This window comes from Amycolatopsis sp. CA-126428, assembly GCF_002904335.1.
GTDB lineage: Bacteria > Actinomycetota > Actinomycetes > Mycobacteriales > Pseudonocardiaceae > Amycolatopsis.
Window position 1 is genome coordinate 1 of the sequence record NZ_PPHF01000129.1, and the last position, 57,671, is coordinate 57,671.

At 71.2% G+C, this 57,671-nt stretch carries 40 protein-coding genes and 1 pseudogene (1 of these 41 running past the window's edge); 11 read left to right on the plus strand and 30 right to left on the minus strand.

The window, feature by feature from the left end:
- The first annotated feature begins 305 nt into the window (after positions 1-305).
- Positions 306-653, plus strand: a complete 348-nt coding sequence (locus C2L58_RS31255) for a TraR/DksA family transcriptional regulator (protein WP_103341265.1) — start codon at positions 306-308, stop codon at positions 651-653.
- 186 nt (positions 654-839) lie between these two features.
- Here C2L58_RS31255 and C2L58_RS31260 read toward each other — a convergent pair whose 3' ends face one another.
- The 10 genes from C2L58_RS31260 to C2L58_RS31310 all read right to left on the minus strand — a co-directional run bounded on the left by C2L58_RS31260 (position 840) and on the right by C2L58_RS31310 (position 13,334).
- Complete coding sequence (locus C2L58_RS31260; RefSeq protein ID WP_103341266.1) at positions 840-2,120, minus strand: ATP-grasp domain-containing protein; 1,281 nt, start codon at positions 2,118-2,120, stop codon at positions 840-842.
- A gap of 9 nt (positions 2,121-2,129) precedes the next feature.
- The gene (locus tag C2L58_RS31265; RefSeq protein ID WP_103341267.1) at positions 2,130-3,395 is read right to left on the minus strand and encodes an MFS transporter; all 1,266 of its coding nucleotides are present in this window, start codon (positions 3,393-3,395) and stop codon (positions 2,130-2,132) included.
- A complete protein-coding gene (locus C2L58_RS31270; protein ID WP_103341268.1) occupies positions 3,392-4,555 on the minus strand; it encodes a peptidogalycan biosysnthesis protein in 1,164 nt (387 codons plus the stop codon). The genes C2L58_RS31265 and C2L58_RS31270 overlap by 4 nt, the downstream gene beginning before the upstream one ends.
- Positions 4,552-5,547, minus strand: a complete 996-nt coding sequence (locus C2L58_RS31275) for an aspartyl/asparaginyl beta-hydroxylase domain-containing protein (protein WP_103341269.1) — start codon at positions 5,545-5,547, stop codon at positions 4,552-4,554. Before C2L58_RS31275 ends, C2L58_RS31270 begins: the two co-directional genes overlap by 4 nt.
- Positions 5,548-5,892: 345 nt before the next feature.
- Complete coding sequence (sbnA, locus tag C2L58_RS50860) at positions 5,893-7,521, minus strand: 2,3-diaminopropionate biosynthesis protein SbnA (protein ID WP_103341271.1); 1,629 nt, start codon at positions 7,519-7,521, stop codon at positions 5,893-5,895.
- 36 nt (positions 7,522-7,557) lie between these two features.
- Positions 7,558-8,343 carry a hypothetical protein gene (locus C2L58_RS31290; protein WP_146073715.1) on the minus strand — a complete coding sequence of 262 codons (786 nt, stop codon included), beginning with the start codon at positions 8,341-8,343 and terminating at the stop codon, positions 7,558-7,560.
- Positions 8,344-8,360: 17 nt separating this feature from the next.
- Entirely contained in the window at positions 8,361-10,121 is a 1,761-nt protein-coding gene (locus C2L58_RS31295) for an FAD/NAD(P)-binding protein (RefSeq protein WP_103341273.1), read from the minus strand.
- Positions 10,118-10,576: a hypothetical protein gene (locus tag C2L58_RS51560; protein WP_369904262.1), complete on the minus strand. Its 459-nt coding sequence runs from the start codon at positions 10,574-10,576 to the stop codon at positions 10,118-10,120. Before C2L58_RS51560 ends, C2L58_RS31295 begins: the two co-directional genes overlap by 4 nt.
- A 227-nt stretch (positions 10,577-10,803) precedes the next feature.
- On the minus strand, positions 10,804-12,000 hold the full coding sequence (locus C2L58_RS31305) for an MFS transporter (protein ID WP_158264191.1): 1,197 nt from the start codon (positions 11,998-12,000) through the stop codon (positions 10,804-10,806).
- 71 nt (positions 12,001-12,071) lie between these two features.
- Positions 12,072-13,334, minus strand: coding sequence for an ATP-grasp domain-containing protein (locus C2L58_RS31310; protein ID WP_103341275.1), 1,263 nt, complete (start codon positions 13,332-13,334; stop codon positions 12,072-12,074).
- A gap of 166 nt (positions 13,335-13,500) precedes the next feature.
- On the opposite strand from C2L58_RS31310, the gene C2L58_RS31315 reads away from it, so the two are divergent.
- Positions 13,501-14,409 (plus strand): hypothetical protein, encoded by a 909-nt coding sequence (locus C2L58_RS31315; protein WP_103341276.1) that lies wholly within the window; start codon positions 13,501-13,503, stop codon positions 14,407-14,409.
- Positions 14,336-15,895 carry a cation:proton antiporter gene (locus tag C2L58_RS31320; protein ID WP_146073716.1) on the plus strand — a complete coding sequence of 520 codons (1,560 nt, stop codon included), beginning with the start codon at positions 14,336-14,338 and terminating at the stop codon, positions 15,893-15,895. The genes C2L58_RS31315 and C2L58_RS31320 overlap by 74 nt, the downstream gene beginning before the upstream one ends.
- On the opposite strand, the gene C2L58_RS31325 is transcribed toward C2L58_RS31320, so the two are convergent.
- Positions 15,892-16,482 (minus strand): RNA polymerase sigma factor, encoded by a 591-nt coding sequence (locus C2L58_RS31325; protein WP_103341278.1) that lies wholly within the window; start codon positions 16,480-16,482, stop codon positions 15,892-15,894. The two genes, C2L58_RS31320 and C2L58_RS31325, sit on opposite strands and share 4 nt — an antisense overlap.
- Before the next feature lie 295 nt (positions 16,483-16,777).
- On the opposite strand from C2L58_RS31325, the gene C2L58_RS49970 reads away from it, so the two are divergent.
- Together C2L58_RS49970 and C2L58_RS49975 are read left to right on the plus strand one after the other, a co-directional pair.
- On the plus strand, positions 16,778-16,930 hold the full coding sequence (locus C2L58_RS49970; RefSeq protein ID WP_199191534.1) for a hypothetical protein: 153 nt from the start codon (positions 16,778-16,780) through the stop codon (positions 16,928-16,930).
- A complete protein-coding gene (locus C2L58_RS49975) occupies positions 16,927-17,241 on the plus strand; it encodes a nitrilase-related carbon-nitrogen hydrolase (protein ID WP_199191535.1) in 315 nt (104 codons plus the stop codon). The genes C2L58_RS49970 and C2L58_RS49975 overlap by 4 nt, the downstream gene beginning before the upstream one ends.
- Here the strand turns inward: C2L58_RS49975 and C2L58_RS31335 are convergent.
- The 7 genes from C2L58_RS31335 to C2L58_RS31365 all read right to left on the minus strand — a co-directional run bounded on the left by C2L58_RS31335 (position 17,212) and on the right by C2L58_RS31365 (position 31,905).
- Complete coding sequence (locus C2L58_RS31335; RefSeq protein WP_103341280.1) at positions 17,212-18,486, minus strand: MFS transporter; 1,275 nt, start codon at positions 18,484-18,486, stop codon at positions 17,212-17,214. The genes C2L58_RS49975 and C2L58_RS31335 overlap by 30 nt on opposite strands.
- A 118-nt stretch (positions 18,487-18,604) precedes the next feature.
- Positions 18,605-23,596 carry a non-ribosomal peptide synthetase gene (locus C2L58_RS31340; RefSeq protein WP_103341281.1) on the minus strand — a complete coding sequence of 1,664 codons (4,992 nt, stop codon included), beginning with the start codon at positions 23,594-23,596 and terminating at the stop codon, positions 18,605-18,607.
- Between the two features lie 16 nt (positions 23,597-23,612).
- Entirely contained in the window at positions 23,613-26,558 is a 2,946-nt protein-coding gene (locus C2L58_RS31345) for a non-ribosomal peptide synthetase (protein WP_103341282.1), read from the minus strand.
- Entirely contained in the window at positions 26,555-27,769 is a 1,215-nt protein-coding gene (locus tag C2L58_RS31350) for an ATP-grasp domain-containing protein (RefSeq protein WP_103341283.1), read from the minus strand. The genes C2L58_RS31345 and C2L58_RS31350 overlap by 4 nt, the downstream gene beginning before the upstream one ends.
- Positions 27,770-30,367: a non-ribosomal peptide synthetase gene (locus C2L58_RS31355; protein WP_103341284.1), complete on the minus strand. Its 2,598-nt coding sequence runs from the start codon at positions 30,365-30,367 to the stop codon at positions 27,770-27,772.
- Between the two features lie 13 nt (positions 30,368-30,380).
- The gene (locus C2L58_RS31360; protein ID WP_103341285.1) at positions 30,381-31,205 is read right to left on the minus strand and encodes an SDR family oxidoreductase; all 825 of its coding nucleotides are present in this window, start codon (positions 31,203-31,205) and stop codon (positions 30,381-30,383) included.
- Positions 31,189-31,905 (minus strand): thioesterase II family protein, encoded by a 717-nt coding sequence (locus C2L58_RS31365; RefSeq protein ID WP_103341286.1) that lies wholly within the window; start codon positions 31,903-31,905, stop codon positions 31,189-31,191. The genes C2L58_RS31360 and C2L58_RS31365 overlap by 17 nt, the downstream gene beginning before the upstream one ends.
- Before the next feature lie 691 nt (positions 31,906-32,596).
- On the opposite strand from C2L58_RS31365, the pseudogene C2L58_RS31370 reads away from it, so the two are divergent.
- A pseudogene (locus C2L58_RS31370) lies at positions 32,597-32,930 on the plus strand (IS701 family transposase); the annotation flags it as partial.
- A gap of 189 nt (positions 32,931-33,119) precedes the next feature.
- Here the strand turns inward: C2L58_RS31370 and C2L58_RS31375 are convergent.
- Together C2L58_RS31375 and C2L58_RS31380 are read right to left on the minus strand one after the other, a co-directional pair.
- Positions 33,120-33,578, minus strand: coding sequence for a hypothetical protein (locus C2L58_RS31375; RefSeq protein WP_103341287.1), 459 nt, complete (start codon positions 33,576-33,578; stop codon positions 33,120-33,122).
- The gene (locus C2L58_RS31380) at positions 33,575-34,753 is read right to left on the minus strand and encodes a toll/interleukin-1 receptor domain-containing protein (RefSeq protein WP_103341288.1); all 1,179 of its coding nucleotides are present in this window, start codon (positions 34,751-34,753) and stop codon (positions 33,575-33,577) included. Before C2L58_RS31380 ends, C2L58_RS31375 begins: the two co-directional genes overlap by 4 nt.
- A 149-nt stretch (positions 34,754-34,902) precedes the next feature.
- Here C2L58_RS31380 and C2L58_RS31385 point away from each other — a divergent pair, with 149 nt between their 5' ends.
- From C2L58_RS31385 to C2L58_RS31395, 3 genes are read left to right on the plus strand one after another with little or no spacing between them, the layout of a single operon-like run.
- Positions 34,903-36,093: a CHAT domain-containing protein gene (locus C2L58_RS31385; protein WP_103341289.1), complete on the plus strand. Its 1,191-nt coding sequence runs from the start codon at positions 34,903-34,905 to the stop codon at positions 36,091-36,093.
- Positions 36,094-36,120: 27 nt separating this feature from the next.
- On the plus strand, positions 36,121-37,593 hold the full coding sequence (locus C2L58_RS31390; protein WP_103341290.1) for a protein kinase domain-containing protein: 1,473 nt from the start codon (positions 36,121-36,123) through the stop codon (positions 37,591-37,593).
- The gene (locus C2L58_RS31395) at positions 37,590-38,375 is read left to right on the plus strand and encodes a serine/threonine-protein kinase (protein WP_233226043.1); all 786 of its coding nucleotides are present in this window, start codon (positions 37,590-37,592) and stop codon (positions 38,373-38,375) included. The genes C2L58_RS31390 and C2L58_RS31395 overlap by 4 nt, the downstream gene beginning before the upstream one ends.
- On the opposite strand, the gene C2L58_RS31400 is transcribed toward C2L58_RS31395, so the two are convergent.
- Both C2L58_RS31400 and C2L58_RS31405 read right to left on the minus strand, forming a co-directional pair.
- Complete coding sequence (locus tag C2L58_RS31400; protein WP_103341291.1) at positions 38,350-38,559, minus strand: DUF397 domain-containing protein; 210 nt, start codon at positions 38,557-38,559, stop codon at positions 38,350-38,352. The genes C2L58_RS31395 and C2L58_RS31400 overlap by 26 nt on opposite strands.
- The gene (locus C2L58_RS31405) at positions 38,552-41,002 is read right to left on the minus strand and encodes an ATP-binding protein (protein ID WP_146073717.1); all 2,451 of its coding nucleotides are present in this window, start codon (positions 41,000-41,002) and stop codon (positions 38,552-38,554) included. The genes C2L58_RS31400 and C2L58_RS31405 overlap by 8 nt, the downstream gene beginning before the upstream one ends.
- Before the next feature lie 396 nt (positions 41,003-41,398).
- On the opposite strand from C2L58_RS31405, the gene C2L58_RS31410 reads away from it, so the two are divergent.
- Complete coding sequence (locus C2L58_RS31410) at positions 41,399-43,819, plus strand: hypothetical protein (protein WP_146073718.1); 2,421 nt, start codon at positions 41,399-41,401, stop codon at positions 43,817-43,819.
- A gap of 381 nt (positions 43,820-44,200) precedes the next feature.
- Positions 44,201-45,841, plus strand: coding sequence for a hypothetical protein (locus C2L58_RS31415; RefSeq protein WP_103341294.1), 1,641 nt, complete (start codon positions 44,201-44,203; stop codon positions 45,839-45,841).
- A gap of 311 nt (positions 45,842-46,152) precedes the next feature.
- Here C2L58_RS31415 and C2L58_RS31420 read toward each other — a convergent pair whose 3' ends face one another.
- The 8 genes from C2L58_RS31420 to C2L58_RS31460 all read right to left on the minus strand — a co-directional run.
- On the minus strand, positions 46,153-47,985 hold the full coding sequence (locus C2L58_RS31420) for an AfsR/SARP family transcriptional regulator (RefSeq protein WP_158264192.1): 1,833 nt from the start codon (positions 47,983-47,985) through the stop codon (positions 46,153-46,155).
- Positions 47,986-48,895: 910 nt separating this feature from the next.
- Positions 48,896-49,120 (minus strand): MbtH family protein, encoded by a 225-nt coding sequence (locus C2L58_RS31430; RefSeq protein WP_304532964.1) that lies wholly within the window; start codon positions 49,118-49,120, stop codon positions 48,896-48,898.
- Complete coding sequence (locus C2L58_RS31435; RefSeq protein ID WP_103341296.1) at positions 49,117-50,496, minus strand: cytochrome P450; 1,380 nt, start codon at positions 50,494-50,496, stop codon at positions 49,117-49,119. Before C2L58_RS31435 ends, C2L58_RS31430 begins: the two co-directional genes overlap by 4 nt.
- 28 nt (positions 50,497-50,524) lie before the next feature.
- Complete coding sequence (locus C2L58_RS31440; RefSeq protein ID WP_103341297.1) at positions 50,525-51,439, minus strand: esterase/lipase family protein; 915 nt, start codon at positions 51,437-51,439, stop codon at positions 50,525-50,527.
- Positions 51,436-52,638, minus strand: a complete 1,203-nt coding sequence (locus C2L58_RS31445; RefSeq protein ID WP_233226044.1) for an FAD-dependent monooxygenase — start codon at positions 52,636-52,638, stop codon at positions 51,436-51,438. Before C2L58_RS31445 ends, C2L58_RS31440 begins: the two co-directional genes overlap by 4 nt.
- Entirely contained in the window at positions 52,632-53,552 is a 921-nt protein-coding gene (locus C2L58_RS31450; RefSeq protein ID WP_103341298.1) for an SDR family NAD(P)-dependent oxidoreductase, read from the minus strand. Before C2L58_RS31450 ends, C2L58_RS31445 begins: the two co-directional genes overlap by 7 nt.
- A gap of 2 nt (positions 53,553-53,554) precedes the next feature.
- Positions 53,555-54,913, minus strand: coding sequence for a phthiocerol/phthiodiolone dimycocerosyl transferase family protein (locus C2L58_RS31455; protein ID WP_103341299.1), 1,359 nt, complete (start codon positions 54,911-54,913; stop codon positions 53,555-53,557).
- Positions 54,913-57,671, minus strand: partial view of a non-ribosomal peptide synthetase/type I polyketide synthase gene (locus tag C2L58_RS31460; protein WP_233226045.1) — the 3' portion only. 10,645 nt of this gene lie beyond the right edge of the window; 2,759 of the gene's 13,404 nt are visible here — the last part of the coding sequence; its start codon lies off the right edge, out of view; its stop codon occupies positions 54,913-54,915. The genes C2L58_RS31455 and C2L58_RS31460 overlap by 1 nt, the downstream gene beginning before the upstream one ends.

Genomic DNA, 57,671 nt, shown 5'->3' on the forward strand with positions numbered 1-57,671 from the left:
CCACCGGCCAACCCATCACCCGATCCCTGACCGCCTACGACCACTGACCGAGTTACGCATTACTCGTCTAGGACCAGGTCAGGTCCGAGAGGCACCACCGTCTCACCCGGCCGGCATGTCAGCTCGCTCGTCCTCGATGGTCCGGTGCAGCACGGCGTCTTCACCTCGCCGATCCACCCGTCGCTGGCTCACCCTGGCGCTCGCTCTCGGAGCCGCGGCCGCCGGCTGGGAACGGGCGCTGCGCGTGCGCTACCGCCGGCTGCTCGACGGCGGGGCCACTGAGCGCCAGGCGTATCGTCGGAAGCGTGGAGAAGCGCGTCGCGACGGAGTTGATCGAGGGGGCCCGCGCCGAGACCGAGCGGCTGGTCACGGCGTTGGCGCGGCAACACGACGACATCGTCGCGGCGTCGCAGTTCGACAGCGGCGACGACGAACACGACCCCGAAGGCGCCACCATTGCCTTCGAGCGGGCACAGGTCCAGGCCTTGCTGCGGCAGGCGCAGGACGACCTGGCGGCGCTCGGGCAGGCCGCCGAACGGCTGGAAGCCGGTGTCTACGAAGTCTGTGAACGCTGTGGTGGTCCGATCGCGGAGGACCGGCTGGTCGCCCTGCCGGCCACGCGGATCTGCATCACCTGCGCGAACCGGAGGTGACGATCCCGATGTCCGGATTGGCCGCGCGGTGAACCGCGCGACCGGAATGGTAGCTACGAAGGAGACCGCTGTGTCCATCGAGCTGAACCGGCACGACTGAGGATCGCTCGCCACCATCCACGGCACAGCCGCCAGAGGCCACGGTTGGCAAGCTACTGGACGTCGTCAACGCAAGGTCACACGACACTAGTAAGACACGGTCAACTGCGCGCGGGCGGCTTCAGCGCGTGCCGACGCCTCGGCGGGCGTGTCGGCCACCGCGATGACGTGGCCGATGCGGTGGTGGCTGTTGCTCGGCCACTTCGTGCTGTCACCGGGGCCGACTCGCAACACCACCTCGGTCACGCCCGCCACCCGGTAGGCGTCCTCCACGCCGCAGACCCTGCTGACCACGCCTTCGCGTGCGGTGAGGAACCGGATCGCGGCCGCACGGGTGGTGGTCGGAGTCAGGTGCGGCGCGGCGCCCGCGTGCATGGCCACGTACTGCTCGAGCAGCCCCACACCGGTTGCGTGCCGGACCAGGGTCGGGATGTTGTCACCGGAGGTGCGCGGGTTGATCTCGATCAGCACCGGACCGTCCTCGGTGAGCTTCAGCTCGGTGTGGGCGGCGCCGAAGTCGAACCCGATGGCGTCCAGTGCGGCCACCGCGACCGCCGCGGCCGGTTCGGTGACCGGCGCGGGCAGCGCGGACGGGAAGGTGTGGCCGGTCTCGACGAACCACGGCACCTGGCCGACCGACTTCTCGGTGACTCCCAGCACGGAGTGCTTGCCCCGGTAGGTCACGGTTTCCACGCTGACCTCGGGACCGAAAACGCACTGCTCGATCAGGCCGCCCGGCACGTGCGCCTGCCCGCGCGAGTTGCGGTCCGACGACGCCAGCGCCCTGATCCGTGCGGCCACCTCCTGCTCGGTCCGGCACAGCGAGACGCCGACGCTCGCTGACTCGTCGGTCGGCTTGACCACGCACGGCAGCCCGGTCCGGGCCAGTACCGCGGCCGTCGAAGTCTCATCGCCGGCGAACCCGAACGCGGGCACCGGCAGTCCAGCGGCGACGCAGGCGCGCCTGCTGTCGAGCTTGTTGCGCGCCAAGCGGGCCGCCGAGGGCGACAGGCCGGGCAGTCCCAGCCGCGAGGCGACCTCGGTGGCGACCGGCACGTAGTATTCGCCGACGGTCAGCACGCCGACCAGCTCGTCCCGGTAGTCCAGCAGCCGCTTTTGCACCAGGTCCGGGTCGATCGTGCTGGGGCACTCGACGATCTCGTCCGCGCACTCGGCGATGACTTTCGCCGCCGCCGCGTCCCTGGTGTACGTGCTGATGTCCGCCGTGACGAACAGCGTGCGCCAGCCGCACCGGTGAGCGAACCGCAGGGCCCGCATGCCGGTTCCGGTCAGGTTGCTCTCCACGAACGCGAGGCTGCCCCGGACTTCGCCGCCGACCACGTCGTGACCGTCGATTTCTTCAGTCATGCCGCCCCTTCATCGCTTTCCCACCAATGACTCGGTCTGCTCGCGTAGCTCCGGGTCCGCCGTCAGCAGAGACCTCAGCCGCACCGCGAAGACCGCCCAGCCGGCCACCAGCGCGGCCACCGCGATCCACAACGTCGGTTCGAGCCCCAGCCACTCGCCCAGGCCGCCGCCGACCAGCGCGCCGACCCAGATCGTGCCGAACGCGACGAACCGGAACGTCGCGGTCACCCTGCCGAGCAGGTCCCGCGGGGTGATCAGCTGGCGCATCGACACGCTGAACACGTTGAACATCGCGAGGCCGAAGCCGTACAGCACGAACGACAGCCCGGCGACCGCCACCGGCGCGCGCACCGCCGACGCCAGCGGGATCAACGCGGGTGCGGCGCTTGCCGTGAGCATCCCGACGACCAGGACGCGGCGCATCCCGGCCGCCCGGGCGAACCTGCGGGTGCATCCGGAGCCGAACACCGCACCGGCCGCACCGACGCCCATGCTCACGCCGAACTCGGCCGGTGACAGGTTCAGGGTGCGCACGGCGAACACGACGTAGACCGTGACGACGGCCTGCTCGAACAGGTTGAACCAGGCCGCTTCCAACGCCAGCAACCGCAGCACGGGCGTCCTGACGAGGAACCGGGCGCCGACCGCGGTGTTCCGCACCAGCCGCCCTCGGGTGCCCTCGAGCCGGATGAAGTTCTCCGGCGTCCCGATCCGGAACACCGCGGCGCCACCGGTCAGGAACAGCACCCCGGCCAGGGCGACCGACCAGCTGCCTCCCAGCACGCCGATCAGCAGACCGCCGAGGCCCGGTGCGGCGACCTGGGTGAGCGAGCTGACCACCTCGAGCCTGCTGTTGGCCGCCACGAGGTGGCCGGACCCGACCAGCGTCGGCACGTACACCGGGTACGTGACGTCCGCCAGCGCGGTGAGCGCCCCCACCGCGAATGCGCTCGCGATGAGCAGCCGGACGCCCGAGCCGTCGCCCGCGAACGCCAGCACCGGCACGGCCAGCAGGAGCGCCACGCCCCGCGCGATGTGCGCCACCAGCAGGTTCGGCCGCCGCGCGTGGTTGTCCAGCCAGGCGCCCGCGAGCAGCGTGAAGAGGAACAGCGGCACGGTCTGGGCCGCGTTGACCAAGCCGACCTGCGCTGGTGTCGCGTCGAACGACACCACGGCCAGCAACGGCAGCACGATCGCCGTGCTCTTCGCCGCGGTCTGGGTGATCGCGTGGCTGAGCCAGATCTTGGCGAACGCCGGTGGCAGGCCCGCCGTCATGACAGCTCCGCCGCGGGAGTGACGCCGAAGTCGTCGCACTCCGCGGCCGGCTGCCAAGCCCTACGCGCGGCCGAGGACGATCCGACGATCTTCCGGGTCTGCTCGGCGTTCGCTGCCCGGAGCGCGTCGTCCTGGCCGGCGAGCACGCTGTCCGGCGACAGGTCGAGCATCCACAGTGGACGAAGCACGGCGCCGCGCATCGCCTTCGCCTCACTCGCCTCGACGCCGGCGTGGATCCAGCGCGCACCCGCCGCGGCGGCGATCCGCACCGGCAAGTAGTAGACCAGGTTGAAGTACTCCGCGGCGTTGCGCAGCCGGTCGTAGTCGAAGCCCGCCGACCGCAGGAAAAGCGTGTCGCCCCACAGGTAGTAGAGGCAGTAGCCGAGCGGTGGCTCGCCGGGTGGGGCGCACAGCAGCACGCGGGCCGCCGGGCCCAGCCGCTCGGCCTGCCTGCGCAGGAACGCCTGGCGTCCGGTGGGATCACCGGAGTGCCCGTACCGTGCCTCGGTGTTGGTCAGCAGCCGTCCGGCGACGTCGGTCCAGTCGGCCAGCGGGTGCTCCGTGACCTCGTAGCCCGCTTTGGCGAACTTGCGGACCTCCCGGCGTACCAGCTCCGCTCGGCTGCGGCTGGGCAGCGACGCGAGCCACGTGTCCCAGTCGCCATCAGGCACCGGGAGCCACGCGTCCGGGCGCAGCAGTACGGGCATGGCGCGCACACCCGCCGAGCGCAGCGCCACCACGGACGCGGTGTCGAGGAACATGGCCACCCTCGGTGCGCCGACGGCGACGCCGGCGAGCTCGGCGAGTCCGGCGAGCACCGCCTCGGCCGCCGCCACCGGGTCGGTGCCCGGCGCGGTCAGCAGATGCGTCTGGTAACCGCGGCGCGGGCCCGCCAGCACCCCGGACGACGCCGGCGCGGCGAGCCCGCGCGCGGTCAGCTCGTCGTGCCAGCGGTAGAACGGGTTCGGTTCGTCGGCGACGACGGTGACCGGCAGCGCGGCGAGCTCTCCGCCCGACGTGCGGCCGTGCACCGCGCCCGTTGTCGCCCCGTCCTGCGCGAGCAGGCCGAGCCACTGGTGCGACGAGTACAGCCGGTTCGCCGAGATGCCCTCCCAGTCCGCTGTGGACAGCCCGCCCAGTGCGTCGTCGAACGCGGTCATCCCTCCACCGGCACGGCCAGTTCCCGCACTGAGGCGCCCTGCCTGGTCCGCAGCACCACGCCGGTGCCGCCCGGCAAGAGGTGGATCGTGCGTTCCTCCGTCCACCCCGCGAACCGGAACTCCCCGTCCCCGACGTGGGTCAGCGCGAACCGCGGTGACCCGTCGACGGCGAGCACGAGCCGGCCGTCCCGCACCTCGATCGCACCGCGCACCCTCGGCTGGGGAAGCAGGAATTCCCCGTCCGCCTCCTCCCAGTCCGTGAAGGCGACGGGGACGTCGAACGCGCAGCGGTAGGGCTCGAGGTCCGCCAACGGGACCTCCGGCCTGATGAACAGCACGTCGTCGCCGGACAGCTGGTCCAGGAACGACTGCGGGAACAGCTTCAGCAGCTCCGGCGTGAGGAAGCTGTCGATGATCATGTGCACGCGGACCCGGTCGCCGTCGTTGGTGACCTGGTGCCACCGGGAGAAGTCGCCGAACCAGAACGAACCCGGCTGCCACCGGTGCACGACGCCGTCGATCATCAGTGAAGCACCGGGATTGGTGATGATCGGCACGTGCAGTCGAACGTTCGCCCACGGCAGGCCGATCTTGGTTTCGAAATGCACCTTGCTCCGCGCGCCGGCGCCGAGCGCGAGCAGCCGGACCGTGCGCAACGGCGCGGGCACCGACCTGATCACCTCGGCCAGATAGGGCGCCTGCTCGAGCCACGGGGTGTCGGCGAAGTCGTCGAGCCCGGCACCGCCGGGATCGGTGCGCTCCACGCTGCCGGTCGGGCTGCGCAACGGCAGCGCGCGCCAGTCGAACGCCGCCCACCGGCCGGGCCCGGTGGTGGTGAAGTTGCGCTGCAGCGCCCACTGCGTGCGGTTGAGCTCGTCCACGTCGGCGCTCAGCCGGTCCGGGTCGAAAACCGGCAGCAGCCGGGCGGCGGAAGGATGACCGAAACTCACCGGTTCGAGCACCTGCCGGTACGCCAAGGACTGGGTCTCCATCTCACACCTCCTTTCCGGCAGACTCAGATCCTTTGTGGACAGCGCGGCTCAGCCGGCTGTCAACGAACGCCACGTGCGACATCGGTTTCCCTTCTTCCCGTTGTGCTGATCAGATGGTTCGCCAGTCCCGCATACACCCCCCGCCGCACCCGCGATCGCCGTCAGGCGGCTGCCCACCATGGACGGCAGCAGCAGCACCAGCCCGGCCGACCGACGTGAGACCGACGAGCACGCCCGCCACCGCGCCCACCGTGTACACCGCGGCGCGGTTGGGCCTGAGGACCCGGCCCGCCACGGCGTGCTGCGGCCGCAGCGACCACAGCGTCTCGTTCACGAAGGCTCGGGTCACAGCAGACCCCAGTTCTTCATTTCCGCCAGCAGGCGGGCGGCGGACCCCTCGATGCTCTCCTCGTGCGTGTAGAGCCTCAGGTCGGGGTTGCGCGGCACCTCGTAGGGGTCGTCGACACCGGTCAGCCCGCTGATCTCGCCGTTGCACTGTTTGGCGTACAGCCCCTTCGTGTCGCGCGCGGAGCAGACCTCGACGGGCGTGGCGACGTGCACCTCGCGGTACGAGGTGCCCGCACTGAGGTGCTGTTCCCTGATCGCGGCCCGGGCGTCGGCGTACGGGGCGATCACCGGCACGAGCACCTTGACCCCGTTGCGCGCCAGCAGCTGGGCGACCCAGCCCACGCGGTCGACGTTGATGTCCCTGTCCTCGCGGGAGAAACCCAGCCCGTTGGACAGCTTGGCCCGGAACTCGTCGCCGTCGAGCACCTCGACGCGGTGCCCGGCGGCCCGCAGCCCGGCCGCGACCATGCGCGCGACGGTTGTCTTGCCGGCGCTCGGCAGGCCGGTCAGCCACACCGTCGCGCCGTGTTCCCCGGCAGGCACCTGGCCTTCCATCACCAGCTGCGAGTGACGGTCGCCGTGCGGTGGTCCGGCATCAGTGCTCATCTTCGTTTCCCCAGCGGGTAGTGGCCGTGCGGTCATACGAACGTCTTCTGCAGCTCTTGGCGCGGCGCTCGAGCCGGGGAGGCAGCCGGGGAACCGTTCCTCGACCCATGACCGGTCGTAGAGCGTGTCGAGGTAGCGGTCACCGAGGTCCGGCGAGATCGCCACCGCGGTCACGTCTTCCGGCAGGTCCTTCAGGTAGCGCTCGGCGGCGCTGAGCACCGTCCCCGTGGAAGCGCCGAACAGGAACCCGCGTCCGGCCAAGCGGTGACACATCTGCACGGCCCCGCGTTCGTCCTGGACGACCACGTCGTCGACCACCGACTCGTCGACGAGTTCGGGCCTTCGGCTGGTACCGATACCCGGCAGGAACCGAGGACTGGGCGCACCGCCGAAGGTGACCGACCCGGCGCTGTCCACGGCGACGACCTTCGCCTTGTGCGCAACGTCCTTCAGATAGCGGGCGCACCCCATCAGCGTCCCGGCCGTGCCCGCGCCGATGAACACGTAGTCCACCGACGGGAACTGCCGGATCAACGCCGGAGCGGTGTGCCGGTAGTGGGCCCGCCAGTTCTCGTCGTTCGCGTACTGGTTCAGCCAGACATGGCCCGGGTTGTTCTCACACAGCTCCTGGACAGTGCGGATGCGGCTGCCGAGGTACCCGCCCCCCTCGTCGAGCTGCGTGACCACGACGACCTCACCACCCATGCTCTCCACCAGCCGCCGGACGCCGGGGTTCGCCCGCGGATCGATCACGCAGACGAACCGGTAGCCACGGCTTGCGGTGAGCATCGCGAGTGCGATGCCCAGGTTGCCCGACGACGACTCCACGATCACGGAGTCCGGCGTGATGACGCCCGCGCGCTCCGCCGCGTCCACCATGGACCGAGCCGCCTTCAGCTTCACCGATCCGGCGAAGTTGAAGTTCTCACACTTGAGGTAGAGCTCGCGGTCGAAGAACGGCCGCAGGTCGACGTAGACGTCATCGACGACGAGGTCCTCGGCCGCAGTGACGATGGGCACGACATTCTCCCCATATCCCCAGATTCGGTCGCCGGGTCAGGTGCGGGCGACCTCGGCGCGGGCGGGCACGAACTGCTGCACCCGGCGCAGGCGCTCGTACTGCTCCAGCGCCCAGCGCACGTGGTCACGCAGGCCGCCCCTCTCCGGGAAGTCGTCGACCGGCACCGGCACCTCGACCGGCAACTCGAGGCCCTTGCTGTTCAGCACCCTGGTGAAGAAGTGGTCGACGCCCCCGACGCGGTAGTTGCTCAACCCCAGCCGGGGTTGGGGATCCCAGCTCAGCTGCGACTCGTCGAACTCGAACCCCCACGCGGTGAACATCCGCTCGAAGATCGGTGCGGGTGTGAGCCGGAAGTCGTAGCTGTCCAGCACGAGATGCGGGACGTTGCCGGCCCGGCAGTAGTCGATCTGCTCGACGAGCGCCTGCCAGCCGGTCTCCGCCAGCGGAAAATCCGGAGGCTGGGCCTGCATCTCCCGGACCCGGCGGCGGGAAGTGATCGTCAGCCGCGGGTCGCGCAGCACGAACACCACGGGATGCCCGGTCCGCGTGAGCAACTGCGGCAGATGCTCGCCCAGCTGAAAGCTGATCTCCTTGACCAGCAGGCCGTTTCCGGTCTTGGCGCCCACCACACCGGCGAGGTCGATGGGGTTCTCCATCGCCGCGACCGCTTCGGTGGTGTCGAGTCCCTTGAAGTAGGTCGACTCGTACGGCTCGTGCGAGTAGTAGCGCACGCCGGGGTTGTTCCAGATGACCCGCGACAGCGCGGTCGACGCGCTGCGGGGCGGACCGACCACCAGGTAAGTGTGTTCCGGACCAGCCACGGGTGACTCCTTCAATTTCATCGGGTCGCCACGAGATTCGTGTCGAAAGCGGTCAATGCGGCGCGGACGACCCGGTCCGCGTCGACGGTCGCGCGAGATCGACCGCCGGGAGAAGTCACGTAGTGGTTGTAATAGCTGGAGCCCTCCGCCAACGGGCCGAGAACGGCGAGGGTCGGTTGTGCGGTCCCGCGCACGTCGACCGCGTGTCCGTCGCCGTCGACCTCGGCACCCAACTCGGTGGCACCGCAGAGGACCGGCCGCACCCGGCCCGCCGCGAGCAGCTGACGCAGCACGGGGTTCGCCGAAGCGCTGATCGACGGTGCCGGGGAGTACCCGCACACCACATGGTCGAGCACGGCCACGCCGGGCTCCGCGAGTGTGGTGGACTCGAGCAGCCAGCGGTCGTCCGACCAGGTCAGTGCGCTCGACGGCCCGAAACCGGGGCTCAGCACTCCCGCCCTGACCAGCGCGACGAGCTCCTCGTTGCGCTCGAGCTGAGGCCCGATGACGTTGCGGTTGACGGCAGCCGCGAACGCGCCGAAGAAGTGCGCTCTCGAACCCTGGTCCATCCCGCGACCGTCGACCGCTCGGCGCAGCACCTCTCGCAGATCGCGGTGGACCTCGAACGCGGCCTTGAGCGGACTGCCGTCCAGCCCGAGGTGGGCCTGCACGAGGTCCTGCTCCACCTGCCGCACGAACCACTCGTGGTAGGAGCCCGCGCAGTGCAGCGCCTCGATGGGCACGTCACCGTCCCACGCCGCGAGGACCCGGTCGACGACGCGATGCGCGTCGAGGGGGTCCGGGACCATCGACTCGATCCGGTGCCGCATCTCGGCCCGCACCAGCGGGAGCACGTCGTGACGGAAGTCCAGCCTGCCGTCGGTCTTCCCGGCGCGGATCTCCTCCAGCGCCTCCCCCGTCAGGTGCCGCGGCGCGATCTGGCCGGACCGGTAGGGCCGCGGACGTGCGCGGGACGGCAGGCCGGTGCGCGTCACGAGCACGATCTTCGGCTCGTTCCCGCCGGGCAGGTAGCGCAGCCCGTCCTCGACCTGCTCGTAGCGGCCGCCGCGGCCGACGGTGAGCTCGGCGATCACGTCCATCGCGGTCAGCCCGCCGCCGAGCAGACCGACCGCGCCGGCCGCGCCGATCCGCGCCAGTTCGTCTGCCCGGTAGGGGTTTCCGGTCCAGGCGGAACGGGGCACATCCAGATCGGGGGCCGGTGGAGCAGGCGTTCCGGCGTGGCCGACGCACAGCAGCACCGCGTCGACGTCGACAGTGGCGCCGTCGGCTGTCGCAACCCGCTCACGTCCGTCCGGTAGGTGGTGCACCGCGGTCGTGGCGCCCGCGTGCACCCGGATCGCCAGCCACGGTGGGCAAACCTCGAGCAGCTGATCGAACGCCCAGGTCAGGTACTCACCGAGCAGCCGGCGCGGCAGGTGGTCGGCCGGCTGGACCGCCCGCACCTCACCGGTGTTCGAGGTGACCCGGACACCGCGCCGCGCCGCCCACTCGTACAGCGAGGGCCCGCGAACGCCGCCACCGGTGACCATCTGCTCGTCGACGAACGTGGTCAGCTGGGTCGCGATCGTGTTGAGCAGGTGGTGGTCCGGGCTGGTCGCGTGGATGCCGGGACCTGGTGCGCCGGGATCGATGACGTGCAGCACGATCGGCCGCCGCTGCGGGTCTCGGTGTGCGTGGAGAACGAATCGCTCGAGCACGTTCATCCCGCGCGGCCCGCAGCCGATCAGCGCGAACGCGGTTTGCTGCGGCGCGTTCACCAGCGAATCTCCTCACCGACGAAGTTCTCCACCACGATCGCCGTGCCGGCTTCCCGCGCCTTTTCCAGCACGAACGCGCCGACCGCTATGTCGAGTACGCCGAGCCCGAAGGGCGAGAAGCTCGTGGGTTTGCCCGGGTGCAGCTCGACTTCACCGCGCAGCACGGCACCGATGGTGCCGTCGATGAGCGCCGCCGATGCCGCCGTGCGCGCGGCGCTGATGCCCGCGGCCTCAAGGCACGCGACCGGGCGGCCGGTCGCGTAGTCGTTGAGCAGCAGCACGGCCGATGCGCGCGGCTTACCCGCGGAAACGTCGTCCGGGAAGCCGGCGATCCACTTCACGCCGATCTTGCCGACGCTGCCGCCGAGGTAGCCGGGCAGCGCGACGCTGGTGCGAGACGTCCGCAGGACCTTGTCGGCCACGGCACCGGCCGCCGAATCCGTCCCCGCACCCACGCTGAACCCCCACTCCCCCGGCAGAGCCGAACGACCCCCGCCGAGGTTTCCCACAGTGGTCCAAGCCGTCGACAATCGGTCGACAATCCGTCGACAGTCCGGGTATCGGCGGCGATCACCGAGGGAAACCGTCGCACACCAAGCGATTCCGCGGATATCGGCCGATTGCGTCGTCGATGCGGTGGGGCGAGCAGGGCGCGGATGCGGGGAACGTCCGGACGGCTCACTCAGGCCGTGGCGGCGATCGCCGCCGTGTTCCGGGCCTGCCTGCGCCCGACGGTGATGAGCCCCGTCGCACCGGCCAGCAGCACCACCGCGCTCACCGGCCAGAACCAGATCCGGCCGGTGCTCGAGCCGTCCAGCAGCAGGCCGGACAGCAGGCCCGCCAGTACCGCGCCGACGCCCCAGGACATGGTCATGTAGCCCAGGTAGACGCCGGTCGCCCCGTCGGGAGCCAGCTCGGACGCGACGACGTCCGCCGCCACGATCAGCGCGAGCTCGCCGAGGGTGACCACCAGCATCCCGGCGTAGAACCAGGGCGTGCCCGTCGGCAGGCAGAGCAGGCAACCGGCGGACATCACCAGCGACCCGCCGCCGAGCAGGACCAGCCGCCGGGACATCGCCCAGCCTTCCGTCAGCCGGCCCGCCACGTGGCCGAGCGCGACGACCACCAGAGCGTTCAACGAGTTGATCAATCCCACGTCGAGGTACTGCAGCCTGCGGTATTCGGCCTCCAGCGGCACCGCCGAGACGAACAGGGACACGCCGAACCACATCGGGACCGTCATCACGCAGTGCCCCACGAAAAGCTTGTTGCGCAATGGTTGGGCGAACGCCGTCCACAGGGTGACCCGGCGGGTGGGCGTATTCCGGTCGACTCCGCGGTAACGGAGGAGTGCACCGGCGGCCGCGCCGAGATAGGCCACCGCGGACAGCACGAGCACCAGGCGAGGTGCCCCGCCGGTGCTGACCACCCCGGCTGCCAGCGGTCCGATCAGCGCGCCGACCTGTGTCGCGACGTAAAAGCCGGCGAAGGATCGCGCGCTGCTGCCGTCGTCCTTCGACACCTGGGCCAGGACGACCCGGCCGGCGGAGTTGTACGCGGCCCCACCTGCCCCGTCGATGACCAAGGCCACGAGCCAGGCTCCGAAGGTGATCGACGACGCCAGCAGCGCGTAGCCGGCGGCCTCCGCCACCAGGCCGAGCACCAGCACGCGCTCAGCCCCACGCCGGTCGCAGATCACGCCGACGGGCAAGGCGAGGCAGCGCCGGAAGACCGCGTGCACGGCCACCAGAGTGCCCACCTCGATCGGGCTCATCGCGCCCGCCCGCAGCGCGACCACGCCCAGCAGCGGGATCGTGAGGTAGTACCCCAGGCTGGTCACGACCCTGGTGACGCCGATGAAGCGCTTCGTCGAACGCACGCGCGTGGACCGCCCTTCCGAACACGGGCTCGGACGGCCCACGGGATCGCCGGGGCCGTCCGAGGTCTGGGTCAGGCGGTCTCGAGCCGAATGGTCTTGACGAGCCGGTCGAACACGTCGCCGAGGCCGGACACCGTGTCCGCGGTGAAGACGACGTGACCGTGGGCCTGCCCGGCGTCCGGCGGGACGTCGACCTCGTCGCCGACGGAGCGGTACAGGGCAAGCTCCCGCACGTGGGGGTCGCCGTTCGCCTCGTCCACCCCGTGGATGGCCTTGATCCGCCCGGCCTTCCCCGCGAAGAACAGGTAGAAGCCGGTCGGGGTCGGCTCCGGCTTCGCGGTGAGATCAGGCTGCTCGCCCAGTGCCAGGTCCAGCAGGCCCGCCACCATGTCCACCCCGGTGCTCAGCAGCAGCGACTGGTAGACCGGGCCGCCGCCCAGCCGGGCGGCGGTCTCCAGGATCATCGGCTCCGCGCCGTCCTGGATGCGGAATTCGGTGTGCGTGGCGCCTGTGCGGATGTCCACCGCCCGGTGCGCGGCTGCGGTGATCTCCCGGACCCGGGCCTCGACCTCGACCGGAAGCCGGCTCGGCGTGGTGTAGCAGACCTCTTCGAAGTACGGGCCGTTCATCGGGAGCGGCTTGTCGTGGACGGCCACCACGTGCGTTTCGCCGCCGACGACGAGGGACTCGACGCTGATCTCGGAGCCGGGCAGGTAGGCCTCCAGCAAGATCGCGCCCCCGTACTCCGCCAGCGCCGATTCGTAGAGCGGGTCGTAGCCGAAGGCGTCCCACGCCCGCCGCTTGATCGGTTCGAAGTGCTGGGCCAGTTGCCCGTCGTCGTCGACCCGGCGCACGTACATGCTCCCGCCGCCGATCAACGGCTTCATGACCAGCGGGTAACCGATGCGCCGCGCCGTGGTCCTCGCCTCGTCCACGGTCCTGGCCAGGCCGAACGCCGGCTGGGGCACGCCCCCGGCCGCGAACGCTTCGCGCATCGCGTACTTGTCCCGCGCGACCCGCGCGGTTCGCTCACCGACGAACGGCAACCCGAGGTCCGCGGCCACCGCGGCCGCGGCCGGCACGCTGTGCTCCACGAACGTCACCACGGCGCGGGCCGGTTCCGGTTCGTCTTCGAGCAATGCACGTGCGGCGGCGACGGTCGTCGCGATGTCCGACGTGTCGGCGGCGACCACGCGGTCGGCGAACTCCGTCTCCCAGGTGGGGTTCTCCATGATCAGGATCAGCCGTTCGCCGCGCTGCTTCGCGTACCTCGCCGCACGGCCGAGATGCCTGCGCCGGCTGGCGTTCGACGTGTGCAGGATCAAGATGCTCATACGTCCGTGCTCCCCTCGGATGGTCGGGACCAGGTCCCGTTGCCCACTCTTCAAGAGGACGCGGGCCCCCTCAGCTGATACCCGGCGCCGTGTATCAGGCGAGGCAGCCGAAATCCTCTTGATGGTGAAGAGTGCGTTCGACAGGCCTCGCGATGGGAGACGCAGAGTGCTCGACAAGCAATTTCACCTGGACCAGACTCAGGTTGAAGAATTCAGGGAGAGAGGCTTCGCCGTATTGAGGGGGTTCTACAGCGAAGATTTCACGAACTACCTGCAGCACACCATGGGGAAAATTCTCGAACGACCCACCGACAAGTACCAAAGCGGGTTCAACAGGTTGGCGTTCGACATGTACGACGGGGACGAGAAACTCATCTCCCTGCTGACGTGCGAAGAATTCAGGACTTCGATGAGCCGCCTGACCGGGCGCGGCATGTTCTTCGCGCAGGCACTTTCGTTCGAGTTGCGGAAGCTGAAGGACAAGGGCTTCCCCTGGCACATCGGGACGCAGAGCTTCGGCTACCAGCGCGCGGACGACTACGGCTGCACCATCTGGGCGCCGCTGGCGCCGATCGACTCGGCAGGGCAGCGAGGCGGGATGGCCTACGTCCCCAAGAACGTGATCTCCGGCAACTTCATGTACTCCGACGTGGATCCCGCATCGTTCCGCCTCCTGAAGGAGCATGTCGACGCCAAAGACGACATCACACTCGAAGAGTTCGTCCAGCTCAGGGACGGCCCGCTCAACGATCCGGCGATGAAGCGGCTACTGGACTACTTCTCCGTGGAAGACGACTTCGAGATCGGCGACGCCCTGATCTTCGACAAGAACGTCATCCACCGGAGCGTCCTGCTGGAGGACGGCCCCATCGACACCCGGATGGCGTTCGTCATGCGCTTCTTCGACAGCGAGAGCACCTACGACAGGAACCGGGCGCACGACCTCGAGGTTCCCAGAACGCATTTCTCCTACGCCGGGCCGACGGCCTTCCATCTGGAGGTTGCCGACGAAGACGGCGCGCTCCTCTCCGGCAGTCCGATATTCGCCGGACAGGACTACCGGTCGTTGCAGTAATCGCCGGAACCGCCCGATCCAGCTGAACAATGGCCGTTCGGCTGGATCGGTGAACGGTCCCCTCAAGCCGCACTCAGGAGTCGAACGACCCATGAAGGAATCCGGCTACCTGCGGCGCGGTGCGCCACCGCGCACCCTCGCAGCCATCGTCGTGATCTTGACGCTGATCACCATCGGCATGGTTCACGCCGTTCCCGCGGTCGGGAAACTGGGAAAGCTCGGGGACGGCGGCTGGTCCCGCATCGTCGGCTTCCTCGTCGCGATCGCAGTGATCGTCGCGGCCGGCCGCGTGGGAGGCTGGGTCGCAGCCGGCGGCCGCCAACCCCGGGTGGTCGGCGAGATGGCGGCAGGAATCCTCCTCGGCCCCGCGCTGCTCGGCCAGTTCGCGCCGGAGGTGCAGAGCGCGTTGTTCCCCGCCGACCTGATACCGCACCTCAGCCTGGTTGCCCAGCTGGCGATCATCTGCTTCGTGTTCCTGCTCGGCGCCGATCTCCCGCTGGAACTCCTGCGTGGCTCGGGTCGCCGGGTGACCGCGCTGGCGGCCGGCATGGTGGGCGTACCGCTCGCCTGCGGGCTCCTGCTCGGCGCGGGCCTGGCCGGAACGTATCGTCCGGCCGGGGTGGGTCTCCTGCCGTTCGTGCTGTTCATCGGCACTTCGATGAGCGTCACCGCATTCCCGGTCCTGGTCCGGATCCTCGCCGAACGCGACCTGACCAGGACGAGGATCGGCACCCTCGGCCTGGCCACCGCCGGCTCGGGGGACGCCGTCTCGTGGTGCCTGCTTGTCGTCGTCGTCGCGACGGCCCGCGGTGATTCGGCGGCTGCGGCCATCCCGACCGCCGCGCTGCTCGTCGCGTTCGCCGCGGTGACCTTGATCGTCCTTCGCCCAGCACTCCGTCATTTCCTGGCCATGGCCGGGAAGAACACCGCACTGCGCCGGTGCTCGACCGCGGTCGTCCTGCTCAGTGCCGTGTCCGGCGCCTACATCACCGACTGGATCGGCGTTCACGTGATCTTCGGGGCGTTCCTGATCGGCCTGGCCATGCCGCGTGACAACAGGACGGCACAGAACCTCGGCCGCACCGTCGAACGCGGAGTCAACGTCGTGCTTCCCCTGTTCTTCGCGGTGATCGGATTCAGCCTGCAGGTCGCTCTCCTGCGGGACCCGCGGGATATCCTGATGTGCGTACTGCTCATCGTCACGGCCATCGTGAGCAAACTGGGAGCGACGACGCTGGTCGCCCGGCTGACGAAACTGACCTGGCGGGAGTCCGCCGGACTCGGCGTCATGGTCAACTGCCGGGGCCTGACCGAGCTCGTGGTGGTTTCCGCGGGGCTGTCCCTGGGCATCATCGGACCCGGCCTGTTCGCGGCGTTCGTGGCGATGACCCTGGTGACGACGATCATGACCGGGCCACTGCTCCGGCGGCTCAAGCTCGACAAGGCGGAACCGGACGCGGGTGTGCCGGTGGGTAAGGCCGTTTAGGAGACCATCGCCAGATCGAGCCCACGTTCCTCGATCATGGCCCGGAGCCGATGAAGGGCACGCGTGCGCGTCGGACCGATGCTGCCGAGGGGAATGCCGAGGGCTTCAGTGATTTCCGAATACGACCGTGGGACGCCGATGTACAACGCGTGGATCAGAGTCCGCCAGCGCGGCGGCAGTTCCTCGACGAGGGCGCGGATCGCCCGCGCGGTGTCGGCATCGATCACCCGGTCTTCGAGGCTGCCGACCGGATCGGCGGAATCGCCTGCCGGTTCGGCACTGTCCGCCAGGTGCGTGGCCCGCCCGGAAATCCGCAGGCATTCCCGGCGTGCCGTGGTCTTCAGCCAGCCACCCAGGCGTTCGGAGTTTTCGATGCGGCCGCAGTTCTCGATCAACCTCAGCCACGTCAGCTGGACCGCGTCACCGGCGTCGGCGGGTTGCAGCCGGAAGGACCGTGCGGTGGCCCACAGGAGACCGCCGTAACTCCGGACGATCTCCTCCCATGCCGCAGAATCCCCGGCACGGGCCGCGCGGAGCAGGTCCGCCGTTCCGGCCGCGGATCCGGCCTGTGCCGATGGCTCATCCATACGTTCGGACTATCGAGGAGTCCGTCGACAATCTGTCGACAGCTCGTCGACGCCGCAGCTCACGGTGGACCCTCCCGGGCTTCGATTGCCCCGGTAGCACCGATTCAGGCAACCGGACGAGGTCGGCGACCCGGCGGATCGCCGGCTGGGAGCCGCGTCGGCCGAGATCGCCGACACCGGCGTGGTCCCGACGCAGGTGGGTAACGCCAGCGTTCCATGGCAGGAGCCGTAACGGGCGCCGGCGGGCAACCTGTTCGTCACCCGCGCCGACCTGCCGGCCTCGCAGGTGCTGCTGGTGGCGGTCTCGGCTCACAACATCGAACCCGTCAAGGAACTGCCCGCCGAGCACCGGCTCGTCGGCGACCGCGCGGTGGGGCTGCAGCTGGTCGAACGGCGCCGCGTCGGGGAAGGTGCCGACTGGGGCTGGGGATCTGCTATGACTCCGTGAGCGCCCTGTTCAGCGTGGGCAACGGCTTCCCCGAGTCCCGGACCTGGCTGCCCGCCCGCGCGTTGGACAACACCGTCCACGTCCTGCCGGCCAACCACACCGGCGCCACCGGGGGCTGGACCGCCTGTGGGGGCAGCGCGGTGTGGGGCCCGGACGGGCGGGTCCAGGCCTGCCCCGGCGACACCACGGTGGTGACCGCCTACCTCGACCCGGACCGGCTCTCGGCGGCGCGGTCGGTCGAGCCGCTGTTCGCCGACCTCGCCGCACCGGCACCCGAAGCGCTACGCCGGCGCGACTCCGTCCGGGCTTGACCGGAGCGACCGCCGGTCCGCCCGCGTCACCAGCGGGCCGGCCACCAGCGTGGCCGCGAGGAAGACCGCGGCCAGCACCACCCACCCGGTGAGGCCGTGGTCGATCACCCCGACCGTCACCGCCGCCGGCCCCAGCACGAACTGGGCGCTCATCCCGAGGTTGAACGTCGCCAGGTACTCCGAGCGGTTGCGGTCCGGCGCGAGCGCGTACGACAGGCCCCACCCGCCCGCGGACTGGAACAGCTCGCCGCCGGTCAGGGCGACCACGCCCAGCACGAGCAGCACGATGGCGACGACGGGCGAGGTCACCAGCCCGGCGCACGCGAACACCGCCGCGCACGCCACGAGCGCGAACCCGCCGCGCCGCAACGCCTTGAGGCCGCCTTCGGTGGTCTCCGCGCCCTTCGACGCCCGCACCTGCAGGAGCACCGCCAGCACGGTGTTGACCACGAGCAGGCCGCCGACCAGCGCATCGGGGGCGTGGGTGTGCAATGCCACCCACAGCGGAACCCCGACGCCGAGCAGCGACACGTGCAGGCTCAGCACCCCGTTCACCGCGGCGACGGCGAGATAGCGCAGGTCGCCCAGCGAACGCAGGCGCAGGCCCGGCTTCCGCGCGGAGCCACCCTGCGCGACCAGCGCGACCCGGAGCAGCAACACGGCCGCGGTGACGCAACACAGGGCGTTCGCCAGCACGACGACGTCGAACGCGAGCCGGGTGCCCGCGGCGATCGCGAGCACCGCCAGCAGGCCGCCGAGGGAAAAGCCGAGGTTGTACACCGCCCGGCTGCGTGCCATCACCGGCACCCGCAGGTCCTCGCCGACGACCTGCTCCACCAGTGCCTGGTAGACCGGCGACAGCGCCTGCTGGCCGATGCCGATCATCGCCGCGACCACGACGAACCCGGCGTAGTCGCCGACGGCCACGAACAGCGCGAAGCTCAGGGCACGCCACAGGTGCAGCGCGATGAGGACCTGCTTGGCCCCCCAGTGGTCGGCCCACCAGCCCAGGAGGGGCTGCGCGACCAGGCCCAGCAGGCCCGCGACGGACAGGCCCAGCCCGACCTGGGCCGCGGTGAGGCCGAGGGCGATGGTGAAGAACACGGCCGAACCGGCCAGGTACAGCCCGGTGCCGGTGGAGTCGACGAGCCCGATCGCGAGCATGACGACGGCCCCGCGAGACCCGGCAACGGGTCCCAGGAAGCGGGCCAGCGGACCGCGTGGTGCGGCGTCGGTGGTGTTCAAGAGAAGGTCCTCCCTGCGGTCGCGTGCGTGCTGCCGAACGTGCGGTGCTCACCCCGGTGGCCGGTGCCCGGGCCCGGCGGCGATCCCGGGCACCGGGGCGCAGGACCCCGCCCGCCGCTCACGGCTCGACCTTCGCCGCGACCAGCGCCGCGATGTCGGCCGGGCGGGTCCGGGTGAAGTAGTGCCCGCCGTCCGGGAGCACGTGCAAGCCGGCTCCGGCGACCCGGCGGCCCCACTCGACGTGGTTTTCGGCGAAGCCTTCGGTCACCGGGTCGTCGGCGGCGACGACCACCGTCGCGGGAACGTCGAGCGGCGGCGCGTCCGCCGCGAGCAGGAAGCCGTTGGCGGTCAGGGAGTCGTGCCGGAACGCGCGGGTCAGCAGTTGCTCGAACTCGGGGCCGAGGTCGCCGTAGGAGTCGGAGCCCGTCCATTCGGCGAGCAAGCCGCGGACGTCGTCGAAGCTGAGGACTTCGGCGTTCGCCAGCGTTTCCCGGATCTCGGCCGGCTGCGGAAGCAGCTTCGCCGCGAGGAACAGGTGCGCGGGTGCGCGGCCGCGGTCCCGCAGCAGGCGGCTGACTTCGATCGCCAGTGCCGAACCCACGCAGTGGCCCCAGACCACGACCGGGCCGCTGAGCGAAGCGATGATCTCGTCGGCCACCCGCGCGGCGATCGCCGCGAACGGCCGCAGGTCGTCCACAGTGGACCCGGGGGCGTGGCCGGGCAGCTCGACCGCGTGCACGGCGACGCCGGGGTGGACGGCGGGCATGGCGTCGGCGACCGGCTTGAAGTGCACCGCGTTGCCGCCCGCGTAGGGCACGCACACCAGGTGCGCGACCGGTGTGGCCACGGCCGACAGCGGGACCAGCAGCCCGGTCTCCGCGGCGGACACCCGGTCGACGGCCTCGGCGAGCTCGCCCAGCTGCGAGCAGCGCATCACCTCCCGCAGCGTCACCAGCCCGTCGAGCAGCAGCACCACGCGCATCGCGGCGAGCGAGCTGCCGCCGATCTCGAAGAAGTCGTCATCGGTGCGGATGGTCTCGGCGTCGAGCTCCAGGACATCGGCCCACACTTCCCGGACCTTTCGCAGGGCCGCGCCGGACGCGACCGGCTCCGCACCCGCCGGCGGGGCGGGCTCGGCCGCGACCACGGGCGTCACCACCTCCAGCGCACCGTCGGGCAGGCGGCGCCCGCGGCGCCCGTCGGGCAGTACCCCCGGCGTACCCACCGGGACCGGCAGTCCGTGCGCGTCCCGCACGGTCAGCCCGTCCACCGCCGCGAACGCCTCGACGAGCGCCAGTTCCTCGGCCCCCAGCAGCACGGTGGTCTCGTGGTCCGCCTCCGGTGTCGCGGTCATCGCCTCGAGCACGCGCACGAAGTAGCCGCCGATGCGCCGGATGTGCTCGGCGTCGAACACCGCGGTGTGGTAGTGCAGGCTGAGCTGCACCTCGTCGGTGTAGAAGTGCCGCGAATACTCGGTGCGCAACGGGAATTCGGTGATCGCGGCGGCGCGCACGTCGAGCAGCGCGAACTCCGGCAGCTCCTTCAGCGCCTTGAGCGAGTAGAAGTGCGTGAAGTTGAAGACCGTTTCGAACAGCGGTTCCGTGGTGCGGAAGTCCTGCTTCACCTTCGCCATCGGGTACCGCCGGTAGGGCAGCGTGCGGGCTTCGGTGTCGTAGGCCTGCCGGACGAGGTCGGCCCAGCTGCCCGGGGCCGGCTGCATCCGGAACGGCATGCTGTTGAGGAAGACGCCGAGGGCGCGGTCGGCGTCCGGCAGTTCGGGCCGCCCGGCGTGTTCGTAGCCGGTGAGCACGTCGGCAACGCCGCACAGCAGCGCGTGCACCCGGACGTGGGAGGCGAGCAGCACGCTCTTCACCGGCACGCCGAGGCGGTCCGCCAGCGCCAGAACGCGGTCCGAAAGCCCGGCCGGCAGCGGGATGTCTTCGAACACCACGTCCAGTTCTCGGGCGGGGTCGGGCTCGCGCAGGCGCGGCACGACGGTGTCCGGGCGGTCGGCGAGCTCCTGCTGCCAGAAGCGGTGGTGGGCCGCCGAGCCGAGGGCGTGCCGCTCCAGGCCGATGAAGTTGCGCAGGTGGTTCGCGACCGGCGTGCCGGTGTAGGCGCCGGTGTCGCGCAGTGCGTAGTAGATCTCGAACAGGCGGGTGTGGAGCTGGTTGATGCTCCAGCCGTCGAGCGCGGAATTGTGCTGGCTGTAGCTGTAGCGGTAGAGGTCGTCGGAGAGCACGTGGACGTGCAGCCGCACCAGGCCCGGCTCCTCCCAGGTGAACGGCCGGTTCTGCTCCTCGGCGAACCACCGCTCGTACCAGGCGTCCTGGTTCGCCACGTCCCGCAGGTCCTCGACGACCAGTGGCAGCTCGCCGGTCTCGCGGTGCACGAGCTGCAGGTAGTCCGAGTAGCCCGACAGGTGGTAGCTGGTGCGCAGGATCGGGTTCTGCGCCACCAGGACCCGGACGGCCTCGCGGAACACCCCGGTGTCGACGCTGCTGCGGATCAGGTAGCTGATGATGTCGTGGTAGCTGGTGTTGCCGCGCATGATCTCCGACTGGTAGATCAGGCCGGATTGCAGCATCGACATCGGGTACGCGTCCTCGACGCCGTCGGGCAGCTTGGCCCGGTCCTCGGCCGTGATCAGCGCGAAGGGCTCGAACTCCGTGGGCGCGACGTCGCCGTCGGCGACTTCGTGGGCGTGGGCCACGAGCGCCTCGACGGTCGGGTAGCGGAACAGCTGCTGGAAGGTGAAGTCCAGCCCGTGGCGGCGGGCGCGGGCCAGCACCGAAACGAAGTGGATCGACGTCCCGCCGAGGGCGAAGAAACCGTCGGTGACGCCGACCTCGTCCAGGCCGAGCACTTCGGCCCAGATGCCGGCGAGCACGCGCTCCTCTTCGGTGCGCGGGGCGACGCGGGCGCTCGCCGCGGCGAGCGGCTCCGGCAGGCCGGCTCGGTCGAGCTTCCCGTTGGGCGAGAACGGGAAGCTCTCCAGCACGACGATCCGCTCGGGCACCATGTACCCGGGCAGGTCGTCCGCGAGCGCGGCCCGCAGGCCGTCCTCGCCGGCCGAGGCCGCCACGACGTAGCCGTACAGGTGCGGCTGGCCGTCGGCGTTCGTGCGGACGACGACCGCGGCGTCGGTCACGCCCGGGCACTCCCGCAGGCGCTGCTCGATCTCACCCAGCTCGATGCGGTAGCCGCGGATCTTGACCTGGAAGTCGTTGCGGCCCAGGTACTCCAGGGCTCCGTCCGGCCGCCGCCGCACCAGATCACCGGTGCGGTACGCGCGCTGACCGCCCACCACCGGGAAGCGCTCGGCGGTCAGCTCGGGCCGGTTCAGGTAGCCGCGGGCGAGGCCGGCTCCGGTGAGGTGGAGCTCGCCGGGCATCCCGACAGGCCGTTCCCGCCCGTGCTCGTCGAGCACGTGCAGGCCGGTGTTGTCGATCGGCCGCCCGATCGGCACGACCTCCTCGCCGGGCGCCGTCACGTGGTGGCTGACGTCGACGGTCGCCTCCGTGGGCCCGTACAGGTTCACCAGCTCGGCGTCGAGCAGCTCGTGGAAGCGGCGGACGTGGTGCGCCCCCAGCGCCTCACCGCTGGCGAACACCCGCCGCAGCGACGAGAGGCGGGACCCGTCGGTGAGGTAGCCGAGGAACGCCCCGAGCATCGTGGGCACGAAGTGCAGCACGGTGACTCCGTGCTGCTGCACCGCCGACACGATCGCCTCCGGCTCCCGCTCGCCGCCGGGCTCCAGAAGGCACACCGAAGCGCCCTCGATCAGCCACCAGAACAGTTCCCACACCGAGACGTCGAACGAAATGGGCGTCTTCTGCAGGATCACGTCACCGGGGCCGATCGGGTACGCCCGCTGCATCCAGTGCAGCCGGTTCACCACGCTGCGGTGTTCGACCACCACGCCCTTGGGCCGCCCGGTCGAGCCGGAGGTGTAGATGACGTAGGCCGCGTCACCCGGGTCACCGGGTGCCAGGGGCGCCACGGCCGGGCCCGGCGCGGCGGCCCCGGTCAGGTCGAGCCGCGCGACGCCGGCCGGCAGTCCGACGCCGGCCGTGGCCAGCACCAGCACGGCTTCGCTGTCGGCGAGCACGTACTCGATCCGGGTGGCCGGCAGCGCCGGGTCGATCGGGAGGTACGCCCCGCCCGCCTTGAGCACGGCGAGGATCGCGATCAGCATCTCCGGCGAGCGCTCGGCGGCGACCGCGACGACGCTCTCCCGGCCGACCCCGCGCTCCCGCAGCCGGTGCGCGAGCCGGTTCGCGGCGCCGTCCAGCTCGGCGAACGTGAGCCCGACGGCGACGGCGACGGCGTCGGGGCGCGCCGCGACCGTCCGCGAGAACAGCTCGGGCAGCGTGACGTCCGAGGGGAACTCGCGGCCGGTGTCGTTGGTGGCGGCGATCAGCGCGCGGTCGTCGGCGCCGAGCAGGTCGAGGGAGACGAGCGGGGTGTCGGGGGCCGTCAGCGCCGCGGCGAGCAGGCGCAGGAGCTGCTCACCGATGCGGCGGGCCGACGACGCGGTGTACCGCGCGGGGTCGGCGTGGACGTCCAGCACCGGCTCGGCGCCGGGCCGGAAGTGCGCCACGACGTCGGCGGTGAGCACGACCTGCTCGCCGCCGACGGCCACGGCCACGGCCGCCTCGCCGATCAACTCGATCGGGAAGTCCTGGTGCGCCAGCGCTTCCGGCACGCTCGTGCGCAGGGCACCCAGCAGCGACCGGAAGGTGTCGTCGTCGGCGAACCGGTGCCGGACCGGCACCAGCCGGGCCAGCGCTTCGCCGGCGGGCGGGCGGGCCACGAGCACGTCGGCGGAGCCGGAGTACTCGCGCAGCAACGCCAGCGTCGCGGCCAGCAGGATGACGTGCAGCGCTTCGCCGTCGCCGCGGCTCACCGCGGTCAGGCGCGTGGCGAGGGCGGGCTCGACCGGCACCGTGGCCGCGAGCCGGGCCGCGGCGGACCGCCCGGCGGAAGGCCGGTCGACGGGGAACGTGCTCACCGGCGCGCCGGTGAGCAGGGTGGTCCAGAACCCGGCGGCGGCGGCGCGGGAGGCGGCGGCGATCTTCCGCTCGCCCGTGGTCAGGTCGGCAGTCATGGTGGTCCTCGGTTCCTCAGAGGTCGAACTCGGGGGCGGGCGGGGCGGCGGCGGGCGGCGGCGCGCTGGGCAGCACGGCGGCGCCGGGCGCGGCGAGGAGCCGGTCGACCGTCTCCAGCAGCCGGGTCCGCAACGCGGCGGCGGTGCCCGGTTCGAAGCGTTCGGTGGCGTACTCCCACTCCCCGCGCAGGTCGCCGTCGTCCTCGTACACCTGCAGGTTGAGGTCGAACATCGTCTGGCCGGGGAACAGCGGCCGGAGCGCGGCGCGGCGGCCGAGGAACTCGACGTCGAGCAGGCCCGCGCCCTGCAGGGCGAACATCGTGGCGGGTACCGGGCCGTCCGGCGCGGGACCGCGGGCGGACGCTTCCCGGACGAGGCGGGCGACTTCGGCGGTGAACGCGTCGAACGAGCCGCCGGGGCGGGTGCGCAGGCCGAGGGTCTGCGCGAACATGCCTACTGTCCCTTCGCCGCCGGCGCCGGCCGCCGGCACGGCGACGACGTGGTCACGGGCCCCGGTGACGGTGGTCAGGAACACGCTGTAGGCGGCGAACAGCGGCGCGAAGAGCGTGGTCGAGCACCGCGCGGCGCAGGCCCGCAGCGCGGCCGTGCGCTCCGCTCCGAAGTGGACGTCGAGGGTGGCGCCCGCGTAGGTGCGCACCGCCGGGTCGCCGTACGCCGGCAGCACGAAGTCCGGCAACGGCTCCGCGTGCACCGCACGCCAGTAGGCGGTGTCGGGCGGCGGTACGGCGATGTCCGCGTACTGGTGCGCGGGCGCGGGCAGGGACTCCCCGCGGTAGAGCGCGTCGAGCTCGCGGACGACCTGCCCGAGGGACGTGCCGTCGACCACGAGGTGGTGGAAGTCGAGCACCAGCACCCGGTCGTCGTGCAGCCAGGCGCGCAGCAACGGCGCCGCGGTCAGGTCGAACGGCCGGATCAGCCGGTCGGGTACCGGCGCCCCGGTCCGGCGTTCGAGCACCACGTCGACGTGGTCGGCGACCACCTGCAGCGGCTCGTCCGCCAGGACGAAAGCGGTGCGCAGCGCGTCGTGGCGGGCGACCAGCGCGCGCAGCGCGTCCTGCATCCGCCCGTGGTCGACACCAGCCGTCTCCAGCACGACCGGCACGTTGTAGCGCACCGTGCCCGGATCCCGTTGCTGCGCGGCGTACAGCGGCCGTTGCTGCGGGGTCAGCGGGTGCCGCGAGCCGGTGGCGCGGGCGGCCACGGCCGGCGCCGGCCCGCCGGTGAGCCGGGCGACGGCCTCGATGGTGGGGTTCCCGAGCAGGTCCCCTGTGGACAGCGCGCAGCCGAACGCGGCGCGCGCGCGGGCGGCGAGGGTCGCCGCGGTGAGCGAATCCACGCCGAGGTCGAACAGCGAGTCCAGCACGCCCACCGCGGGCACGCCGAGCACGTCCCGCCAGATTTCGGCGAGCCGCTGTTCGGCGGCGTCGCGCGGCGGCACGAACTCCGCGGGCAGACCCGCGAAGTCCGCCGGATCCGGCAGCGCGGCGCGGTCCACCTTGCCGTGCGGGGTCAGCGGCAGCGCGTCCAGTTCGAGCACGTGCCCGGGCACGAGGTGGGCGGGCAGCCGCGCCGCGAGCGCCGTGCGCAGCGCCGCCGGGTCGAGGAAGCCGTCGCCGGTCACGTACGCCACGAGGTACTTCTCCCCCGGCGTTTCGCGGTCACGGGCGACCACGACGGCGCCGGTCACGCCCTCTTCGGCGCGCAGCGCGGCTTCGACTTCGCCCGGCTCGATGCGGAACCCGCGGACCTTCACCTGCTCGTCGCGGCGGCCGAGGAACTCCAGCACCCCGTCGGGGCGGCGGCGGGCGAAATCGCCCGTGCGGTACATCCGGCCGCCGGGGCGGAACGGGTCGTCGAGGAACGCCGCCGCGGTGAGGTCCGGGCGGCCGAGGTAGCCCAGCGCCACGCCGTCGCCGCCGACGTACAGCTCCCCCGGCTCGCCGTCGGCGACCGGGCGCCGCTCGTCGTCCAGCACGTACGCGCTGGAGTTGGCCAGCGGGCGGCCGATCGGGAGCGGGCCGGCCGTGTCGGCCGGGCTGATCGGGTGGGTGGTGGAGAAGGTGGTGTTCTCCGTCGGGCCGTACCCGTTGCTCACGCGCAGGCCCGGGCACGCGCGCAGCACCGCAGCCACGTGCTCGCCGGCCACCACGTCGCCGCCGACCAGCAGGTCGCGCAGCGGCGCGAACAGGCTGGGATCGGCGGTGGCGAGCCGGCTGAACAGCGCGGAGGTCAGCCACATCGTGGTGATCGCGTGCGCGCGGAGCTGGGCGCCGAGCCGGTCGGCGTCGAGGAGGTCGCCCGCCGGCAGGACGACCGTGCCGCCGTTGAGCAGCGCGCCCCACAGCTCGAACGTGGTGGCGTCGAAGGACACCGCGCCGGTCTGCAGGATCCGCGGCGCGGTGAGGTCGGCGAAGTCGGTGCCGCACACCAGCCGCGCGATGTTGCGGTGGCTGACGAGCACGCCCTTGGGGCGTCCGGTGCTGCCGGAGGTGTACATGACGTAGGCGGGCCCGGTGGCCGGGATCGACGGCGGCAGCGGGGCCGATCCGGCGAGCGGGCTCCCGTCGACGACCAGCACGGCCCCGCTGTCGGCGAGCAACTGCGCCACGCGGGCGGTGGGCTCCGCCGGGTCGATCGGCAGGTACGCGGCGCCCGTGCGCAGCACGGCGAGGTTGGCGACGACCCAGTCGACGCCGCGCCCCAGACGCACGGCGACGAGGTCACCGGGGCCGGCGCCGTGCGCGGCGAGCGCACCCGCCAGTGAGGCGGAGCGCTGCGCGAGCTCGGCGTAGGTCAACGTGGTCGCGCCGCTCGTGACGGCGGGCGCCGCGGGCGTGGCCGCGGCCTGCCGCAGGAACAACGTGGCGACGTCCGCATCGGACGGGTACGGCCGCACCGGGCCGAAGGCCGCCGCCTGGGGCGCCAGGGCTTCGGCGCTCATCGGGAACTCCCCTCGAAGACCGGCCGGAACACCTCGGCGATGCGCCGGGCGGTCCGGGCCAGCGTGTCGTGATCGGGCGCGGTGCCGTGCACCACGCCGAGGTGGGCCTGCGTGCCGGCGCTCCGCTCGACGCGGTCGCCGGGCCGGGCCCGCAGGTCGACCTTCCGCACCCCCGGCAACGCGGCCAGCTCGTCCGCCCCGTCGGCGCGGTCCAGCACACCGTCTTCGCCGGGGGTCAGGAAGTACTGGTAGGTCACGCCGGTCCAGCTCGGCGCGGGCCACCGCGGCTCCAGCCCGAGCGCCACCTGCAGCGCGACGCGCACGAGGTCGATCCCGTTGGCCTGCTTCAGGATGCCGGGCACGTAGCCGCCGAGACGGCCGTTGACCTCGATGACGCGCGGCCCCTCGGGGGTCAGCTTGAGCTCGGTGTGCGTGAGGCCGTGGCGCAGGCCCAGCGCCGCCGTCGCGGCCGCGTCGAGCGAGAGCACTGCCTCGGTGTCCGCTTCGGACAGTGTCGCGGGCAGCAGCATGCCGGTCTCGCGGAAGCCGTCCAGCGGGAACTTGCCGGTCACGCACACCTGCCGCGAACCGGCCGGCGTGTGCACGGACTCCACCGAGACGTAGTCGCCCCAGTCCGCCCCGGCCACGCTCGGATCGCCGGTCAGCAGCTGTTCCAGCAGGTGGTCGGCCGCGGATCCACCCGGCAGGGCGGCGCGCAGCTCCTCGACGGTGTCGACGCGCACGGTCCCCGCGCTGCCCGCGCCGCGGCGCGGTTTCAGCACCGCGGGCAGCCCCGTCGCCGCCACGGCCGCGTCGACGTCGTCGATCCCGGCGAACCGGACCGGCGAGACCGCCGCCAGTGCCCGGCGCTGGGCGAGCTTGTCCGTGAGCAGCACGACCGTCTCCGGCGAGTGCCCCGGCAGGCCGAGCGCGGCCGCGTACTCCGCGGTCTCCACCAGCCGGTACTCGCTGAAGGTGACCACCCCGTCCGGGACGAGCGCCTCGACGGCCTTCAGCCGTCCGTCGGAGTCGAGCCCGGCCAGGTCGGTGAACCCGGCGAACCGCCGGATCCCGTCGGCCGCGGCCGCGACGTGCGGCCGGGAGCTGTCGCCGACGAACTCGACCTCGCACGCGCGTCCCGCGGCGGAGCGGATCTCCAGCGGGGTCGCCGAGCCCAGGTCGTAGACGACGACCACCCGTTTCCCGCCCACTCAGCCCTCCGTCCGGGTCGCGAGCAACGCGGTCAGCTCGGCCGGCGTCGAGTTGACGTACAGCTCGCGCAACGCGACCGGCGGCAGGCCGGCCCGGGTCAGCGCCCCGGACAGCTTCACCGCGAGCAGCGAGTTGCCGCCCGTTTCGAAGAAGTCGTCGTCGGCCGCCGCGGAACCACCCAGCACCTCGCACCAAACCGCGAGCACCTCACCCAGCAGCCCGCCTTCGCGCGGGACGTCGGCCGGGCCCGGCTCGGCGACGGCGGGGGTGAGCCGCGCGACGTCCGCTTTCCCGTTCACGGTCAGGGGAATCTCGTCGAGGACGGTGAACGTGGACGGCACCATGTGCTCCGGCAGGAAGCGCGTGGCCCGGCGGCGGACCTCGTCCGGCCGGGCCGTTCCGGTGAAGTAGGCGTCCAGCCGCGCGGCCGCCGCGTCACCGCCGCCGTCGTGCAGCACCACCAGTGCCGTCGCGACGCCGGGGTCGCCGAGCAGCACGGACTGGATTTCGCCCGGCTCGATCCGGAAACCGCGCAGCTTGACCTGGCTGTCGATCCGGCCGAGGTGGTCCAGCCGGCCGTCGGGCCGCAGCACGCCGAGATCGCCACTGCGGTACACGCGTCCGCCGTCGACCGGATCGAGGACGAACCGGTCCGCGGTCAGGTCCGGCAGGTTGAGGTAGTGGCTCGCCACGCCCGCGCCGCCGACGTGGATCTCCCCCGGCACGCCGAGCGGCCGCGGCCACCCGTGCTCGTCGCGCACGGACACCGACCACCCCGGCAGCGCGCGGCCGACCGAGCGCGACCGCGTCTCGATCTCCGCCGGTGTCACGGTCTGCGCGGTCACGTGGACCGTGGTTTCGGTGATGCCGAACATGTTCACGACCCGGCACCGCGTGTGGGAGTACCGGCGGAACCACGGTTCGAGCAGCTGCACGTCGAGCGGCTCCCCGCCGAACACCACCAGCCGCACCGCGAGGTCCTCCGCGTGCGCCAGGGCGACGTCGCGCAGTGCCGCGAACGCCGACGGGGTCTGGTTCAGCACGGTCACCCGGCGTTCGGCCAGGAGCGCGCGGAACTCCTCCGGCGAGCGGGACACCCAGTACGGCACCACGACCAGGTGCGCGCCGCTGAGCAGGCTGCCCCAGATTTCCCACACGGAGAAGTCGAACGCGCTGGAGTGAAACAGCGTCCAGACGTCCGTCGGGCGCAGCCGCAGATCGGCCGTGGTGGCGTCGAGCAGAGCGGCGATGTTGCGGTGCGGCACCGCAACACCCTTCGGCCGCCCGGTGGACCCGGAGGTGTAGATGACGTAGGCGACGTCGTCGGGGCTGACGGCGACGTCTTCGCCGGGCTCGCCGTCGAGGTCACCGGGCCGGACCAGCCGCACCCCCTCCGCCGCCGGGAAGTCGGCCGCGGTCGTGACGACCACGCGGATGCCCGCGTCCTCGACGGTGTAGGCCAGGCGCTCGGCCGGGTACGCCGGGTCCATCGGCACGTACGCCGCGCCCGCGCGCAGCACGCCGAGCAGCGTCACGACCAGCTCGGCCGTGCGGTCCAGGCACACCCCGACGCGGTCGCCGGGTTCGACCCCCGCCGCGCGCAGCCCGGCGGCGACGGCCGCCGACCGGGCGGAGAGTTCGCGGTAGGTCAGCTCGGTGCCCTCGTCCGACAGCGCCGGCGCCCCGGGAGCGCAGCGGGCCACCGCGGCGAACGCCTCGGGGATGGTGCGGTCCGCGGTCGCACCCGGGGTGCTCCCGAGCGCGACCAGGGTGGCCGCCTCGGCGTCGTCCACGAGCTCGGCACCCGGGTCCGCGACGCGGCGGGCGAGGTGCCGGGCCAGCTGGGCCGCGACCGCGGGATCGGCGAACCCTTCGTCGTAGTGGATTTCGCCGCTGCCGCCGCGCCACGTCACGGTGATCGGGAACGGCGGTGCGAGGTGCGGGAGGTACCCCGCGCCGAAGCCCGGCCGGACCAAGCCGATCGCGGCACCGCCCGGCGGGTCGAGGACGTCGGCGGCGGCGGGCCCGGTGGTCAGCGTCGCGAACGGCGTGGTGTCGCCGTATTCGTCCAGGACCGACCGCAGGGCACGGGCCACGGCGTCGCCGTCGGCGGCGGGCGCGGTGAACCCCACCGTGCCGTGGCGGCCCGCGCGGCGGGTGTCGGCCAGGCCCCACGCCGGCGGGCGGAACTTCGGCGGGGTGGCGGGACCGGCGCCGAGGCCGCGGACTTCCGGTACGACGCCGGCGCCGGTCAGCGCGTCGGCGAACGTGGCGAGCGCTTGGCCGTCGAACACCGCGCGGTGCGCGACGACGACGAGGTCGGCGGCGCCGCCCGCGTAGCGCAGCACGAGCACGCGGGCCGGTGTGCGGACGCCGTCGACCGGACGGCGGCTTTCCCGCGCCCGGCGGTGCGCGGCCAGCGGATCGGCGGCGGCCACGGGGACTTCTTCTTCCCACAGCCGGATTCCCGGCGGCAGCGCGAGCGCCGCCAGCCGCGTGGCGGGGTCTGCGGCCGTGGGCAGGGGCCGGACGAGGCTGTGCGAGGCCGCGGCCGGCGCGACGTCGGCGAAGAACCTGGTGTCGATGGTGGCGGTCATGCCGGAACTCCCCCTACTTCGCCGCGAAGCCGCTGTCGACGGTGATGACCGTGCCGGTGACCCGCCGCGAGTCGTCCCCCGCGAGCCACACGGCGGCGCCGGCGACGTCCGCCGGGTCCACGAGTGCGTTGGTGGGTACCGATTCGAGGTACACGGCTTCCTGCTCGGCGTAGGTGATGCCGAGGGCGTCCGCGACCACGGCCGTCATCTGGCCCTCCATCTGCGGGTCGTCCCGGACGGGCCCCGGGCACAGCGCGTTGACGCGCACCCCGGAGGGCGCGTAGTCGAGAGCGGCGGCCTTGGTGAGGCCGACGACGCCGTGCTTGGACGCGACGTACCCGGCGAAGTGCCGGTAGCCGACGAGCCCGGCGGTCGAGGCGACGTTGATGATGCTCCCGCTGCCCCGGCGGACCATGTCCGGGGCGAACGCCTTGATCGCGCGCCACGGCCCGGACAGGTTCACGTCGAGCAGCACCTGCCATTCGGCTTCGGTGAACCCGTCCGAGGCTTTGCCCGCGGGGGCACCGATGCCCGCGTTGCTGATCAGGGCGTCGACCTGGCCGAACCGGTCGAGCGCGTCGGCGGCGACCTCCTGCAGCCGGGCCAGGTCCCGGACGTCGGCGAGCCGGGTGAGCACCGCGGCGCCGTTCTTGCGGCACAGCTCGGCGGTCGTCTCCAGCTGGTCGGCGTTGCCGAGGCGGTAGGGCACGTCGGCGGCCTCGCCGTCGACGTCCAGGAGCACCAGATCAGCGCCCTCTTCGGCGGCGCGCACGGCGCAGGCGCGCCCGATCCCCCGGGCGGCGCCGGTGACGACGACGGTCTTATCGGGCAAGCGCATCGGGCACGTCCTTGAGCGTCTCGGTGATGAGGTCGAGCACGAAGCGGGCGGCGTCGGCGATGTACATGTGGTCGCCGGGAACGTCGATGATTTCGAAGCGACCGGTGGTCGCGTCGGCCCAGCGTGCGGCCTCGTCGTGGGAGACGACCCGGTCCTGACCGGCGCAGACCGCGGTGATCGGGACATCGAGCCGGTGCCGGCTGCGCGGTGCGTAGTCTTCGTACATCCGGAAGTCGGCCCGGATCGCGGGCAGCAGCAGCTCGCGCATTTCGGGGATGTCGAACGCCGGGTGCCAGTAGCCGGTGAGGTCGCGGACCAGCTCGAGGAAATCGTCATCGCTCAGCGCGGCACTGCCCTGCCACGGTGGCGAACCCGTCCACGGGCCGCGCGAAGCGCTGGTGAACAGGTGGACCACGGTGGCACCGGCGGCGGTCATCCGCTGCGTGAGCTCGAAGGCGATGACGGCACCGAGGCAGTGCCCGAACACCGCGACCGGGCCGCCCGAGGCGATCTCCATCGCCTTCGGCAGCAAGCCATCGGCTGCGGCGTGCAGGTCCGTGTACGGCGCTTCGTCCACCAGCCGTTCACGCCCCGGCAGTTGCAGCGGCTTGACGTCCACGCCTTCGGCAGGCAGCTTGCGCCACGGCTGGTAGAAGCTCGCGCCCGCCCCGGCGAAGGGCAGGCAGATCAACGGGACCATGTGTGCTCCGGCGGTGACTCGTGATCGACGATTGTTCGCGGGCACGCCGAACACCGCACCGTCCCGAAGGGCGGCACAGGAACAACAGGGTGATTCCCCCAGTGCCCGCGCGGCTCACACCCCATTTCGGAGGCGCGCGGCCCCGACGACATTAAGGTACGTTTTCAATCCTGCCAAGTACCGTGATTCAGGTCACTTTTGATTGTTACATTACCAAGAGGACCGATTTGGCGGTAGCTTGACCGCGCAAGTTCGGTCACCACTCTTTCGGTGCAATCCGAAAGTAGGGCCTCATTGGCAGGTTGACAAGCAACGCCGAGGGTACCCAAGCGGGAAGTTGATAACGAATTAGACCGGCTTGTAGAATTCACCACTGCACCCAAAACTGAAAGTGGCTTTTCACAGGCGACCGTACATCGTGGTGAAGAACGCCGCGCTACGGGCATCTTGACACCGACGAGGCAGAACTCGCAGCCGCAGTAACCACTTCGAGCACGGCAGCGGCTTCCCAGGACCACGGGTGGGACCGGTAACGCTCGGGTCAGCCAGACGACCGTCGCGATCCACCGGCTCGGCCAGGCCGGAAACCCACCGGTGCGTTCGGGCAGTTCGGGAGCACCCGGGTGGCGGCAATGACCGGCCGCACCGCCGGGACTTCGCACAGCCCCTTCGCGACCGCGATGCCGACGACGTGCTGGAGCAGTTGGATCGGGTGCGTGAGCGGATCGCGGGCCGGTTCACGCGATCAGGGCGCGCGAGTATGTGTCCGGGCTGGTGGCGGGCCTGGAGCAGAAGAACGGTTGGACGCCGGCCGAGCAGGCGGGCGAGATGCAGCGACTGGTGCGCTGGGCGGACAGAAACATCTACGGAGTCCGTGACGATCTTCGCGATTACGTGATCGAGCATCTCGGCGATCCGGATGGTGTGTTGATCGTGGACGACACCGGATTCCTGAAGAAGGGCACTGCCGGATCGGCACGTTCCTGGCCTATGCCGGTGCTCGCGGGCATGCGCTGATCGACCGGGGGTCCGCCGCTGAAATTTACGCGTAACAAGCTCACGCCGCGGACGATGCCGGACGGTTCCCTGTGGCCGGGAGAGATGCTGCCGGGGTTCATCTGCCCGCGGTTGAAGGCTGTGCTGACGGACCAGGATGCGGCCAGCGTGCTGGCGTAACGTGACCGGCATCGTCGACGCACCGATGTCCACTCGGATCAACCACGGCACGCTGCCCGATCCCGACGACGGCGGTCAAGTCCGTGGCCACGCCGGACGACTCGAACCGCACCCGGTGCGCGACGCCCAAGTTGGACAGCCGGGACGCATAATGCGGATCTTGCGCCGGCGTCGTCCGGGGTCAGGTCGACGGCCGCCCGGGTGGTGGCCAGCGCTCGCTCGAAATCGTGCCGATCGTCGGTCAACCGGAACACCGTCGCCAAGGCCGACCCCAGGTTCGACAGGTGTCCCGCCAGATCCGGATGACCGCTCACCAGGTCCGCGTCGCGCAGGAAGGAACACAACCCGATGACGGCGAACAGGTCCAACCCGTCGCTCGGCTCGTCGTCCAGGGTCGTCAGGTACCTCGTCCAGTGCCACTCGGCGATGGCGAGCACGTCAGCCGGGGAGCCGCCGCCCGCTGTCCCCCACCGAGCGGCGGCGTCCTCGGCGGTCACCGGCCGAGGCCCCGGCCGGGCCGGTCCTCCAGCTGCTCGAGCAGTTCTTCCATGCCTTCCGGGGTGAAACCCTCGATGGTCAAATGTTTTCCGACCCCCGGGAGAAAGTCACCGGGCAGCGCGTTCGGCGGGCTCCCGGGCAGCTCGACCGCCAGGATCTTCTTCGTCCAGATCTCCGGATGCCGGTGGAGCAGGCCGGTCAACCGGCGGTGATCGATGGCCACGCCGAGCTGGTCGCCTTCCGGCAGGTCACCGGCGGCCGCGGCCAGGTAGTACGGGGAAACGACCACGAGCACGACATCGGCGCGCATGATCTGGGCAGTGATCCATTTGTCCCAGTCGGGGCTGGACTGCAGGTGCCTGCGGTCGAAGTGCACGACCATCCCCCTTTTCGCGAGGAAACCGCACAGTTCGCGCACAACGCCTTCGTGTTCTTCCGATTCCGGAGCATGGGAGACGAAAACCCGAAGCGCCGAGCCGTCGTCCGATACGGGCGCGGGAGCCGACGGCGCACCATTCGAGCCGGGCACGGGCAATCGCACCTCGAAGGGGCTCGACATACTCGCCGGTAATAGCCGTTGGGCACGGTCGAGGGGAATTTCGTATCGTCCCGAAGCGATGACCGGCACCTTCGCGCACCGCTCCGGCAGCTCGAGCACCAGGTAAGCGGTGTGCGACCCGGTAGGCACTCCGCCGGTGTGCGACCACCGCACCTCGGTACCGCCGATCCCGGAACAGCTCAGTTCGGGGCGCAGCGGCGGCAGCGGGACGTTCGCTGCCGGGGAACCCGCGGGCCAGTGGCCGACGTCGTGCGTCGTTCGCGGAGTGAAGTACAGCTGTTCGCTGAGCTGATAGGACTCGTACCCGGCCGGAGCTGTCACAACGCGGGGAAGGGCGTCCCGAACAATGCACCCATTCAGGTGAAATTCGAACCCGACCTCGGCCCACAGCGGTGGCGGGACATCCGGCGCGACGTCGAAATCGTAGGTCAGGCGCACCAGGTAGACCGCGCTCCCGGCCAGGTCTGATGGCGCGGGGAGATGGTGAATCTGCCAGCTCCGCAGCTTGATGTGGCCGATGGCGAGCCCATTGGGCGACATCTCCGTCGCCTTGCTGGCATCGACGAGCCAGAGGGGAATGTCACCGTAAAAATCCGTTTCGGGTTGCGAATCCACCAACTTACCCCTGTCGATGACGTCATACGGAGGCGGAGTGTACTCTCAGCGCGGAGATCGCAGGTGATCCGCTTCAACTGATATCGAACGGGTTCGACTTGGTGGCATCCGACTCAGCGGACGGTCGTTCGCGCGAAGCCGACCGACGGATGGCATTGGCCAGGGAGTGGGAAGAACTGGTCGATCGTGTCCGTGAACTCGACGGTTTCGAGGACTTCCTCCGCCCGCCGCCGCTCGACTCGCTGCTCGGGGCGGCGGCGAACGGACCGGTTGTCGTCGTCAACGTGAGCCGATGGCGCTGTGACGCCCTGATCGTGCGCAGCGACGGCGTCGAGCCGATCGGCCTTCCCGAGCTGACCGCCGACGAGGTCGCCTCCCGCACGGCCACCTACCTGGCCGCACTGCGCGACGGCGTCGACTTCGCGCCTGGGATGAGTTTCACGGCCGCACTCGAGGCACGTGCGCGTGCCAGGAGTGCTCGCGAAGCCGTGCTGCGCTCGACTGTCGAGTGGTTGTGGGACGCGGTGGCCGACCCGGTGCTCACCGCGCTCGGCATCACCGACGCCCCCGCCCGGCCGACACAACGGCTGTGGTGGTGCCCGACGGGCCTGTTGACGCTCCTCCCCCTGCACGGTGCCGGTCACCACCACGCCGGGGACGGCCGGACGGTGGTCGACCGCGTCGTTTCCTCCTACACGCCGACCCTGCGCGTGCTCAGCCGACTCGTCGGCGAGCGGGACGCCGGGCCGGCGGCTCCGCTGCTGTTCGTGGGCGTGCCGGACTCGCCGGGCATGCTGTCGCTCACCCAGGACGTAGAGCGGGAACGGGACTTCCTGCGCAGCACCTTCCCCGGTGGCGTCACGGTCGTCGAGGGTCCGGCCGCCACCGTCGCCGCCGTTCGGGAGCAGATGCTCGGCCATCGGTGCGTGCACCTGAGCTGTCACGGGTACCAGGACCTGAACGACCCGTCCGCGGCCGGGTTCGTGCTCACGGACGGGACCCTGACGATCGTGCGGCTGAGCGCCGTCCAGTACGAGGGCGACTTCGCATTCCTGTCGGCGTGCCGGACAGCGGCCGGCGGCGTCCACTTGCCGGACGAAGTGATCACCCTTGCGGCAGCGCTGAACTACAGCGGGTACCGGCACGTAGTGGCCACGCTCTGGTCGGTCGACCCGGCGGTGGCCGCCGACATGACCACGGCCTTCTACCCTCACCTGATGGACGGCGATGTGTTCGTGCCTGCCCGTTCGGCGGTGGCCCTGCACGCGAAGACGCGGGAGATGCGCGATGCCGGAATCCTGCTGGACGACTGGCTGCCGTTCACCCACACCGGCCCTTGAGCCGTGCTGCCGGCGGAGAGAGGGTTCATGGGACGGAAGCTGCGCGGTCGACAGCAGGAATGGTCGCTGGGGGACCTGATCGGCCGAGGCGGGTACGGCGAGGTCTTCGAGGCCCGGTCGGCGGCCGGCGAGCGGGCAGCGGCGAAGTTCATCCTCCGGCAACCCGGTGCGGACCGCGAGCTCCTGTTCGACTTGCCGCAGGTCAGGCACGTGGTCCCGATCGTCGACCGCGCCGAGACGCCCACGCACTTCGTGATCGTGATGCCGAGGGCGGAGAAATCGCTGCTGCAGCACATCGACGAGAGACCGGGGCCCTTCGCCGTCGACGAAGCCGTGGCGATCCTGGCCGACATCGCCGAGACCCTGGCCGATCTCGACGGCCGGGTCGTCCACCGGGACCTGAAGCCCGCCAACGTCCTCCGGCTCGACGGCCACTGGTGCCTGTCGGACTTCGGGATCGCGAAGTACGTCGAGGACACTACCGCCCCCGAGACGCGCAAGTATGAGATGTCACCGCCGTACGCGGCTCCCGAGCGGTGGCGCGGGGACGACGTGACGAGCGCGGCCGACGTGTACGCGTTCGGCGTGATCGCCCATGAACTGCTGTCCGGCAGGAAGCCCTTCGCAGGAGTCGGACACGAGCTGCGCGCGCAGCACCTGGGAACCACTCCCGCACCCCTGCACGGGGTTCCGCCGCTGCTCGCCGCGTTGGTCGAGGAGTGCCTCTACAAACAGGAGGACGCGCGTCCGCACCCGAAGAGCCTGCTCGCCCGCCTCACCGGCAGCACCACGCGAGCGCCGTCGGCCGGGCTCGCCAGGCTCCGGGAGGCCGCGCGGGAGGAGGCCGTCCGGCGCGGCGAGGGAGCACGCGAGCGGTCGGAGCAGCGGTCCGAGGACGAGCGGCGGGGACGCCTCTTCGAAGCGGCGGAACTGAACCTCGCGCGGATCGCCACCACGGTCAAGGACACCTTGGCCGGCGCGGCGCCCTCGGCAGTCGTGGACTCCGGCGGCACGGGCTGGACCATCCGGCTCAACCAGGCGGAGCTTTCGCTCGACGAGATCAGCGGGGCATCGGCGGGCTGCTGGGGCGCCTCGGAACGGCCGCCCTTCGACGTCATCGCCCATACGCGCCTCACCGTCGCCATGCCGCCCGACCGGTTCCGCTACGCGGGCCGAAGTCACTCGCTCTGGTACTGCAACGCGCAGGACGAAGAAAAATATCAGTGGTTCGAAACGGCGTTCATGGTTTCGCCACTGCGGCCGTTCCGGGCCGCCGTACACCCGTTCGCTCTCGCCCCCGGTTCCGACGCCGCCGAGGCCATCGCGAACGGACTCACCGACAGCCAGCTCGCCTGGCCGTTCACTCCCCTCGTCGTCGGCCGGCTCGACGACTTCCTCGACCGGTGGGCCGGTTACCTCGCCGAAGCTTCGACCGGCGGACTCGCTCATCCCGGCCGCATGCCCGAGAGGCCGGTCGACGGCAGCTGGAGGACGACGTGACGACGGGCATGCGAGTGCGGTGCACCAGGAGGTCCTGGATTCTGGGTGCGCCCATCGGCGAGGGTGGGTTCGGGCGCGTCTTCGAGGCGCGGTCCGAGCCCGGTGACGAGCCGGCCGCGGTGAAACTCGTGCCGAAGGACCCCGGCGCCGAACGGGAGCTGCTGTTCACCGACCTGCCCGGGGTCCGGAACGTCGTGCCCGTCATCGACGACGGTGAGACCGAGACCGACTGGGCCTTGGTCATGCCCCGAGCCGAGAAGTCGCTCCGGGACCACATCGAGGCGCACGGCGGGCCGTTCGACCTCTCGGCGAGCGCGGCCGTGCTGACCGACATCGCCACGGCGCTCGCGGACCTCGACGGCGGCGTCGTGCACCGAGACGTCAAGCCCGAGAACGTCCTGTTGCTGGACGGCTGCTGGTGCCTGTCCGACTTCGGCATCGCCCGGTACGCGGAAGCCACGACGGGATCCAACACGCGCAAGGACAAGTGGTCGTCACCGTACGCCGCGCCGGAACGCTGGACGCTCGAGAGGGCGACGAGCGCGTGCGACATCTACTCGCTCGGAGTCCTCGGCTACGAGCTCATGGTGGGCGAACGGCCGTTCACCGGTCTCAAGAACCAACTGCGCGAACAGCACCTGAAGAAGCGGCCGTCGTTCCCGGCGAGCGCGCCGGCGGCGCTCGTGGAACTGGTGGAGGAATGCCTCTACAAGGCTCCTGGCGCCCGGCCCACCGCCGACGACCTGCTCGAGCGGCTCAACGCGATCGCGGAACGGGAGTGACGTGCGGGCCTTCGCCCGCGGCTCGCAGGAACGCGCTCCACTGAGGACGGGAGAAGCACAACGAGCGGCGTCTGCTCTTGCTGTCGCGCACGAACACCGCGCCCTGCGTGAACTTGATTTCGACACAGTCGTTGCCAGAGGTGGAGCTGGACGCCGAAGATTTGATCCAGCCGTGCTCATGCATCGTCAAGGCCCCGTGATCTGCCGATGGTGGGTGAAGCGCGGTGCCGATCGATTCGGGCGCGCAAGGCCACGGCGGCGGCTCCGGTGAAGGAAGCCGCCAGCCTGCCCACCTCCCCCCGAACCTCTTGGGCTTCTTCGGCTCTGCCGGTGCGTTCCAGAGCGCTCGCGAGGTGGTCGAGGGTGATGGCGAGCTCCCACGATTCACCGCGATCGGAGTGGATCCGAACGGCTTCCCGGTGGAATCCGACGGCGTCGTCGTGGCGCCTCAGCGTCTGGTACGCCAGCCCGGCCGCATCGTAGGCGCGGGCTTCGCCGAAGGAGTTGCCACTCCGGCGGGCGAGCGCGGCCGCGCGCTGGACCGTCTCCAGGGCGTCCTCAGGCGCGTCCTGCGCGATCTGGAGCTCTCCCAGTTTCACGAGGCACCCGCTCTCCAGGAGCAGGGACCGCTGGGCACGCGCTATCGTCAAGGCGCGGCGGATGCTCACTTCAGCTTTGTCCGCTTGGGCCATCTCCCGTTGCACGGCGCACAGTTCCATGAGAGCCCTCGCCTCGAGGGTTTCGTCTCCCGCGTCCCGGAACACGGCCAGGGCGCGGACGAGGTGGTGTTCGGCGCCGGAAGCGTCGTCAAGCTGGTACAGGGTCACCCCGAGGCTGACCAAGATCAAAGCAGTCAACGTCGGACTGCCGGCTTCCTCTGCGAACGCCATGCCGCCGGCCAACGTGCGATGCGCTTCGGCCAGCCGGTGTTCGGTCAGGTAGGTCAGGCCCAGGTTGTGCGTCGAACGGGCCGCGCCGAGCAGGTCGGAAAGCTCGCGGAAGGTCTCGGTCGCCGCATTGAAGCACGCCACGGCCCGGGCGCTCTTCCGCTGCTTCCGGTACTTGATGCCGAGCCGGTCGAGCAGCACGGCGGCGCCGTAGTCGTCGCCCGCCCGTCTCGCAGCCTCCAGAGCGGTCTCTTCGGTGCTCAACCACGTTTCGACGGGATCGTGGTTGTCGTAGATTCCCGCCAAGGTGGCCGGCAGCTGCCAGGCGATCCGGTCGTGGCCGGTGCGGACGGCGGTGATCGTGGCCGTGATCAGGTTGCCGCGTTCGGTGTCGTACCAGTCCAGCGCCTGGTCGTAGCCGGCGAAACGAAGAGTCTCAGGTCCCTCGGGTGCCGGTTCGAGGCGTATCGGCATCCGGTGCGTCCCCGGGGCGATGATCTCGCGCGCGGCGTCGGCAGTGTGCAGGTACCAGGAGAGCATCCGCCGAGTGGCTTCACGTTGCTGCTCCGCCGGCTCGTCGCGACGTGCTTGGCCGAGGGCGTAGGCGCGCAGCAGGTCGTGGAACTGGTACCGATCGGCGGTCATCTGGTCGATCAGGTGCGTCGCCACGAGTGGGTCGAGCAGGGAACGGGCCCGGCCCGGGTTCACCCCGGCCAGCGCGGCCGCGGCCGGCAGGCTGAATTCCGCGCCGGGGTGCAATCCGAGCAGGCGGAACATGCGCGCGACTTCGGGGGTGAGGCCGCGGTAGGACCAGGCGAAGACCGCACGGACGGCATCCGTCTCGTCGTCGTCCGTTGTGGACAGCGCATCCCACAGCCTGGACTCGTCCCGGAGATCGGCGATGAGATCCGCCGTCGACATCCACGGCCGGGTAACCGCGCGTTCGGCCGCTATCCGCAGCGCGAGCGGCAGACCGGCACACAACCGGGCCAGCTCGGCGAGGTCGGCCAGGTCACCCGCGTCGCGGTGTTCGGCCATCACGGTCCGGAGCAGGAAGGTGGCCTCGGCCATGGGCAGCACGTCCACGTGCACCGATCGGGCGCCCTCGTGCACGGACAGTCCCGGCAGCCGCTTCCGGCTGGTGACCAGCACCAGGCAGTTCGAAACTCCCGGGAGCAATGGCCGTACCTGTCCGGACGAGAGTGCGTTGTCCAGCAGGATGAGAAATTGCTTGCCCGCCACGAGTGACCGGAACAATGCCGCCCGACCGGAGAGGTCTTTCGGCATCGTGTTCGGGTGCACGTCGAAACTGCGGAGGAAATGAGCAAGCGCAGTTTCCGGCGACACCGGCGGCCCAGGGTCGTACCCGCGCAGGTTCACATAGAGCTGACCATCAGGAAAATCATCACCGACGCGGTGAGACCAAAACACGGCGAGAGATGTCTTCCCGACCCCGGCCGAACCGGTGATGGTGCAGATCGCTGCGGCTTTCCGGTTCTTCCGATCACGGTGGAGGTCGTCCAGCAGGCCGAGTTCGGCTCGCCGGTTCACGAAATGGCGGTCGACTGCCGGGAGCTGGCCGGGTCGATGGCTGACGACGTGCCGACTTCGGTGGAAGTGCACTCCACCGTTGATTTCCCGGGCCTGCACGACTCCATGGGCCGAGCCGGCCATTTCCGAATGAGTGTTTCCCACGCCGGAACTGTCGGCGTCTTCCGATCGTTCTTGCGACAACGGCATTCACCGCCCAAATCGCTTTCTGATCGAAATTAGCTGACGCACGTGTTGCCTGTCAAGCAGCCGTTCGGCGATCTCCTCGAGTCTTCGCGCAATGGCGCTCGTGCAGGCCGACGTCCTCGTCCGGCGTCCGGTTTCTGCGACCACCTCACCGAGCGCCGCTGCTCCAGGGGGACCAGCGCCTCCGACGGCTGCTCGGTCTGCACCGTCCTCGCAGCTGCGGCTGATCCCCCGGTTGGCGAACTCGCCGAGCAACGCGACGCCTGCCGATGCGCCCGATGTACCGCCGACGCCGTCTCGGCGACTTCAGGAGGACCGTCCAGCGACTGGTCCGTTCGAGCTTTGAACCCGTAGCCAGCGCTCACTCTGCGTGCTCACGCCAAGTGGCACACTGGAGCAGTGCACGAGCTGATAGCCGAGGCAAGAGCTCAGTGGAAGGCTTACCTGGCCGCCCCCGCCGGTCAAGATGCCGAGGAGCTGGCCCGAACCCGGTTGCTCCTCGACGAGATCGTGTCGATCACGCCACTCGATCACGAAGAGCTGGGTTTCGACCGGTTCACCGATCCGGGATGGTTCACGACGCTGGGCTCGGTAGCCCTCGAGCGCCACGAACGGAATCCCGGCCGTCGCACCATCCGCCTCGCCACCGACGCCTTCCGCGAGTCGGTCCGGACCACGCAAGCAGGCACAGCCGAGCATGCGGGGGCTTGGTCGAACCTGGCCATCGCTCTGCGAACGGAGTACTACGTCACAAACCTCCGTTCGACGCTCGACGATGCCGTCGACGCTCACACGCAGGCTCTCGCTGTTCCTGCCGCAGGCATCGTTCGGGCGACGCGGGCGGTGAAGTTCGCGGCCACCCTCCTCGCGCGGCACGAAGAGTTCGGGGACACGGGCGACCTCGACGAAGCCGCCAGGATCGGGCAGTCCGCCATCGCCTGGCTTCCGCCGGGCAGCCCAGGACGCCCCGACGCTCTTTCCGACCTCTCGACCGTCTTCTACCGACGGTACGAACGAGGCCACGGCCAAGAAGATCTTGAACAAGCAGAAGAAACCGCCCGCCTTGCGGTTGCCGAAGGTGAAGCCGGCCACCCGGCCCGCGGCAATCACCTGTTCAACCTCGCCAATGCCCTGCACCTTCGCTACCTGGCCCAAGGAGACAGCAAGCTGCTCGACGAGGCGATCACCGTGCTCACGGCCGGCGTGCCCCTTCTGCACGGCGATCCCGTGGCGACGGGCAGCTACGGAGATCTTCTCCGTGAGCGGTACGAGCTGACCGGCGACCCACAGGACTCGGCTTCGGCGATCAACGCGCTGCGCGAGGCACTCGCCCAAGCCAACGCGATCGGACGCCCCTCGCTGACCCTCATGCTCGAGTCGAACCTGGCTTCTGCTCACCGCGCACGATTCGAACGGGAAGGGGACGCCGAAGACCTGGCAGCGACGCTGCGTCACGGCCGCCAAGTCATCGCGAACTCACCGCCCGGGCACCCGGACCTCGCGGCCAACCTGTCAAATCTGTCGAACTACCTGCGCATCCGGTTCCAGGTGGGTGGCGACATTCGCGACCTCACCGAAGCGATCACCACAGCGGAAAAGGCCCTTGACGAGTGCAGGGAAGGTGACGGGCGGAAGGCACGGTTCATCACCAACCTGTCGGCAGCGCTCGCGCTGCGCTACGAGCACGCCGGGAACCGCGGTGACCTCGACAAGGCCGTCGTGCTGATGCGCCGCGCGGTCAGTGACACCCCGAAGGGGGACGCGAGACTGTCCTTGCGGGGTTCTGCGCTGGCCAACATGCTGTTCCGCCGCTTCGAGCTTCACCGCGAGCCCGAAGATCTCAGCGAGGCCGCGGACCTGGCCGCAGCGGCGGTGTCGCGGACACCGCGCGGTTCGTCCACCGCACCCGGCCGACTGATGACCCTGGCCGCCATCCTCGCCGCTCACCACCAACGGACTGGCGCCGTGGAGCAGCTGAACCTCGCCATCGAGGCGGCGCGAGACGCCCTTTCAGCGGGCGGCGCCGGCCACCGGGACGCGCAGTTGATGCGTTCGAACCTGTCCGAGTGGCTGCGGCAACGTTTCACCATCACCGGAGCCCGTGACGACATCGACGAAGCCGTGCAGCTGCTGCTGACGGCCGTCGGGGACACACCGACCGGACATCCGGACCGCGCGATCTTCCTGTCGAACCTCGGGATGTGCCTGCGGGACCGTGGAGAACCAGGTGATCTGGTGGCCGCGGTCCAACGGCACCGCCTGGCGGCCGACGCCTCCTCCTCGGTTGACAAGGCCACGACCCTGCTGCAGCTCGGGCGCTGTCTGCACGATCTCGCAGAGATGACGGGGTCCGATGACGTCCGGGCAGAAGCAGTGGAAGCGATGCAGATGGCCGCCGAGGTCGGACCGGCACGCCCTCGCACTCGCATCATCGCGGCACACACTGCCGCCGTGACGTTGGCCGACGACGACGATTGGGCAGGCGCGAGCGAGTCGTACCGGCGTTCCCTGGATCTCCTGCCGATGCTCGCATGGATCGGCTTGAGCCGAGCCGGCCGCGAAGAGCAGCTGGGCGAATGGTCCGGTCTGGCCGGTGAAGCCGCGGCGTCCGCCATCGCCGAGCGCCGACCGGAGGCTGCCTTGGCTGCCGCCGAGCACGGACGAGCCGTGCTGTGGGGCCAGCTCATGGCGCTGCGGCCGGACTTCACAGCCTTGGCGGCCGAGTCTCGCGAACTCGCCGAACGTTTGCGTGCCGTGAGTGAGCAACTCGAAGCCGAGTCGGCCGCGGGTCTCGGAACCAGCCTCGATCTCCCGGGTTAGCGCCTCCTGCCGCGACGGCGCCGGATCGACCGGCAATGTCCGAGATCGCCCAGCCGACCGCCGACAACGGCAGCCACGCCGCCCGACCTGCTCGACTTCACCATCAAAAGAGCCCGGCCGTGCACCCACCCAGCGACAGGCTGGCGCGGACCGTGGCCGACCGGGAGCGGATGCTGCGCGCGAGCCCTGACCTCGAGGAACAACCTTGCCTACGCTTGCCTACCGGTCGGATTGACGAGTCGAGCTTTCCATTCGAGCAGACCATCGCCTCACGTAAGCACGTTCTGGGGGGCAAACCACAGTCAATCGCCAGTCACAATATCTGCGACGCTGCACCGGTGACCGTGAAATCGGTCATCGAAACCGGACTGAAAGCACGAAATGGCCGACGACACCCGGGACGACCGGTTCAGGCAAGCGGAACGCGAGGCCCTCGCATTGCTCGCGAAGGCCCGGCAGGAGGATGACCCGCCGCTGGTGGACGAGGCGATCGCCCGGCTGCGAGTCGCCCTCGACGACCCGTCCGCGGCGGACCCCGTGCGCTCCCGACGCCTGCACAATCTGGGTTTCGCCTACGTGGCCAAGTTCCAGCGAGACCGGAACCGGAACACCATCGACGCGGCCATCGACGCCCGGCGAGAAGCGGCCGTCCTGGTCCACCCGCCGAGCTCCGACTTCGTCAATCGGCAATCCGCGCTCGGAGAAGCCCTCCGGCTGCGGTTCGAGACGCTCGGCGATCCGGATGACATCGAGCGCGCGGTTTCCGTCGCCCGCACGGCCGTCGAGACCGCCGGCGCCCATCCGCGAGCCCTGACCAACGCGCGAGCCGCATTGGCCAGCACACTGCGCGTCCGTTATGAACGCCTCGGCGACCAGGCCGCTTTGGACGAGGCCATCACCCAAGGCCGTCTCGCGGTGACGGAATCGGCGGCCCGCGGCGAAAGCCGGGCGGGGCGGCTGAACAACCTTTCGATCGCCCTCCGCGACCGCTACCTGCAGCGCAGAGACGACGCTGACCTCGACGAAGCGATATCGGCATCCGGCCTGGCGGTCAGCTCCGCGACCGGCGACCCGCTCCTTCGAGCCCGGTGCTTGACCAACCACGCTCTCGCGCTGCGGTCCCGGCACATCCTGCACACCGACCGCGGTGGGCTGGCCGGTGTCGGGAACCCGCTTGCCGCGGACGACCTGTACGACATCGACGCCGCGATCGAGGCCCTCCGGCAAGCCGTCAGCCTGTTCGGAGGACCTGACAGCGGATTCCGCAAGAGCGCGCTGTCCGGAGCATTGCTCACCCGGTATGAGGCGAGCCACAACAAGTCGGATCTGGCCGAGGCAGTCTCCTGGGCGCGGGAGGCTGTCCGCGGCTCCGACCCCGCACACCACGACGTGAGCGGGCAGCTCAACGACCTGATGTACGCGCTGACAAAAGCCGCTGCCGAGAACCGCGACGCGGCAGAGGCCGAGGAAGCCGTCCGGTGGGGCACCCACCTGGTGACCGTGACCGCGCCGGGCAGTGCGAACCGAGCGCTGTACCTGACGAATCTCGGCCTCGCGCACCGCGCGCACCATGAAGTCACCGGCGACACGACGTCGAGGGATGCCGCAATCGAGCGGTGGCGTGAAGCCGCCACGATGACCACGTCGGTGACGGCCGAGCGCATCAACGCGGCGATCCACTGGGCGTTGTACGCGAACTGGTCGGAGCCCGGGTCGGCTACCGCACTCGCGGGGTTCCGCCAGGTCATCGAGCTGATCCCGGTTCTGGCGTGGCGCGGGATCGCCCGGACCAGCAGGGAACGCGTCCTCCGCGACCTGCTCGGCCTCGGCGGCCAGGCGGTCGCGGCCGCACTGGCCGGCGAGCGCCCCGACCTCGGCCTGAGCTTCAGCGAAGGCAGCCGTGGCGTGCTCTGGTCCCAGCTTCTCGACACGAGCGCCGACTTCACGGAACTGTCCCTACGAGCACCTGACCTCGCCGCCCGGCTCAATGCCTTACGTGCGGCCCTGGACAGCGACCAATGAGCTTCCCGGACAGAACTTCCGGGGCAATGACTCGGACGCAGGCCGAGTAACGCGGCATACCGCACCCGCGAAGCTTTGCCGGGCATCGGCCGCATGGTCACCTGCGCGGCGCACCTCATCTCGGCGGTTGCCATCACCTGGTACGGACCGGCCGCGAAGCCATTCGACATGCACCCGCAAACGACCAAAGCGCGCGCTCCCCGGGCGCACCGTCGGTGCGTTCGCCCACCGGTTCGTGGCTCGTCGGCGCCGGCGACGGTGACCAGCCACGCTCGGATCACGATTTCCTGCGCGGCGCCGCGCAGGCACGTTCAGGCCGCGGCCTCGTTCCTGGCCACCGAACGGGCATAGGCACGCAGGAGGGTGTGCATCCGGTAGCGGCCGACCTTGTCCTCTACCAGCAGGTGCACGTCGAGGAGCTCTTCCAGCACCCTCTCGGCGTTCTCGGCCGTGGTGCCGAGCAGCGCGGCCGCCTTGCAGACATTGAACTCCGGGTCCGCGCGGGTGCCCAGCAACCGGAACGAGCGCTGCTGCTCGCCGGTGAGCCTCTCGTAGGAGGCCGCGAACACGTTCGCCACGCTGAGGTCGGCGAGCGACAGCTCGGCGAGCTGCCTGCCCGCACCGCAGAGCCGTTCCACCAGGTGCCGCACCGTCCACGCCGACCGGTTCCGGAAACGCGACGCGGCGATCCGGACCGCCAGCGGCAGGTACCCGCACACCTCGGCCACGTCCGCGACCCCCCGCGCCTCCGACGCGGTCCGCTCCCAGCCCGCCACCCGCTGGAACAACGCCACGGCGTCGCTCCGCGACATCGGCTGCAGCGAGTGTGCCGACACCCCCTCGAGCGCGCTCAGCCTGCGCCTGCTGGTGATGAGGACGCCGATGTCCGGTCCGGTCGGCATGACCGGGCGGACCTGCGCGGTGTCCTCCGCGTTGTCGAGCACCAGCAACAGCCGCCGCCCCGCCACCTGCGACCGCCACCTGGCGATCCGCCCGGCCAGGCTGTCGGGCACCTGTTCCGCCGGGACACCGAGGCTGCGCAGCAGGAAGTCGAGTGCGACGGCCGGATCCGCCGGGCGCCGGCCGGGTGTGTGCCCGTGGAGGTCGACGAACAGCTGGCCGTCGGGGTACTTGTCCGCGAGCAGGTACGCCACCCGTACCGCCAGCGCCGTCTTCCCGACCCCGGCCATGCCGTCGACCGCCGTGACCACGGTCGCGGACTCGGTCGGCGCGCCCGCGGCGGTCAGGAGCTCGGCGATGGCCTCGTCCCGGCCGGTGAAATCGGCGATGTCGTAAGGCAGCAGGCACGGCCGGGGTGGTGTGGTCACGGCGACGGTCGCGGCGGAGCCGTCCTCCGCGACCGTCTCCTTGACCGCCGCCGGTACCTCGGAACGCACCCGCCGCGGCGGGGCCACCGCGACCGGGGCCGCCCCGGGCAGCGAGCTCAGAGAGGCGTCACCCCGCAGAATGCGGTGCCGCAGCTCACGCATGCCGGGCCCGGGTTCGATCCCGAGCTCCTCCGCCAGGAGCTGCCGGGTCCGCTCGTACACCTCGAGCGCCTCGGACTGCCTGCCCGATCTGACCAGCGCGAGGATCAGCTGCGCCCGCAGCCCTTCTTGCAACGGGTGCTCGGCGACCAGCTCGGTGAGCTCCGGGATCAGGCCGGCCGCCTCGCCCTGCCTGAGCCTGCTCTCGACCGACAGCTCCTGGGCGACCAGGCGCTGCTCGTCGAGCCGGGAGGCCGCGGCCTCGATCATCAGGCCGGGCAGTCCCGCCAGGGCCGGACCGCGCCACAGGCGCAGCGCCTCCGGTGCGGCCGTGCCGACGGTGGCCCAGTCGCCGTCGGCGGCAGCCCTGCGCGCGGTCGTCAGCGCGCGGGTGAAGCGGTGGACGTCGACCTGCTCCCTGGCCACCTGCGCCCGGTAGCCCGGCCCGTCGGAGACCACGACCGCCCGCGCGTTGTCGAGCGAGAGGCGCAGCCGCGCGATCGCGTTGTGGACCTGCCGGCGAGCGGTTCCCGGCGGGTCCTCCCACAGCAGGTCCACGAGACGTTCGGTGGTCACCACCGTGTCCACGTTGAGCAGAAGTGCCGCCAGCACCTTCTTCTGCCGCAAGCCGCCCAGCTGCCGCCGACGACCGTTCACCCACACTTCCAACGCACCGAGCAGCCGAAATTCCGCTAACGCAGGCGACCCGGTCAACGGCCTCCCCCAACGGCCACAGCGGTGAACTCGTTCTGTCGCCACGCCATTGCCAAGTACATGACCACTCCCCCGTCGATCCGTACCTCCATCATGTGGCGCCCGGGTGGGCTCCGCATCGCCATTATCCGCGACACGGCACCCGGTCGGTGCACGGTTTCCGGGGGTGTTCCTGATGACTGCCGGACGAGTTGGTGGAATGCCTTCGCTGGGCAGTCTTGTTCTGGAGGCCGGGATTCCTGTCGTTCGTTCGGACGGGTGGGGCCGCACCTGCTCGGTGGACGTATCGGGTGTCCCTGGGCTGGTGAGCCCTTTCCGGTGGAGCGGCACCACGGGAACCGGCGGGTTCTCCGTCGAGACCGGTGCCCCGCGCGGATCGCCGGGATCGCGAACGGCTCAATCGGAGTCAGGCGCAGAACCTCGTCATTCGGGCACCGCGCGTTCTCGTCAGGGTCTCTGACCAGTACAGACAGCTGGTCGAGAGGAATGCTTGAGGGTGAAGGTGTTCTGCGGCATCGACCGGGCCTTCGCCGGCATCGGCCGAGCCGCCCCCACGCGACCGCTGTCACCGTCGCCGAGCCCACGGCGACCGCACGCCGCCGCCGGAGCGGCACCTGTTCAACCGCTTCCTCGGACAGCTCCACCACTGTCCAGACCTCCGACCCAGCAAAGGCTTTCGGTCTCGCTCCCGGCACACCGGCCGCGGCCGCGGCTTGACAGCTGGCGAGATCGGAGGTCTATCAGCGGTCCCCCGATGCCACCAGACCCGGTGCCCCGTTCGGCTGGGGGCGCAAGTGATGCCGGGCCTGGCGACCACAGCTCCTTGATCAGGAACCACGAAAAGGTGACGGGGTCACCGGGACCGCGCGCCGCGCGGACGGAGGTCCGTCCAGCTCCTCTCGACGTAGGCCAGGCAGCCGTCGCGGGTGTCCTCGCCGTGCACGACCTGCCAGCCGGTGGGCACCGGCAACCCGGCCGGCCACAGCGAATGGCGTTCCTCCTCGTTGCGCACCACCAGGAACGCGCCGTCGGGATCGTCGAAGGGACTCGTCGTGCCCTCCCGGTCCTGGGCGATCACCGGCCCGTCCTGCGGACGACCCGGACCCGCGCACCGCGGGCCGGCACCTGGACCACGTGGCGCATAACGGGTTTCTCCGCCGCGGGCCGGTCCGGGCGCAGGTCGACGTCGCGCAGCACGGTCCGCAGGATGATCTCCAGCTCCGTCTCCGCGAACAGGGCACCGAGGCAGCGGTGGGCACCGCCGCCGAACGGGAGGAACGCGCGGGCCGGCACACCGGGGTCCAGCCAGCGCTCGGGCCGGAACTCGGTCGCGTCCTCCCCCCAGGTCGCGCGGTCGGTGTGCGCCGCTGCGATCGACGGCCACACGAAGGTTCCCGCGGGCAGGTGGTACCCGCCCAGCTCCGCGGGCACGGACAGCCGGCGGCCGAGGTTGTAGCTGAGCTGCCGCAGGCGCAGGGTCTCCTTGATCACGGCCGCCCGGTACTCGTCGTCCGGGTCGTCGAGGCCCTCCCGCGTCCTCGCGAGCGCCGCCGGGTGCCTGAGCAGGCGCTCGAACATCCACGCCGCCGCCACCGCGGTCGTCTCGTGACCGCCGAGGAGCAACGTGAGCAGCTCGACCCGCACCTGCTCGTCGTCGGGGCTGCCGTCGAGCAGCATCGCGAGCACGTCCGGGCGCTCGGACCGGCCGGGGTCTTGGCGTGCCCCGGCGATCTCCTCGAACAGCAGGTCGTCGGCGCGCTGCATCGCCGCGATCGCGGTGCGCCACGGACCGAACCCGGTCAGCCGCGGCCAGATCCACATGAGCAGGTCGAGGGTTCTGACGTCGAGGACCCGGCCGAGGGCCGCGGACACCTCGGCCACCCGCGTCGGATCCTCGACCCCCATGACCACGCGGATGATCACCTTGAGGGTGAGCCGCCGCATGCACTCCACGAGCGGGAACGTGCTGCCCACCGGCCAGGCGGCCACCTCCTCCTCGGCCAGTCGCGCCATGGTCGAAACGACGCCGGCGATGCGCTTGCCGTGGAAGGGCGGCACCATCCGCTTGCGTGCGGCCCGGTGCGCGGCGCCGTCGAGCGCGAGCACGGACCCGCGGCCGACGAGCGGTTCGAACAGCAGGTTGTTTTCGCCGATCGGGAACGTCTCCGGCGAGCCGAGTGCCGCGGTCCGCACGTCCTCGGGCCGGCACACGATCACGATCCGGCCGACGGGTGCCACCCGCAGGGTGAACGTGTCCCCGTACCGCTCCTGCATCTTCGGCCAATAGGTGTTCCGCGCGGCCCAGGTGCGCAGGGACTGGACCGCGATCGGCGCGCGGGGCCCCGGCGGGAACTCCTCGCCCGGCCCCGGCTCGGGGTGGTGGATCGCCGGGCGCCAGCCGTAGAACCGGTCGCGCGCCGGCTTGCGCCGGTAGGTGGGCAGCTGGTCGGTCATCGGTATCCCCTCGGTCGTGGGAGCGGGCTCACTTCCACCCGGGGAAGTACGGGTCGACGCGGAAGTTGGGCACCGGCTTGGCGTTCTCCGGGTCGAGGGCGTTGAGGACGTGCAGCCACGCCCGCTCGTTGTAGACGATGCCTGCGTGCTCGCAGAGGTCCTCCGGGCAGCCGTCCTGCAGGAGGATGTTCGTGACGTTGGGACCGTCGAGGAAGGCCTTCTTGTACGGCGTGACGATCTGGTCGTGCTCGGTCATGATCACCGTGTAGGTCGGGCCCGGCCTGGTGTCCCCCTTGCCGTAGATCAGCTCGACCGTCGCGGAGTCGGGTGCACCCTGGTCGCTGAGCGGGAAGAGCTTGCGGGCCATCAGGTGGTACATGCGAGGGGCGACGTTGCGGTACACGTAGGTGAGGGTGCTGAACGAGACACCGTGGTTGGACGGCGCGATGGACACCGCCTTGTCGACGTTCGGGTAGCCCTCGAGGACGTTGAGGTAGTACTGCATGAGCAGTCCCCCGCCCCCGGAGTGGCCGACGAGGTCGATCTTGTCGACGCCGAAGCGCCGCTTGAGCCGCTCGACCTCGGCCGCCAGCTGCTCCGCACTGCCCCGCAGGTCGGCGACGCCGTGGAACGGCACGTTGATCCGGCCCGCCCACTTCGGTTTGCCCCAGTTCATGGTGCACACGCAGTACCCGTGGTTGCGCAGGAACGGCGCGCCGGCCTGGAAGTTGAACGACTGGTTGGACATGAACGCGTGCAGGAGCAACACCGGCCGCGGGTGCTCGTCGGTCGGCGTGGCGGTCGGGTCGTTGGCGCCCGGCGGCGGCTTGCCCGGCGTCAGGTAGCGCCGCACGCCTGCCCGCATGTCCCACGGCACCGGCAGCTCCCCCGGTTCCGTCGCGGTGTGGGACCTCCAGGCTCGTTCGGTGGCGGCTCTGGTCATCGGATGGCCTCCTTGTCGGCACGGGGAGATGTGGCCGGCGGCTCCGGCTCAATCGGAAGGTGGAATCTCATCGGGGCGATGTTCTGCCTGCGCACGGCGGATGCCGGGGCGTACCGGATGACGAGGTCGCGCAGGCAGACCGCGATCGGGTGCTCGAGTTGTTCGGTCCGGCTCAGGCGCCGGGACGCCGTCACCAGCCACCGCGTGCGTTCCCGGCGCGCGCGCTCGTAGCCGCGAAGTCCCGCGACGACGCCCGTCGCGTGCGCGAGGTGGTATGCGAGCGAGTACCCGTCCTCGATCGCCGCCCCGGCGCCCTGGCTCAGGCTGGTGAGCATCGGGTGGGCCGCGTCGCCGACCAGCGTCACCGGGCCATCGCCCCAGCGGTCGCTGAACGGCCGGTCCTGGGCGGGCACGCTCACGATGTCGGCCTCGGCGGTCCGGGAGATCACCTCACGGACCTCGCTCGCCCAGCCCGCGTAACACCGGAGCACCTCCCGTTTCGTGTCCGCCCCGCGGTGCGCGCGCCCCGCGGGGACGTTCTTGGTGCCCCACCAGTAGACGTGCCCGCCACCGATGTCGATCAGGCCGAACCTCCGGCCCCGGCCCCAGTAGTGGGCGGCGCCACCCGGCGGCAACGCGGAGTGCTCGAACGCGACGGTCGCGATCCAGCAGACGTAGCCGTGCTCGGTGACCGGCTCCGGGCCGGCCACCCGCGCCCGGACCGCGGACCGGATGCCGTCCGCCCCGATCAGCAGGTCGCCGGTCACCGTCCGGCCGTCCGCGCGAGTGATTGACACGCCGTCACGGCCGCGCTCGTAGCCGACGACCTCGGAGCCGTAGTGGACCGGTGTGTCCCCCGCCCTGTCCCGCAACAGGGCGATCAGGTCGGCGCGGCGCACGTTGACGACCGGCGACCCCAGCTCGGCCGAGATCGACGCGATCGGCAGCTCGCGCATCGGCCTGCCGCGGGCGGTGTGCAGGGTGAACCGATCGCAGACACGCCCGAGCCCGGCCGAGCGGAGGTCGATGCCCAGCGCGGCGAGGACTTTCGTCGCGTTGCACGCGATCCCGAGTCCGCCGCCCGACGTCCGCCACGCCGGCGCAGCCTCGAACACCTCGACCTCCACGCCCCGGGCCCGCAACGCGATCGCGGTGGTCAGGCCGGCCACCCCGGCACCGGCCACGAGTGCCTTCACCACGGCCGCTCCCCGTCATCGGCGGACACGGGAGCCGGCTCGGCGAACTGCCGCCGCACCACCGCGTCGAGCACCCGGTCCGGCAGCAACCGCGACGCGATGGCGGCCGCCCAGGCGTCCACCCCGACGTGGTAGCGGGTCCTGGGCCTGCGTGCGGTCATCGCGTGGACGACCGCGGCCGCCACGTCCTCCGGACGGGTCCTGCTCGCCCGCGCGCGCGCCTCGTTGGTCGCGACGAACGCATCGAACCGGCGCCGGTAGGACTCGGCGACGTCGGCGGGTGCGGTGTCGAGCACCCGCCGCGCACCCGCCGCGACCTTGGCCCAGATCGGGGTCATCACGGCACCCGGTTCGATGACCGAGACACTCACCGCGAACGGGGCGAGTTCGCGGCGCAGCGCGTCGGACACGCCCTCCTTCGCGAATTGCGACGCCGCGTAGGCGCCGAGGAACGGCGCGGCGACCCGGCCGATCCCCGAGCTGACGTTGACGATCCGGCCCGCCGGGGTCGCGGGCGGCACCGCCGCGGTCCGCATCCGCAGCAGCGGAAGCAGCCCCTGGGTCAGCGCCACCGTGCCGATGAGGTTCACCTCGAGCTCGGCCCTGAGGTCCTCGACCGGCAGGCATTCCAGTGGCGCCGACACGCAGATCCCGGCGTTGTTCACCAGACCGTGCAGGCCGGCTCCGTCCGTCCGCTCGCGCAACAGCTTTCCCGCCGCGGCGATCGATCCCGCGTCGGCGACGTCGAGGATCACGGGACGGACCAACGGGTTCGCACTCGCGAGCCGCTCCGCGTTCTCCTCCGAGCGGACGCCCGCGTGGACGGTGAACCCGGCGTTGGCGAGCCCCAGGGTGGCTGCCTCGCCCAGGCCCGACGACGCGCCGGTGACGAGGACAGCGTGCCGACTGTTCTCCATGCTCAACCTCTCGTTCCTGCCCGGACCGCGTCACCGGTGCGCCGGAGCCCGGACAGCAGAGCCCGCAACGCGCGGTCCGCGATCTGCTCGGCTCGCGCACCGGTGATCGCGCCGTCGATGTAGGTGAAGTTCCACTGCAGTACGCCGTGGCTGGTGTTCACCGTCGCCACCAGGTACCCGCTGACCGACACACCTGCGATGAACTGGGCGCCGGAGAGCTCCCACTCCCCGGCCCGGGCGGGGAAGTCGTAGCGCCCGATGTTCGACAGGCACACGTTCCCCGGTCCCACCCGGTCGACCACCGCGACCGCCCGCGCGCTCGTGGCGACCGACCGCGGCGACATGAACCGCAGCAGGGAGACCAGCGCGAGGTGCTGGCGGAACCGCGTGCGGCGGCGCAGGTCCCGGAACGCGCCGCGTGCCACGTCCCACAGGTCTCCCCCGCCTGCCACCGCGACGTGCGACGGGACGGTGGCGACATAGGCGCCCGCGTCGTCGGGTGCGACCGGTGGATCCAGCTCGGCGCGGAAGTCCACGGGAGAACCGATGGTCACCCGCGTCCGAGCCGGCACGGTGCCGGACACCGCGATCGCCATCGCCGCGGTCAGTGCACTGTGGACGGTCACGCCCTCACGCCTGCACCGGGCGGTCAGCTCGGCGAGCTGCGCGGCGGTCAGCTCGCGGTGGACCAGCCCGGTGCGCCTGCGGTGTGGGGGGACCGGAGTGTCCGGCACGAACCGCCGGGGCCGTGCGACCGCGGTGGCCACGCTGTCGGCGAGCATCGCCGCCACGAGGTGCGCCGCGCGGGGCAGACGGTTGACCCGCCGCGGCAGCATCGCCTCGGGCGGTGGCAGCGCGGGACGCGACGGCGGCGGCTCGAGCGGCGGCCGGGCGGCCAGCTCCACCAGCCTGCGCAGAAGTCCCAGCGCGGTGGTGCCGTCGGCGACGATGTGGGAGACAGTGAGGACCAGGTCGTGGCACTCCTCGGCCGTTCCCCGGCCGTACGCGATGTCGGCCAGGCGCGCCAGCGGGCCGGTGTGCCAGTCCAGCGACGACGTCAGTTCGACGGCACCGACCTCCCGATGCCAGCGATCCACGTCGGACGGTTCGGCGTCGACGGCACGGACCGGGATCCTCGGGTTCGCCGCGCCGGCAAACCTCGGCCGGGCGCCGTCCTGGCCGGCGACGGCGACCCGGAGCAACGGGTGCTCGCCCACCAGCATCGCGGCCGCGCGTTCGAGGTCCACCGGTGTGCACACCCCTCGCACCCGCACCCGGGCGACGACGTTGAGCGGCGAGATCTGGTCGCAGACCCAGTACCAGCGTTCCATCGGGCTGAGCTCCCTGCGCACCTCGCCCATCAGTCCCCCTCCGGCCGGCCGGCGGCCGTCTCGTCGCCGCGGCGCAGGGCGTCGCCGAGCCGCTCCGCGACCACGCCGACGTTTGGCGTGTCCAACATGGACAGGTGGTTGCCCGGCACCGGTACGGTCTCGGCGAGTGACCCGGCCCAGTGCCGCCACCCGTTGTCCGGGCTGGCGAACATGCCACGGAGTGCCCGGTGCGCACCGGCGAAAGCCTCCGGGAGGTCGTCGGTGGCCCGCAGGACGAGCAGCGGCCGGTTCAGCTTCTCGAGCCGGTGACCGAGCGTCGCCCGGTAGTTGGCCCGGAAGACGCCGTACAGCCTGCGGAGCAGTTGCGGCGACCCGTCCGAGGGCAGGATGCCGAGCGCGATGGTCCTGCGGAGGACCGAGTCGAACAGCTGCCCCGTGTGCTCGCCGACCGGGTCGGGTTCTGCGGCCAGCCGGTCCTCGCCGCCGGAGTACCAGAGCAGCTCGCGGAAGAACAGGGTGATCAGCTGCCGCTCGTCGAGCGCGGTGCGGGGCCCCTCGCCGATCGCCATCGTGTCGAGGAGCGTCACGGTGAGCAGTTCCGCCGGGCCGAGCCGCCCGGCCATCTCGTAGGCGACGTAGCCACCGAAGGACCAGCCGGCGAGGTGGAAGGGACCCTCCGGGTGCACGCGCCGGACCGCCGCCAGGTAGGAGTCCGCGATGGCCGTCATCGACGACAGGGGCACGGTTCCCGGTTCGGCACCCGCTGCCTGCAGGCCGTACACCGCACGCCCCGGTGGAAGACACCGGACCAGGTCGCGGTAGCAGAAGACGTTGCCGCCGATCGGGTGGACGAGGAACAGCGGCGGCCCGTCCCCGTGCTCGCGCAGGGGAACCACGAGGTCGAAGACCCGGTGGTCGTCGTGGGACCGGATGGCGGCGGCGAGCAGGCGGGCCGTCGGGCTCGTGAGGAACACGTGCAGCGGCAGCTCTACACCCCACCGCCGCGCGATGGTCATCGCAGCACGCGTGGCGCCGATCGAGGTTCCCCCCGCGTCGAAGAAGCTGGTGTCCACGCCGAGTTCGCCGAGCCCGGCGAACTCCGCCAGCACCGCGGCGACCGCCTCCTCGAGGTCGTCACCGGGCGGGCTCTCGACCCCGCCGGCGGCAGGGGGGCCTGCCCCGATCGCCCGCAGGGCGGCGTCGTCGCGTTTTCCGCTCGGCGTCAGCGGCATCGCGTCGATCCACTGGAACGTCGACGGCACCATGTGCGGCGGCAGGACCTGCCGGAGCTCGGACCGCACCGTGTCGATCCCGGCCCGGGGCGGACCGCCGACGAGGAACGCCCGCAGCACCGCGTCCGCTCCGCCGATCGTGCTCGGTACGACCGCGACCTGGTCGATACCGGGGTACTTCCCGGCCAGCCCGAGCAGCGCGATTTCGACCTCCGCGCATTCGACCCGGTAACCCCGGACCTTGACCTGGCCGTCGGCGCGGCCGAGGCACACCACGTCGCCGTTCGCCATGGTGATGCCGAGGTCGCCGGTGCGGTAGCGGACCGAGCCTCCCGGCCCCGCGACGAACCGCTGCGCGGTGAGGCCGGGCCGGTTCTCGTACCCTTGCGCAAGGGCGGCGCCCCCGACGTAAATCTCCCCCCGCACACCGGGCGGCACCGGCCGCAGCCGCTCGTCGAGCAGCGCGACACCCGTGTGCGACACCGATGTGCCGACCGGCGGCAGCAGCGGGTGCGCGCCGACCGCGGCAGGCAGCTCGTGAGCCAGCACCACGTGGGTCTCGGTCGGGCCGTACTGGTTCTCGAGGACCGTCGCCGGGTTCGCGCCGCAGAGTGCCCGGATCTCGTCGGTGATCCGCAGCTGCTCGCCGGAGGACACGATCCACCGCAGCGAGGCGGGGTACTCACCGGTCGCGGCGGCGACCTCCGCGAGCGCCTGCAGCGCGACGTAGGGCAGGAACACCCGGTGCACCCCGGCCCGGACGATGACGCGCAGCACCTCGGCCATGTCCTGCCGGACCGCGTCGTCGACCAGGCGCAACGTGCCCGCGCCGGCGAGCGTGGAGAAGATCTCCTGGAAGGAGACGTCGAAGCTCAGCGGCGCGAACTGAAGCGTGGTCATACCCACCGCGCCGGTGGCACGGCGGTTCTGCCACCGGACGACGTTGGCGAGCGCGCGGTGCGGCAGGGCGACGCCCTTCGGTTCCCCTGTCGAACCCGACGTGAACAGCACATAGGCGACGTCTTCCTGATCGATGCCGGGCAGCACCGGCGCGTCCTCGGCGGACGCGGTGAGGAGTCCGGCCGGGTCGACGACCGTCGTCACGTCGGCGATCCCGGCTCCGAGGTCCGGGTCGGCCACCGCGAGGCTGGGGCGGGCGATCGCGACCATCTCGTGCAGGCGTGCCCGCGGGTAGGCCGGGTCCAGCGGGACCACGGCGGCCCCGGCCCGCAGCACGCCGAGCACCACCGCGATGAGACGGGGTGAGCGCCGCATGTGTACCGCGACTCGTGCCCCGGGTGGCAGTCCTCTGCCGACGAGTGCCTGTGCGACGGTGTCGGCGGTGTCCCCCAGCTCGCGGTGGGTCCATTCCTCCGAGTCGCCGGCGACGGCGACGGCGCCCGGGTGCAGTGCCGCAGCCCCGGCGACCAGCTCGGTGACGTCGTCCCGCCGCGGTCGCCTCAGGTCGATCTCCCCGTCGGGATCGCGCACCATCTCCGCGAGCAGCTCGACGAGCACCCGGCCGAACTCCGCGCACTGCGTCCCGGTCAGCGTGT

Bases quoted from the DNA above. Each gene is read 5' to 3' on its own strand.
- C2L58_RS31450 (WP_103341298.1), bottom strand. From the start codon at position 53,552: ATGGAGAACAGTCGGCACGCTGTCCTCGTCACCGGCGCGTCGTCGGGC.
- C2L58_RS31365 (WP_103341286.1), bottom strand. From the start codon at position 31,905: ATGGTCCCGTTGATCTGCCTGCCCTTCGCCGGGGCGGGCGCGAGCTTC.
- C2L58_RS31435 (WP_103341296.1), bottom strand. From the start codon at position 50,496: ATGACCGACCAGCTGCCCACCTACCGGCGCAAGCCGGCGCGCGACCGG.
- C2L58_RS31310 (WP_103341275.1), bottom strand. From the start codon at position 13,334: ATGAGCATCTTGATCCTGCACACGTCGAACGCCAGCCGGCGCAGGCAT.
- C2L58_RS31355 (WP_103341284.1), bottom strand. From the start codon at position 30,367: ATGACCGCCACCATCGACACCAGGTTCTTCGCCGACGTCGCGCCGGCC.
- C2L58_RS31340 (WP_103341281.1), bottom strand. From the start codon at position 23,596: ATGACTGCCGACCTGACCACGGGCGAGCGGAAGATCGCCGCCGCCTCC.
- C2L58_RS31270 (WP_103341268.1), bottom strand. From the start codon at position 4,555: ATGACCGCGTTCGACGACGCACTGGGCGGGCTGTCCACAGCGGACTGG.
- C2L58_RS31440 (WP_103341297.1), bottom strand. From the start codon at position 51,439: ATGACCAGAGCCGCCACCGAACGAGCCTGGAGGTCCCACACCGCGACG.
- C2L58_RS31360 (WP_103341285.1), bottom strand. From the start codon at position 31,205: ATGCGCTTGCCCGATAAGACCGTCGTCGTCACCGGCGCCGCCCGGGGG.
- C2L58_RS31275 (WP_103341269.1), bottom strand. From the start codon at position 5,547: ATGGAGACCCAGTCCTTGGCGTACCGGCAGGTGCTCGAACCGGTGAGT.
- C2L58_RS31415 (WP_103341294.1), top strand. From the start codon at position 44,201: ATGGCCGACGACACCCGGGACGACCGGTTCAGGCAAGCGGAACGCGAG.
- C2L58_RS31390 (WP_103341290.1), top strand. From the start codon at position 36,121: ATGGGACGGAAGCTGCGCGGTCGACAGCAGGAATGGTCGCTGGGGGAC.
- C2L58_RS31385 (WP_103341289.1), top strand. From the start codon at position 34,903: ATGGCATTGGCCAGGGAGTGGGAAGAACTGGTCGATCGTGTCCGTGAA.
- C2L58_RS31265 (WP_103341267.1), bottom strand. From the start codon at position 3,395: ATGACGGCGGGCCTGCCACCGGCGTTCGCCAAGATCTGGCTCAGCCAC.
- C2L58_RS31455 (WP_103341299.1), bottom strand. From the start codon at position 54,913: ATGGGCGAGGTGCGCAGGGAGCTCAGCCCGATGGAACGCTGGTACTGG.
- C2L58_RS31400 (WP_103341291.1), bottom strand. From the start codon at position 38,559: ATGCATGAGCACGGCTGGATCAAATCTTCGGCGTCCAGCTCCACCTCT.
- C2L58_RS31345 (WP_103341282.1), bottom strand. From the start codon at position 26,558: ATGAGCGCCGAAGCCCTGGCGCCCCAGGCGGCGGCCTTCGGCCCGGTG.
- C2L58_RS31325 (WP_103341278.1), bottom strand. From the start codon at position 16,482: ATGGATGAGCCATCGGCACAGGCCGGATCCGCGGCCGGAACGGCGGAC.
- C2L58_RS31260 (WP_103341266.1), bottom strand. From the start codon at position 2,120: ATGACTGAAGAAATCGACGGTCACGACGTGGTCGGCGGCGAAGTCCGG.
- C2L58_RS31405 (WP_146073717.1), bottom strand. From the start codon at position 41,002: ATGCCGTTGTCGCAAGAACGATCGGAAGACGCCGACAGTTCCGGCGTG.